This window comes from Streptomyces sp. NPDC007205 (assembly GCF_040634095.1).
In the GTDB taxonomy this organism is placed as follows: Bacteria; Actinomycetota; Actinomycetes; order Streptomycetales; family Streptomycetaceae; genus Streptomyces.
The window spans coordinates 55542-104172 of sequence record NZ_JBEYEW010000006.1; the positions used below are offsets into that span (position 1 = coordinate 55542).

49 protein-coding genes, 3 tRNA genes and 2 pseudogenes (1 of these 54 running past the window's edge) are annotated in these 48631 nt (G+C 72.1%); 30 read left to right on the top strand and 24 right to left on the bottom strand.

From position 1 onward, the window contains the following. Window positions 1-419 carry the 3' portion of a TIGR03943 family protein gene (locus ABZ624_RS12820; RefSeq protein ID WP_360086934.1) on the top strand. 535 nt of this gene lie to the left of the window's left edge, so the window shows 419 of its 954 coding nt (coding positions 536-954); its start codon lies off the left edge, out of view; it ends in the stop codon at window positions 417-419. Here the strand turns inward: ABZ624_RS12820 and ABZ624_RS12825 are convergent. Continuing rightward, window positions 409-771, bottom strand: a pseudogene (locus tag ABZ624_RS12825) (beta-1,6-galactanase); the annotation flags it as partial. The gene ABZ624_RS12820 and the pseudogene ABZ624_RS12825 sit on opposite strands and share 11 nt — an antisense overlap. 123 nt (window positions 772-894) lie before the next feature. Here ABZ624_RS12825 and ABZ624_RS12830 point away from each other — a divergent pair. Beyond that, complete coding sequence (locus tag ABZ624_RS12830; protein WP_360086220.1) at window positions 895-1701, top strand: class E sortase; 807 nt, start codon at window positions 895-897, stop codon at window positions 1699-1701. Between the two features lie 11 nt (window positions 1702-1712). Here ABZ624_RS12830 and ABZ624_RS12835 read toward each other — a convergent pair whose 3' ends face one another. Beyond that, complete coding sequence (locus ABZ624_RS12835) at window positions 1713-3104, bottom strand: MFS transporter (RefSeq protein ID WP_360086223.1); 1392 nt, start codon at window positions 3102-3104, stop codon at window positions 1713-1715. Window positions 3105-3249: 145 nt separating this feature from the next. On the opposite strand from ABZ624_RS12835, the gene ABZ624_RS12840 reads away from it, so the two are divergent. After that, the gene (locus ABZ624_RS12840) at window positions 3250-3777 is read left to right on the top strand and encodes a helix-turn-helix domain-containing protein (RefSeq protein WP_360086226.1); all 528 of its coding nucleotides are present in this window, start codon (window positions 3250-3252) and stop codon (window positions 3775-3777) included. A 15-nt stretch (window positions 3778-3792) separates the two neighbouring features. Here ABZ624_RS12840 and ABZ624_RS12845 read toward each other — a convergent pair whose 3' ends face one another. Then, window positions 3793-4080: a hypothetical protein gene (locus tag ABZ624_RS12845; protein ID WP_360086229.1), complete on the bottom strand. Its 288-nt coding sequence runs from the start codon at window positions 4078-4080 to the stop codon at window positions 3793-3795. A 98-nt stretch (window positions 4081-4178) separates the two neighbouring features. Between ABZ624_RS12845 and ABZ624_RS12850 the strand changes: the two genes are divergently transcribed. The 3 genes from ABZ624_RS12850 (at window position 4179) to ABZ624_RS12860 (ending at window position 6298) form a co-directional block, all read left to right on the top strand. Continuing rightward, window positions 4179-4490, top strand: a complete 312-nt coding sequence (locus ABZ624_RS12850; protein ID WP_360086232.1) for a DUF6412 domain-containing protein — start codon at window positions 4179-4181, stop codon at window positions 4488-4490. Window positions 4491-4585: 95 nt separating this feature from the next. Next, window positions 4586-5311, top strand: coding sequence for a membrane protein insertase YidC (gene yidC / locus ABZ624_RS12855; protein WP_360086235.1), 726 nt, complete (start codon window positions 4586-4588; stop codon window positions 5309-5311). Between the two features lie 129 nt (window positions 5312-5440). Beyond that, entirely contained in the window at window positions 5441-6298 is an 858-nt protein-coding gene (locus tag ABZ624_RS12860) for a fumarylacetoacetate hydrolase family protein (RefSeq protein WP_360086238.1), read from the top strand. A gap of 124 nt (window positions 6299-6422) precedes the next feature. On the opposite strand, the gene ABZ624_RS12865 is transcribed toward ABZ624_RS12860, so the two are convergent. Continuing rightward, window positions 6423-7106: a TetR/AcrR family transcriptional regulator gene (locus ABZ624_RS12865; RefSeq protein ID WP_360086241.1), complete on the bottom strand. Its 684-nt coding sequence runs from the start codon at window positions 7104-7106 to the stop codon at window positions 6423-6425. Between the two features lie 126 nt (window positions 7107-7232). Here ABZ624_RS12865 and ABZ624_RS12870 point away from each other — a divergent pair, with 126 nt between their 5' ends. After that, on the top strand, window positions 7233-9365 hold the full coding sequence (locus tag ABZ624_RS12870) for an MMPL family transporter (protein ID WP_360086244.1): 2133 nt from the start codon (window positions 7233-7235) through the stop codon (window positions 9363-9365). A 7-nt stretch (window positions 9366-9372) separates the two neighbouring features. Here the strand turns inward: ABZ624_RS12870 and ABZ624_RS12875 are convergent, their stop codons facing one another. The 3 genes from ABZ624_RS12875 to ABZ624_RS12885 all read right to left on the bottom strand — a co-directional run bounded on the left by ABZ624_RS12875 (window position 9373) and on the right by ABZ624_RS12885 (window position 11921). Further along, on the bottom strand, window positions 9373-10236 hold the full coding sequence (locus tag ABZ624_RS12875) for an LLM class F420-dependent oxidoreductase (RefSeq protein ID WP_360086247.1): 864 nt from the start codon (window positions 10234-10236) through the stop codon (window positions 9373-9375). Between the two features lie 87 nt (window positions 10237-10323). Then, complete coding sequence (locus ABZ624_RS12880; protein ID WP_360086250.1) at window positions 10324-10845, bottom strand: heme-degrading domain-containing protein; 522 nt, start codon at window positions 10843-10845, stop codon at window positions 10324-10326. Continuing rightward, on the bottom strand, window positions 10845-11921 hold the full coding sequence (locus ABZ624_RS12885; RefSeq protein ID WP_360086253.1) for a Gfo/Idh/MocA family oxidoreductase: 1077 nt from the start codon (window positions 11919-11921) through the stop codon (window positions 10845-10847). The genes ABZ624_RS12880 and ABZ624_RS12885 overlap by 1 nt, the downstream gene beginning before the upstream one ends. Window positions 11922-12094: 173 nt before the next feature. On the opposite strand from ABZ624_RS12885, the gene ABZ624_RS12890 reads away from it, so the two are divergent. From ABZ624_RS12890 to ABZ624_RS12940, 11 genes are all read left to right on the top strand, one after another. Then, window positions 12095-13183: an ROK family transcriptional regulator gene (locus tag ABZ624_RS12890; protein ID WP_360086256.1), complete on the top strand. Its 1089-nt coding sequence runs from the start codon at window positions 12095-12097 to the stop codon at window positions 13181-13183. 132 nt (window positions 13184-13315) lie between these two features. Then, complete coding sequence (locus ABZ624_RS12895) at window positions 13316-13672, top strand: hypothetical protein (protein ID WP_360086259.1); 357 nt, start codon at window positions 13316-13318, stop codon at window positions 13670-13672. 25 nt (window positions 13673-13697) lie between these two features. Next, window positions 13698-13982, top strand: coding sequence for a hypothetical protein (locus ABZ624_RS12900; protein ID WP_360086262.1), 285 nt, complete (start codon window positions 13698-13700; stop codon window positions 13980-13982). Between the two features lie 93 nt (window positions 13983-14075). Then, window positions 14076-14933 carry a hypothetical protein gene (locus ABZ624_RS12905; RefSeq protein WP_360086937.1) on the top strand — a complete coding sequence of 286 codons (858 nt, stop codon included), beginning with the start codon at window positions 14076-14078 and terminating at the stop codon, window positions 14931-14933. A 54-nt stretch (window positions 14934-14987) separates the two neighbouring features. Next, window positions 14988-15743: a GntR family transcriptional regulator gene (locus ABZ624_RS12910; RefSeq protein WP_360086264.1), complete on the top strand. Its 756-nt coding sequence runs from the start codon at window positions 14988-14990 to the stop codon at window positions 15741-15743. A 97-nt stretch (window positions 15744-15840) separates the two neighbouring features. Continuing rightward, window positions 15841-16965: a TIGR03364 family FAD-dependent oxidoreductase gene (locus ABZ624_RS12915; protein ID WP_360086267.1), complete on the top strand. Its 1125-nt coding sequence runs from the start codon at window positions 15841-15843 to the stop codon at window positions 16963-16965. Window positions 16966-16979: 14 nt separating this feature from the next. Beyond that, on the top strand, window positions 16980-17666 hold the full coding sequence (locus tag ABZ624_RS12920; protein ID WP_360086270.1) for a phosphonatase-like hydrolase: 687 nt from the start codon (window positions 16980-16982) through the stop codon (window positions 17664-17666). Window positions 17667-17777: 111 nt separating this feature from the next. Then, window positions 17778-18557, top strand: a complete 780-nt coding sequence (locus ABZ624_RS12925) for an HAD-IIA family hydrolase (RefSeq protein ID WP_360086273.1) — start codon at window positions 17778-17780, stop codon at window positions 18555-18557. Between the two features lie 136 nt (window positions 18558-18693). Continuing rightward, window positions 18694-19251: a hypothetical protein gene (locus tag ABZ624_RS12930; RefSeq protein ID WP_360086276.1), complete on the top strand. Its 558-nt coding sequence runs from the start codon at window positions 18694-18696 to the stop codon at window positions 19249-19251. A gap of 8 nt (window positions 19252-19259) precedes the next feature. Beyond that, complete coding sequence (locus ABZ624_RS12935) at window positions 19260-19928, top strand: class F sortase (RefSeq protein WP_360086279.1); 669 nt, start codon at window positions 19260-19262, stop codon at window positions 19926-19928. Between the two features lie 98 nt (window positions 19929-20026). Then, window positions 20027-21052, top strand: a complete 1026-nt coding sequence (locus ABZ624_RS12940; protein ID WP_360086282.1) for a glycoside hydrolase family 6 protein — start codon at window positions 20027-20029, stop codon at window positions 21050-21052. Here ABZ624_RS12940 and ABZ624_RS12945 read toward each other — a convergent pair whose 3' ends face one another. The 4 genes from ABZ624_RS12945 to ABZ624_RS12960 all read right to left on the bottom strand — a co-directional run bounded on the left by ABZ624_RS12945 (window position 21053) and on the right by ABZ624_RS12960 (window position 26134). Continuing rightward, the gene (locus tag ABZ624_RS12945) at window positions 21053-22990 is read right to left on the bottom strand and encodes a kelch motif-containing protein (protein ID WP_360086285.1); all 1938 of its coding nucleotides are present in this window, start codon (window positions 22988-22990) and stop codon (window positions 21053-21055) included. After that, window positions 22987-24969, bottom strand: a complete 1983-nt coding sequence (locus ABZ624_RS12950) for a glycosyltransferase family 2 protein (protein WP_360086288.1) — start codon at window positions 24967-24969, stop codon at window positions 22987-22989. The genes ABZ624_RS12945 and ABZ624_RS12950 overlap by 4 nt, the downstream gene beginning before the upstream one ends. A gap of 271 nt (window positions 24970-25240) precedes the next feature. Further along, window positions 25241-25990 carry a FadR/GntR family transcriptional regulator gene (locus tag ABZ624_RS12955; protein ID WP_360086291.1) on the bottom strand — a complete coding sequence of 250 codons (750 nt, stop codon included), beginning with the start codon at window positions 25988-25990 and terminating at the stop codon, window positions 25241-25243. Window positions 25991-26060: 70 nt separating this feature from the next. Continuing rightward, window positions 26061-26134 (bottom strand) — tRNA-Lys (locus ABZ624_RS12960). A gap of 185 nt (window positions 26135-26319) precedes the next feature. On the opposite strand from ABZ624_RS12960, the gene ABZ624_RS12965 reads away from it, so the two are divergent. The 5 genes from ABZ624_RS12965 to ABZ624_RS12985 all read left to right on the top strand — a co-directional run bounded on the left by ABZ624_RS12965 (window position 26320) and on the right by ABZ624_RS12985 (window position 31608). Beyond that, complete coding sequence (locus tag ABZ624_RS12965; protein WP_360086294.1) at window positions 26320-27384, top strand: peptidoglycan-binding protein; 1065 nt, start codon at window positions 26320-26322, stop codon at window positions 27382-27384. A 60-nt stretch (window positions 27385-27444) separates the two neighbouring features. Continuing rightward, window positions 27445-28587, top strand: coding sequence for an SPFH domain-containing protein (locus tag ABZ624_RS12970; protein ID WP_360086297.1), 1143 nt, complete (start codon window positions 27445-27447; stop codon window positions 28585-28587). A gap of 123 nt (window positions 28588-28710) precedes the next feature. Beyond that, entirely contained in the window at window positions 28711-29316 is a 606-nt protein-coding gene (locus ABZ624_RS12975; RefSeq protein ID WP_360086300.1) for a lytic polysaccharide monooxygenase, read from the top strand. A 120-nt stretch (window positions 29317-29436) separates the two neighbouring features. Continuing rightward, a complete protein-coding gene (locus ABZ624_RS12980; RefSeq protein WP_360086303.1) occupies window positions 29437-29901 on the top strand; it encodes a DUF3592 domain-containing protein in 465 nt (154 codons plus the stop codon). 39 nt (window positions 29902-29940) lie between these two features. Beyond that, window positions 29941-31608 (top strand): AMP-binding protein, encoded by a 1668-nt coding sequence (locus tag ABZ624_RS12985; RefSeq protein WP_360086306.1) that lies wholly within the window; start codon window positions 29941-29943, stop codon window positions 31606-31608. Here the strand turns inward: ABZ624_RS12985 and ABZ624_RS12990 are convergent. The 6 genes from ABZ624_RS12990 to ehuB form a co-directional block, all read right to left on the bottom strand. Next, window positions 31574-31647, bottom strand: a tRNA-Lys gene (locus tag ABZ624_RS12990). The genes ABZ624_RS12985 and ABZ624_RS12990 overlap by 35 nt on opposite strands. Window positions 31648-31733: 86 nt before the next feature. Then, on the bottom strand, window positions 31734-32492 hold the full coding sequence (locus ABZ624_RS12995; RefSeq protein WP_360086309.1) for an IclR family transcriptional regulator C-terminal domain-containing protein: 759 nt from the start codon (window positions 32490-32492) through the stop codon (window positions 31734-31736). A gap of 211 nt (window positions 32493-32703) precedes the next feature. After that, entirely contained in the window at window positions 32704-33486 is a 783-nt protein-coding gene (gene ehuA, locus ABZ624_RS13000; protein ID WP_360086312.1) for an ectoine/hydroxyectoine ABC transporter ATP-binding protein EhuA, read from the bottom strand. Continuing rightward, window positions 33476-34126 (bottom strand): ectoine/hydroxyectoine ABC transporter permease subunit EhuD, encoded by a 651-nt coding sequence (gene ehuD / locus ABZ624_RS13005; protein ID WP_360086315.1) that lies wholly within the window; start codon window positions 34124-34126, stop codon window positions 33476-33478. Before ehuD ends, ehuA begins: the two co-directional genes overlap by 11 nt. Beyond that, window positions 34123-34869, bottom strand: coding sequence for an ectoine/hydroxyectoine ABC transporter permease subunit EhuC (gene ehuC / locus ABZ624_RS13010; RefSeq protein ID WP_360086318.1), 747 nt, complete (start codon window positions 34867-34869; stop codon window positions 34123-34125). Before ehuC ends, ehuD begins: the two co-directional genes overlap by 4 nt. After that, window positions 34866-35783 (bottom strand): ectoine/hydroxyectoine ABC transporter substrate-binding protein EhuB, encoded by a 918-nt coding sequence (ehuB, locus tag ABZ624_RS13015; protein ID WP_360086321.1) that lies wholly within the window; start codon window positions 35781-35783, stop codon window positions 34866-34868. Before ehuB ends, ehuC begins: the two co-directional genes overlap by 4 nt. A 47-nt stretch (window positions 35784-35830) precedes the next feature. Between ehuB and ABZ624_RS13020 the strand changes: the two genes are divergently transcribed. Both ABZ624_RS13020 and ABZ624_RS13025 read left to right on the top strand, forming a co-directional pair. Further along, complete coding sequence (locus ABZ624_RS13020; protein WP_360086324.1) at window positions 35831-36325, top strand: DUF3830 family protein; 495 nt, start codon at window positions 35831-35833, stop codon at window positions 36323-36325. Window positions 36326-36423: 98 nt separating this feature from the next. Then, complete coding sequence (locus tag ABZ624_RS13025; protein ID WP_360086327.1) at window positions 36424-37746, top strand: hypothetical protein; 1323 nt, start codon at window positions 36424-36426, stop codon at window positions 37744-37746. Between the two features lie 14 nt (window positions 37747-37760). On the opposite strand, the pseudogene ABZ624_RS13030 reads toward ABZ624_RS13025, so the two are convergent. Then, window positions 37761-38195: pseudogene (locus tag ABZ624_RS13030) on the bottom strand (GNAT family N-acetyltransferase); the annotation flags it as partial. Between ABZ624_RS13030 and ABZ624_RS13035 the strand changes: the two are divergent. Beyond that, the gene (locus ABZ624_RS13035; protein ID WP_360086330.1) at window positions 38118-38507 is read left to right on the top strand and encodes a MazG-like family protein; all 390 of its coding nucleotides are present in this window, start codon (window positions 38118-38120) and stop codon (window positions 38505-38507) included. The pseudogene ABZ624_RS13030 and the gene ABZ624_RS13035 sit on opposite strands and share 78 nt — an antisense overlap. An 83-nt stretch (window positions 38508-38590) precedes the next feature. On the opposite strand, the gene ABZ624_RS13040 is transcribed toward ABZ624_RS13035, so the two are convergent. Beyond that, window positions 38591-39997, bottom strand: coding sequence for an amidase (locus ABZ624_RS13040; RefSeq protein WP_360086333.1), 1407 nt, complete (start codon window positions 39995-39997; stop codon window positions 38591-38593). Window positions 39998-40012: 15 nt separating this feature from the next. Further along, window positions 40013-40963, bottom strand: coding sequence for a D-2-hydroxyacid dehydrogenase (locus ABZ624_RS13045; protein ID WP_360086336.1), 951 nt, complete (start codon window positions 40961-40963; stop codon window positions 40013-40015). Window positions 40964-41180: 217 nt separating this feature from the next. Between ABZ624_RS13045 and ABZ624_RS13050 the strand changes: the two genes are divergently transcribed. The 3 genes from ABZ624_RS13050 to ABZ624_RS13060 all read left to right on the top strand — a co-directional run bounded on the left by ABZ624_RS13050 (window position 41181) and on the right by ABZ624_RS13060 (window position 43906). Then, complete coding sequence (locus ABZ624_RS13050; RefSeq protein WP_360086339.1) at window positions 41181-41972, top strand: decarboxylase; 792 nt, start codon at window positions 41181-41183, stop codon at window positions 41970-41972. Further along, window positions 41969-42703, top strand: a complete 735-nt coding sequence (locus ABZ624_RS13055) for a decarboxylase (protein ID WP_360086342.1) — start codon at window positions 41969-41971, stop codon at window positions 42701-42703. Before ABZ624_RS13050 ends, ABZ624_RS13055 begins: the two co-directional genes overlap by 4 nt. An 87-nt stretch (window positions 42704-42790) precedes the next feature. Then, a complete protein-coding gene (locus ABZ624_RS13060; protein ID WP_360086345.1) occupies window positions 42791-43906 on the top strand; it encodes an LLM class flavin-dependent oxidoreductase in 1116 nt (371 codons plus the stop codon). On the opposite strand, the gene ABZ624_RS13065 is transcribed toward ABZ624_RS13060, so the two are convergent. Next, complete coding sequence (locus ABZ624_RS13065; protein WP_360086348.1) at window positions 43885-45690, bottom strand: bifunctional diguanylate cyclase/phosphodiesterase; 1806 nt, start codon at window positions 45688-45690, stop codon at window positions 43885-43887. The genes ABZ624_RS13060 and ABZ624_RS13065 overlap by 22 nt on opposite strands. Window positions 45691-45980: 290 nt before the next feature. Between ABZ624_RS13065 and ABZ624_RS13070 the strand changes: the two genes are divergently transcribed. After that, entirely contained in the window at window positions 45981-47261 is a 1281-nt protein-coding gene (locus ABZ624_RS13070; RefSeq protein ID WP_360086351.1) for a M6 family metalloprotease domain-containing protein, read from the top strand. Window positions 47262-47350: 89 nt separating this feature from the next. Here ABZ624_RS13070 and ABZ624_RS13075 read toward each other — a convergent pair. The 3 genes from ABZ624_RS13075 to ABZ624_RS13085 all read right to left on the bottom strand — a co-directional run bounded on the left by ABZ624_RS13075 (window position 47351) and on the right by ABZ624_RS13085 (window position 48498). Next, a tRNA-Lys gene (locus tag ABZ624_RS13075) sits at window positions 47351-47424 on the bottom strand. Next, window positions 47415-47984, bottom strand: a complete 570-nt coding sequence (locus ABZ624_RS13080) for a bifunctional DNA primase/polymerase (protein WP_360086354.1) — start codon at window positions 47982-47984, stop codon at window positions 47415-47417. Before ABZ624_RS13080 ends, ABZ624_RS13075 begins: the two co-directional genes overlap by 10 nt. Window positions 47985-48129: 145 nt before the next feature. Further along, on the bottom strand, window positions 48130-48498 hold the full coding sequence (locus tag ABZ624_RS13085) for a hypothetical protein (protein ID WP_360086357.1): 369 nt from the start codon (window positions 48496-48498) through the stop codon (window positions 48130-48132). Window positions 48499-48631 lie beyond the last annotated feature (133 nt).

A 48631-nucleotide genomic window follows, 5' to 3' on the forward strand; every position in this document is an offset into this window, starting at 1 on the left:
CGGCCAAGGCCGTCGCCGAGCGGCGGTCGTTCGAGCCGCTGCCCGCGACCTCGCCGCTGCCCATGACCCTCTCCGACTTCACCAGCCGGGTGCAGCAGGACCGTGGGCAGGCCCTCAAGGGGCGCACCGTGCTGATGACCGGGATCGTCACCCCGCACGGGAAGGACGGCTGGGATCTGACGCGGATCATCATCAACTGCTGTGCGGCGGACGCCCAGTCCGTGAAGGTGCGGATCTACGGCGGTCCCGCGCTGCCCGCCGACACCTGGGTGTCGGTCACGGGGACCTGGCACCCCGGCGGGACGCTGGGCACCGGGTCCGCGCCGGTCGCGCTGGACGCCCGCACGGTCAGGAAGGTGCCCCGGCCGGTGAACGGCTACCAGGACGCCCTTCCGCTGCCGTCGGTCCTCACACGGTGACCCCGTCGATCCGGAGCGTCTGCACCGACTTCGCCGCGAAGGGGACCGACAGCGTCTTGCCGGACACGTACGTGTCCGAGTGGGGCGTGTACAGGCCCGCGCCGCCCGTCGTCACCGTGTTCCAGCGGGGGACCAGGCCGGCCGAGCCGCCGGTCGCCGAGGAGAAGCGGGAGAGGTCGAAGGTCAGGGTCTGGGCGGAGGATGAGGTGTCTGCCGCCACTGTCACCAGGCGCTTGGACTGCCTGCCCAGGGCCGCCGCCGCGTAACTCGTCCCCGTGTCCAGGATCGTCATGCCGGGGCGGATGTGACGGGTGAACTGGGCCAGTACGTAGTACTTCGTCTGTACTGCGCCCGGCGAGGCAGCTTCCTGAAACCCCTTGAGGAGCGCGCGCCGGGGCTCCGATTCGCCTGTGGCTCTGGCCAGTTGTGTCCGTTGCGCCTACCCTGCGGGCGGCTGCCGTGGAGGTGGGTGCGGATGCCGGCATGGTCGGGCGTGCGGGTCGTACGGCACAGCGACCGGCGTCGGCGTGCCCGGCGGCGGCGCGTGCTGTGGGGTGGGGCCGAGGCGCTCGTGACCGTCGGTGTGCTGCTGATGCTGCTGGTCGTGCACCAGCTGTGGTGGACCAACCGGGAGGCCCGGCGCGGCGCCGAGCGGCAGGTGGAGGCGCTGGAGCGGGAGTGGAGCCATCGGGGGTACGGCGCCGGTGGCGCGGCTTCGTCGCCCGGCGAGCCCACCGGCTCCGGCTCGACCGCCGCCCCGGCATCGGACCCGGACGCCGCCACGTCCCGTACGCCGCAGCGGCCGTACACGTCCGTCAGCCTCCCCCGGCGGTCGCAGGCGTACGCCGTCCTCACCATCCCCCGGCTGGGGCTGCGCGTCCCGGTCGCCGAGGGCGTGAGCAGGGCCGACGTCCTCAACAGGGGGTACGTCGGCCATTACCGGGGGACTCAGCAGCCGGGCCGGGCGGGCAACTTCGCGCTCGCCGGGCACCGGAACACGCACGGCGAGCCCTTCCGGTATCTGCCCCGGCTGCGGCGCGGGGACGACATCGAGGTGGAGACGCGGACGGCGACGTACACGTATGACGTCGACCAGATCCTGCCGCAGACGTCCGCGACGGACTCGGGGGTCATCCGGCCCGTGCCGCGCTCCCTCGTGCGGCCCGCGTACGGGTACTCGGAGCCGGGTTACTACATCACCCTCACCACCTGCACCCCCGAGTTCACCTCGCGCTACCGCATGGCGGTCTGGGGCAGGCTCGTCTCCATCCGGCCCAGGTGAGAGCCGCCGGATCAGCGCTCCCGCAGCACCAGCACACTCACCGCCCCCACCGCCCCCAGCCCCGCCGACACCAGCAGGGCGATGTCGGCCCCGGCGGCCAGGTTGCGGGCGGAGGTGGCGACGGCGATGGTCAGGGCGACGCCGGCGCTGGAGCCGATGTAGCGGAAGGTCTGCTGGGCGCCGGAGCCCATCGCGGCGCGTTCGCGCGGGACCGATTCGACGGCGAGCAGCGGCAGCGCGCCGTTGAGCAGGCCGCTGCCCGCGCCGCCGACGATCAGGCCGGGCAGCAGACGGGTCCAGGAGCCGGAGGCGGCGGCGCCGAGCATGGTCAGGACGGCGACGGTGTGCAGGGCGAAGCCGACGGCGAGCTGGACGCGCGGGGCGACACGGCCGGCCAGGTGCTTGACCTGGAGGGCCACCGTGAAGCTCAGCCCGGACCAGAGCAGGAACAGCCAGGCCGTGTCCATGGGGGACAGGCGGAGTGTCTGCTGGAGCAGGGTCGGCAGAAAGCTGAACAGGGCGATCACCGAGAGGCCGGTGAACAGGCCGCCGGCGGCGGAGGCCAGGAAGCGGGCGTGGCGCAGCAGGCCGAGGTCGATCATCGGCGCGCCGGTGCGGTGTTCGACCGCGACGAAGAGTGCGATCAGGGCCAAGGCCGCGGTGAGGAGGAGTCCGACCGGGGCGCGCAGCCAGCCGTCGCGGCCCAGGGTCAGGGCCGCCAGCAGGGCCACCAGGGCCAGCCCGAAGGCCAGGGCGCCGAGGATGTCCGGCCGGCCGCCGCGCGGGGCGCGGGACTCGGTGAGCGCGCGGGTGCCGAGCGCGGCGAGCAGGAGGGCGGCGGCGCCCAGGACGCCGTAGGCGATGCGCCAGGTCGGCAGCCCGCCCGCGACCACCGGGCCCACCGCGATGCCGCCGCTGACGAAGGCTCCCCACACGCCGGTCGCGTGCAGCCGGCCGCGCGGCGCGGGGAAGGCGGCCACCAGCAGGCCGAGGCTGCTCGCCAGGATCGCCGCGCTCGCCGCTCCCTGGGCGATGCGGGCGAGGGTGAACTGCCAGGTCGAGGTCGTGAGGGCGCCGAGGGCGGTGGTGAGGCCGAGGGCCAGGGTGCCGGCGAGGAAGACCCGGCGGCGGCCGTGGTCGTCGGCGAGGCTGCCGGCCACCAGCAGCAGGGCGGCGAGGCCGAGCGGGGAGCCGTTGAGCAGCCAGGCCTGCGCGGAGAGCGGGGTGTGCAGGGCGGTCGCGGTGTCCCGGAGTGTGACCATCGGGGCCGTGTACGTCATCAGTGCGACGGCGGTGGCTGCGCTGGTGAGGGCGAGGGTTGCGCGGGGGCGGGCGGGGGCGTCCCGCGCGGTTTCGCCGCGTACGGCTGTGGCGGCGGGGGTGGTGGAGTCGAGCCCGGTCATGGCGTGGTCCTGTCCTTCCGGGGACTGCGGTGGGGGCGCCGAACACGCTTATGGTTCGGTCATTGAACTGACCTGGTGCGGCCACCGTAACACCCCAGGTTCGGTCACCGAACCAAGAGGTCGGAAAGTGGCTACAGTGGACGGCATGGCACTGGGCAAGGACTACGCGACACAGGAGTGCTCGATCGCCCGCGCGCTCGAGATCGTCGGCGAACGCTGGACGCTGCTCGTCGTCCGGGACGCGCTGTACGGGGTACGGCGGTACAACGACTTCCTGGTGCACCTCGGTATCCCGCGCGCCGTCCTGGCCGCCCGCCTGCAGGCCCTGACCGCCGAGGGCATCCTCGAAAAGCGCCGCTACCAGCAGTCGCCGCCGCGCGACGAGTACGTCCTCACCGAGCGCGGCATCGCCCTGTGGCCCACCCTGCGCGCCCTGGGCCTGTGGGGACGCGAGCACTTCGGCGAGACCCGGCTGCGGCACTTCCGGCACGCGGACTGCGGCACCGAACTCGGGCCGTACGGCGAATGCGCGGCGTGCGGAACCGTCGTACCGGTCGAGGACGTGGCCATGTACCCCGGTCAGGGTCTCGATCCGGATCCGGCGGATCCGGTCAGCCGGGCGCTGCTGAAGCCGAAGCGGCTGCTGGAGCCGCTGGAGACGGAGCCGGCCTGAGCTCCTGGGCGTGGCTCAGGAGCCCCCGGAGCCGCCGCCCGTGACCAGGTCGACGCCCATCCGGTCGGTCCGGTCCGACCGGCCGCCCAGCCGGTGGACCACCACCCACCGGCCGTCCGCCATGGCCCCGGCGAAGAGCGAGGCGTGCCGCGTCGCGCCGTTGTGCCGGCGCAGCCGGCCGGTCGTGGCCCAGGAGGGGGCGGGATCTCCCAGCCGGCGTTCGACCGCCGGCCGGACCAGCAGATCGGCGACGGCGCGCGGGGTGGCCCACAGACCGGACGACAGCGGGTCATGGGCCGCCACCCGCCGCTGTACTCCCGGTTCTCGCTGGTCAGGTATAACTGGTCAGGTATAAAGGGTGGGTAGACATGGGCAGTTGTGACCGTGGGGAGGGGAGCCGGGTGGCCTGCAGCTTCGTGCGGTCGCGTGCGCTCGCCCCGCTGCTGCTCCTGCTGCTGCCGGTCATGCTGTTCGACACCGGCAGCCTCTCCGCGACCGTGGCCCTCGCCGCGACCGCCGCCGCCGGTTCCGCGCTCGCCCTCTGCTCCCTGCTCACCGCCCGCTCGGCACCCGCCGTCCCGCCCACCCGGGTGCGTACGGCGATTCGCGACCGGGCCCGGCGTACGGCCTTCCTGGCGCAGCGCGATCCCGACGCGCCCGGCCGGAGCCGGCCCAGGGCACCTGGGCACGCCCTTCCGGCGACCGCCGCGTAGGGCACGTCTCTCCCTTTCACGCGTGACCCCGCGCGGGTCGTCATGCCGTTGTTCCACTCCGTTCCGGCACGACGAGACCCCCGGAGGGCTCACCCATGTCCGTCTTCTCCGTCTTCGCCCGCCTGGTCGAGCAGCTCGCCGACCTGCTGCAGCCGCTGTGCCACGCCTCATCCGCGGCCGCCGCGATCGTCCTGTTCACCGCGCTCGTACGACTCCTCGTCCACCCCCTGTCCCGCGCCGCCGCCCGCGGCCGGCGCGCCCGCGCCGCACTGCAGCCGAGGATCGCCGAGCTGCGCAAGAAGCACGCCAAGGACCCGCAGCGGCTGCAGCAGGCGGTGCTGGAGCTGCACGCCGAGGAAAGGGTCTCGCCGCTCTCCGGCTGCCTGCCCGGCCTGCTCCAGCTGCCCGCCTTCTTCCTGCTCTACCACCTCTTCTCCAGCTCCACGATCGGCGGCGAGGCGAACGGTCTGCTCAGCCACCGGCTGTTCGCGGCGCCGCTCGGCGGGCGGTGGTCCGACGCGCTCGACGGGGGCGGGGCGTTCGGCCCGGCCGGGCTGGTCTACCTCGGGCTCTTCGTGCTCGTCGCGGCCATCGCCACCTTCAACTGCCTGCGCACCAGGCGGACGATGGCGGCCGACCCCGTCGCGGTGGGCGCCGGGGACGGTGAGCAGGTGCCGGGGCTCGGCGCGGTCGGCAAGGCCATGCCGTTCCTGTCCTTCTTCACGCTCGTCACCGTGGCCGCCGTACCGCTCGCAGCCGCGCTGTACGTCGTCACCAGCACGGCCTGGAGCGCGGTGGAGCGGGCCGCCCTGTACCGGTAGGAGCGTGCGGTTACGGTCCAGTACGTGAACAGGGTCTTGCGGAGTGGACGGGGGGATTGGAGGATCGGCCAGTCCTCCGATGGCTGCACACATCGGTCCGGGCGCCCCGCGATCGAGGGAGATCTGACCATGAAGCTGCTGCGAGTCGGTACGGCAGGGGCGGAGCGGCCTGCGCTGCTCGATGCCGAGGGGACCCTCCGGGACCTGTCGGGCATCGTGGACGACATCGACGGCGCGTTTCTCGCGGACGAGGCGGCCCTCGGCCGGGTACGGGCCGCCGCCGAGGCCGGTGAGCTGCCCGCGCTGGACGCGACGGGTCTCAGGATCGGGCCGCCGCTCGGCCGCATCGGGAAGATCGTGTGCATCGGGCTCAACTACCACGACCACGCCCGCGAGACGGGCGCCGAGCCGCCCGCCGAGCCGGTGGTCTTCCTGAAGGCGCCGGACACGGTGGTCGGGCCGGACGACACGGTTCTGGTCCCGAGGGAGTCGGCCAAGACCGACTGGGAGGTGGAGCTGGCGGTCGTCATCGGGCGTACGGCCCGCTACCTCGGGTCCGCCGAGGAGGCGCTCGCGCATGTCGCGGGATACGCGGTGGCGCACGACGTGTCCGAGCGGGAGTTCCAGATCGAGCGTGGCGGGACCTGGGACAAGGGCAAGAACTGCGAGACGTTCAATCCCCTGGGGCCGTGGCTGGTGACGGCCGACGAGATCACCGACCCGCAGGACCTGTCGCTGAAGCTGTGGGTCAACGGGGAGTTGAGGCAGGACGGTACGACGGCCCAGCAGATCTTCCCGGTCGGGGAAGTCGTGCGGTATGTCAGCCAGTTCATGGCGCTGTACCCCGGGGACGTCATCAACACGGGGACGCCGGCGGGGGTGGCCATGGGGCAGCCCGAGCCGAAGCCGTATCTGCGGGCCGGGGACGTGGTCGAGCTGGAGATCGCCGGGCTCGGCCGTCAGCGGCAGGAGTTCAAGGACGCCTGAACGCTCCGCCGGCTGCCGTCGTGATTCGGCCGCGGCGCCGTTGTGGCTGCTCGCGCCCGCGCGGCGGTAGCCGCGGATCAGACACGGCCCCGCGCCCCTTGGGAGCGCCGCCCGCCCGTGCCGGTCAGGCGGGCGGGTCGGTCGCCGTGAGCAGGGCGTGTACCGCGGTCCGCATCGTGCGGCGGGCCGTCTCTGCGTCGAGGCCCGCGCTGCGCCAGTGATGCCAGGCGGCCCATGTGGTGACCGCGTCCAGGGCGTTGAGGAGATCGGTCCTCTTCTCCTCGGGCAGTCGGTCGAGTTCGGCGGAGAACACCTCGGCCAGGCGTGAGCGGGCGAACTCCAGCAGCTGCTGGGCGGTCTGCCGGATGCGCGGGGAGGGGTCGTCCAGGCGCAGGACGGCCAGGTAGGCGGGGGTGAGCCACTCCAGGATGCGGGCCCGCTGCTCGGTCAGGGCGTCGACGCGGGCGGCGCGGGGCCCCTCGGTGGGCAGCGGCCGGGCCTGGGCGGCGATCTGCTGCAGCCGTCGTTCGATGGCCGCGTCGGCGAGCGCCGACATGTCGGCGAAGTGATGGAACACCAGGCGCCTCGACACTCCCGCCCGTTGGGCGACCTGCTCGGCCGGGAACTGGCTGTGCCCCTCGTCGAGGAGCGCGAGCACGGCGTCGGCGATCTTCTCGCGGGTGCGCCGGCCGCGTGCCGCGGGACCGCCCCCGGTGTCCGCCGCGTCCGGGTCACCGGAGAACGCCGCGGACAGGAGATCCGTCGACTCGCGGCGCCCGCTCGATGTGTCGCGTCGTTTCGTGGTCATGCCCTCTCCTCGCCCGCTCGGATTGACATTATTGCACTGCGAGTGCAACCTGTGCCCGTCGACTCATTGCACGGTGAGTGCAATAAGCCGAGGCGCTGGTCGTCTCTCGTCACGAAGGCTGAGCGCATGTTCTCTGCGGTGGGGCGCTGGTGCGCCCGCAGACCCGGAACGGTCGTCGCGGTCTGGGCCCTGCTGCTGGCCGCCGCCCTCGGAGCCGCGGGCTGGTTCGGCCGGGCCGTCACCGACGACGTCTCACTCCCCGGCAGCGACAGCCAGGCCGCCCTCGACGTCCTCGGCAAGGCCTTCCCCGGCACCGGAACCGGCACACAGCCCGTGGTCCTGCACACCTCCGCCGGCGGCCCCGCGCTGACCACCGACCGGTCGCGGGCGGCCGTCACCTCCGCCGCCCGGGCGATCGCCGGAGTGCCGCACGTCACCGCCGTCACCACGCCCTACGACGCGGCCGGACAGGGCGCCATGAGCAAGGACGGGCACACCGCGTACCTCACCGTGCGCCTGGACGTCTCCGGCCGGAACATCACACCCGGCCTCACCCACCGCATCACGTCGGCCGCGCACCCCGCCGCCGACGCGGGCATCGAGGTCACCCCGGGCGGCCAGCTCGCCGGCGCCGTCGACAAGGGCACCACCGGCCGCAGCGAGGCCATCGGCGCGGCGGCGGCGTTCCTGGTGCTCACCCTCGCCTTCGGCGGTCTCCTCGCCGCCGTGCTCCCGCTGGCGCTCGGCGCGCTGGGCCTGGGCATATCCCTGTCCCTGCTGGCCCTCGTCGGCCACCTGACGGACGTACCGTCGTCGGCCGAGACCATCGCGGCGATGATCGGCCTCGGCGTCGGCATCGACTACAGCCTGTTCTCCCTCACCCGGTTCCGGCAGCTGCGCGCCGCCGGGGCCGGCGTCGAGGACGCCGCCGTGCGCACCACGGCCGGATCCGGCAAGTCGGTCGCCTTCGCCGGGACCGCCGTCATCGCGGCCCTGGCCGGCCTCGCCCTCGGCGGACTGCCCCTGCTGGACGCCCTCGCGCTCGCGCCCGGCATCGCGGTGCTCACCGCACTCCTCGTCAACCTCACCCTGCTGCCCGCCCTGCTGACCCTGCTCGGCCGCCGCCTCACGCCCAGGAAGACGGCGCCCGCGGAAGGAGCGCGCGGCTGGGCCCGGGTCGCCGAGCGCGTCGCCGCCCGCCCATGGCGTCTGCTGCTCGCGGCGACCGCCGTTCTCGCGGTCTGCGCCGCCCCGGCGGCGACGCTCACCTTCGGCCAGCTCGACGCCGGCACCAAGGCGGCCGGAACCGACAGCCGCCTCGCCTACGACCGCATGACGGACGCCTTCGGACCGGGCTCCAACGGCCCCCTCCAGGTCACCGACACGCTGCCCGCCCCGGCGTCCGGCCCCGCCGACCCCCGGCTGACCGGCCTCACCCGGGCCCTGCGCGCCACACACGACGTGGCCTCGGCCGGGGACCCGCGGCTGAGCACCGACCGCCGTACGGCGCTGTGGCAGGTCACTCCCCGTACCGCCCCCGGCGATCCGGCCACGGCCGCACTCGTACGACACCTGCGCGAGGTGACCCTGCCCGAGGCGGCCGGGCACGACGGACAGGTCGCCCACGTGGGCGGCACACCGGCCACGCAGACCGACCTGAACGCCCGGATCGCGGCACGGATGCCCCTGGTCGGCGGCTTCGTCCTCGCCATGGCCGGACTGCTGTTGCTGCTCGCCTTCCGCTCCCCGCTGGTCGCCGCGAAGGCCGCCGTCCTGAACCTGGTCTCCGTCGCCGCCGCGTACGGCATCCTCACCGCCGTCTTCCAGTGGGGCCGGGGAGCCTCGCTGATCGGCCTCGACGGCGCGGTGCCCGTCCCCGGTTACGTGCCGCTGCTGATGTTCGCCGTACTGTTCGGCCTCTCGATGGACTACGAGGTGTTCCTGCTCAGCTCCGTACGCGAGGCATACCTGCGGCACGGGGACAACCGGCGCGCCGTGGTCGACGGCCTGGGCTCCACGGGGCGGATCATCAGCTCCGCCGCGCTGATCATGGTGAGCGTCTTTCTCAGCTACCTGCTGTCCGACGACCCCGTCGTGAAGATGTTCGGGATCGGCCTGGCCTGCGCGGTCGCGCTGGACGCGACCGTCGTGCGGGGGATCCTGGTGCCGGCGAGCATGGTCCTGCTCGGCCGGGCGAACTGGTGGCTGCCGCGGCTTCTCGACCGGGTGCTTCCCCGTGTGGAGAGAGAGGGCGCCTGACGGCCGGTCATCCGAGCAGAGAAGCGAGCCGGCGCCATTCCTCCCTTGGGAGGGCGTCCCGCCGGTCGGCGGTCACCACCTGGAGGGCCACATGGTCCGCGCCCGCCTGGTGGAAGGTGTCGATGCGGGCGCGGATGCGCTGGTCGTCGCCCCAGGCGAAGAGCGCGTCGACCAGGCGGTCGCTGCCGCCGCCGGTCAGGTCGTCCTCGGTGAAGCCGAGCCGGAGGAAGTTGCCGGTGTAGTTGGGCAGGGCGAGGTACATGGCCAGGGTCTCGCGGGCCAGGGTCCGGGCGCGGGACGGGTCGGTCTCCAGGACGACCTTCAGCTCCGGGGCGAGCAGCGGGCCCTCGCCGAGGATCTCGCGGGCCCGGGCGGTGTGCTCGGGGGTGACCAGGTAGGGCACCGCGCCCGCCGCCCGCTCGCCGGACAGCTGAAGGGTCTTCGGGCCGAGGGCGGCCAGCACCCGGCGCTCCGCGGGAACCCCGGCCGTGTCCAGGGCGTCGAGGTAGGAGACCAGCGCCGAGTACGGGCGGCGGTACTGGTCGGCGAGCTTGGCGTGGCTCACGCCGAGGCCGAGCAGGAAGCGGCCCGGGTGGGCGGCGTCCACCTCGGCGAAGGCCGCCGCGCTCGCCTCGGCGTCGTACTGCCAGATGCTCTGGATGCTGGTGCCGACGGCGAGGGTGGCGGTGGCCTCCAGAAGCGGTACGGCGTGCCGGGCGGCGCTGCTGCCGCCCAGCCATGCGGCGCCGTAGCCGAGGCTCTCCAACTCGGCTGCCGCATCGGCCAGTTCGCCGCGCCGGGAGGGATCCTCCGCGCGCAGGCCGACACTCCAGATGCCGTACCGGCCGATCCTGTCCTTCACCGTGCTCATGGGGCGATCCCTCCGGGTGGGGGCGTGATCATCATCTCTGCAGCCATTCCCAACCGGAGGGATCCCTCATGTAATCCCGCGCGGGTGTCACCTCTTCAGGAACTGCTCCAGCGCCTCGACGACGAACCGGTGGTCCTGCAGCTGGGGCAGGCCGGACACCGTGACCGTGCCGATGACGCCCACGTTCTCGACGGTGATCGGGAAGGAGCCGCCGTGGGCCGCGTAGGTGTCGGGGTCCAGGCGGGAGGAGTCCTCGAAGGTCGTGCCCTTGGCGCGGAAGCGGGCGCCGACCAGGTAGGACGAGGCGCCGTAGCGCTCCACCACGCGCCGCTTGCGGGCGATCCAGGCGTCGTTGTCCGGGGTGGAGCCCGGCAGGGCCACGTGGAAGAGCTGCTGTCCGGCGCGGTGGATGTCGACGGCGACCGGGGCCCGGCGCTCGCGGGCCAGCTCGACGAGGAGCGAGCCGAGGGCCCAGGCGTCGTCGTGGGTGAACTGCCGGAAGACCAGGCGGCGTTCCTGCGCCTCCAGCTCCTCGACGGACGGGGGCGGCTCCGGGACGGTCCTCGGGGTCACCTGCTGAGGGTGCTGCTGGTGCTGCTGGTGCTGCATCAGAGGGTCACCGTCACCTTGTCCCGGGCGGACCTGCGGGCCGCTTCCAGTACGTCCAGGGCGGCGGCCGCCTCCAGCGCGGTCACCGGGTTGGGGCCGGCGCCGGTCAGGGCGCGCGCGACGGCCGCGTAGTAGGCGGGGTAGTCGCCGGGGAGGGTCGGTACGGGCGTGCCGCCGCCGGTCACCGGGGACTCGCCGGCGCCGATGCGACCGTGGAGGGACTCGGGCTCCGCGCCCCACCGCGGACCCGGGCGCAGGCCCTCGCGCAGAGCCGCCTCCTGCGGGTCGAGGCCGTACTTCACATAGCCGGCGCGGGAGCCGAGCACCCGGAAGCGGGGGCCGAGCTGGGCGGTCGTCGCGGAGACGTAGAGGTGGGAGCGGACGCCGTTCGCGTGGGTGAGCGCGATGAAGGTGTCGTCGTCGGTCTCGGCGCCGGGGCGGCGGATGTCCGTCTCGGCGTACACCTCGGTGACCGGGCCGAAGAGCACCAGAGCCTGGTCGACGACATGGCTGCCGAGGTCGTAGAGCAGACCTCCGATCTCTGCCGGGTCGCCGGACTCACGCCAGCCGCCCTTGGGCCGGGGGCGCCAGCGTTCGAAGCGGGACTCGAAGCGCCATACGTCGCCCAGGTCCCCCTGGGAGATCAGCCGGCGCAGTGTCAGGAAGTCATTGTCCCAGCGGCGGTTCTGGAAGACCGACAGGAGCAGGCCGCGCTCCTCGGCGAGGGCGGCGAGGTCGCGCGCCTCGGCCGCCGTGCCGGCGACCGGCTTGTCGACGACGACCGGCAGGCCCGCTTTGAGAGCGGCGGAGGCGAGCGGGACGTGCGTCTTGTTCGGGGAGGCGATGACGACCAGGTCAAGCCGGTCCGCGCGGTCGAACAGCTCCTCGGGGGTGGCGACGGGCGTCACGTCCGGGAACTCGGCGCGGGCCTGCTCCTGCCGCTCCGGCTGGGAGGTGACCACGGTGTCCAGGGCGAGGCCCTCGGTGGCGGCGATCAGCGGGGCGTGGAAGACGGAGCCGGCGAGGCCGTAGCCGATCAGGCCGACGCGAAGGGGGGTGGCAGTGCGTCCTGTCATGGGCTCCACTTTCGCAACGCTGTTGCCAAAGTGCAAGCGGTGGGGACAATGGGGCCGTGAACAGGACGAGGGCGAGGACGGCGACGGCGACGGGGACGACGGGGGCGACGGCACCGGGGGCTGGGCCGGGGAGCGGAGCTGGGAGCGGTGGGCCGGCGGGGGCGAATCTCGGGGTGGTGCGCAGTCACAACACCGCCCTGGTGCTGGGGCTGCTGCGGGACGCCGGGGCGGAGGGCATCAGCCGGCTCGAACTGGCCGAGCGGACGGGGCTGACCCCGCAGGCCGTCAGCAAGATCACCGCACGGCTGCGGGAGGAGGGGCTCGCGGCGGAGGCCGGGCGGCGGGCGTCGACGGGCGGCAAGCCGCGCACCGTGCTGCGGCTCGTGCCGGAGGCCGGGCATGCGGTGGGGGTCCATCTGGACCGCGATGAGCTGCGGGTGGTGCTGGTCGACCTGGACGGGGCCGTGGTGGGGGAGCGGCGGGCCGGGCTGGATCTGGGGGCCGGGGCGGAGGCTGTGCTGGGGGCGGTCGTCGGCGTGGTGGAGGGGGTGGTGCGGGACGGGCTCGGCCTGGGCGCGGAGGGGCTCGCCGGTGCGGGGACGCTGCTCGGGGTGGGGGTGGCGCTTCCGGGGCCGCTCGACCATGCGCGGGGTGTGCTGCACCGGGTCACCGGGTTCCCCGAGTGGGACGGGTTTCCGCTGCGCGACGCGCTCGGGGAGCGGTTGGGGGTGCCGGTCGTGGTGGACAAGGACACGAACGCGGCGGCGCTCGGGCTGGCGGTCGGGGGTGAGGGGGGATCCTTCGCGTATCTGCATCTCGGTACGGGGCTCGGCGCCGGGCTGGTGATCGGCGGGCGCGTGCATCGGGGGGCGCGGACCGGGGCGGGGGAGTTCGGGCACCAGGTGATCCAGCTGGACGGGCCGCTGTGCGAGTGCGGGAACCGGGGGTGCGTGGAGGTGCTGTGCCTGGCGGCGGTGGCGCGCGGGGAGACCGGGGAGGCGGCGCGGGTGCTGGGGGTGGGGGCGGGGAATCTGGCCGGGCTGCTGGACATCGAGGGGGTCCTGCTCGGCGGGCGGACGATCGCGGGGGCGCCGGGGGTGTTCGTGCGGGGGGTTGACGAGGTGCTGCAGGCACGGGCCCGGCGGGAGGGGGTGCGGGGGAAGCCGGTGCCGGTGCGGGTCGCTCCGCGGGGGGAGCGAGTGGTGGCCGAGGGCGCCGCGCAGCTGCTGTTGGCGCCGGTGTTCGGGCGGGGTGACGCGTAGGCGGTGCCCCGCGCCGTGGCCGGCCGGCGATCAGCCACAAGGCACCCGGAGAAAGGGAAGCGAGGTTCCGGGCGCGCGGGGCAGCCCTGGGTACTCGGTGCGCCGGGCTTTCCCCGGGCAAGGAGGTACCAAGTGCGCTCGACCAGCATGAGAACGGTCGCCGGTCTGCTGGGAGCCGCCGTGTTCTGCCTCGCGGTGCCCGCCCCGGCCTTCGCCGGCACCGGCGCACCCCGGAAACCCACCCCCTTCTGCGGAACGGACCGGGCTACCGGGCTCGCGGTGTCGGCCACCGAGAACGTGCCCTGCGCCACCGCGCTCCAGGCGGCGGCCGCCTACACCAAGGTCTGGCACGGCACGAAGGGCGCGCCCGTCGAGGTGCGCGCGGCCGGGGCCACGTGGAAGTGCCAGGAACGCCGGGGCGACCCCGACCCGTACCAGGTGTGCGTCGGCACACAGGACCACACCCGGCTGGTCCTGCTCTCGTCCTGACCCCGCACCCCGGAGGTTTCATCCCATGGTGTCCGTACGTCTGTCTGCCGCCGCGGCCGGTGCCGCGCTGCTCCTCGCGTTCTCCCCGGCGGCCCATGCCGCCTCCGTGCACGGCACGGACAGCGCCTGTGACCGGGCCGTCGCAGCTGCCGGCAAGGCCGAACAGGACTACGAAGCCCTGAAGAACGGCATCGACCGTCAGATCGCCGAGGGAGGGCATCCGGACCGGTCCGAGCTGCAGGCGCTCCAGGACGCCGACGCCCAGCGCGTCGCGACGGCCTCCCAGGCCCAGCGCATCTGCGGTCCCTGACGCCCCGGCCGCCGGGACTCCGCTGTCCGGGCGGAGTTCCGGCCCGTCCTGGAGTGGCGTCCGCGGTCCCCGCCCGTGACCCGGCATGGTCATGTGTTCATGCGACTGTGCACGTCCTTGTCCCTCTGCCTTGCCGCAGCCGCCGCCGTGGTCGTCCCCGTGTCGTCGCCGGCCCCCGCCTCCGCCGACACGCCCCCCGCCTGTGTCGGCGCCGACGCGCACTCCTTCCCGCTGACCACCCGGATCCGCGGCGGCCCGGACTCCTACGAGGCGGGCGGCGGATACGGCACCTGGTACCTCGACCTCACCAACACCACCCGCCGGACCTGCACCGGCGTCCACCCGGTGGTCGTCCTCGTCGACGACAAACGCGCCCTGAAGCCGGACCAGACCGAGCTGGACTTCTACGACGGCCCCAAGGCCCGGCCGGTGACGTTCGAGAGCACCGACGAGCACGAGTTGGTCGGCGTGCTCGACGGCGAGGGGTTCGACGGGTTCGCCGTACCGCCCGGAAAGACCGTCAGTGTCAAGGTCAGGCTGGCGCTCCGCTCCGACGTCGCGGCCGAGCGGGTCACCGCCACGGCCGCCCTCGTCCAGCGCCGGGGTGACGACGGGGACTGGGTCGGGGAGTCCAACGCCTACCGGTTCGGGGTCGCCCGGGACGGCGAGGAGCCGCCGCAGGACGCGACGCCGGAGCCGGACGGCACCCAGGAGGGCGGCGGTGTGACCCCCAGTGCGTCCGGCAGCCCGCAGGCCACCCCCGGCACCGGGACCCCCACCGCCACGCCCGACCCCTCCCTGCCGTTCGTCCAGGAGACGGAGGCGGCCGGGGAGTGGGCCCGCGAGCTGGCCCGTACCGGACCCGGCCGCGCCGGCGCGCTGCTCATGGCCGCCGCCGCGCTCCTCGGGGCCGGCGGCGGAGCCCTGCTGCTGGCCCGCAGACGCCGCTGAACCCGGACCGGGGTCCCGTGCGGCGACAGCCGCCCCGTCTGCGACGATCCCTGCGTGGACTACCCGAACGACCAGGCCCCCGGCGCCCCCGTCCGCTCCGGCATTCCCGAGCACGGCCGTATCCCCAAGTACTACGAGGTGAAGGCGCGGATCGCCGCCCTGCTGGAGGAACTCGGGGAGGACGGCGTCATCCCCACCGAGCGGGATCTCGCCGAGCGGTACGACGTCGCCCGGGAGACCGTGCGGCAGGCCGTACGGGAGCTGGTGCTGGAGGGCAGGCTGAGGCGGCGCGGCCGGGGGACCGTCGTCGCCGGGCCCAAGCTCGCCCAGCCGCTGTCCCTCGCCAGCTACACCGAGGGCGTGCGCCGCCAGGGCCGTACGCCCGGACGGACCCTCGTCTCGCTGGACCGTTTCCCCTGCCCGGAGGCCCTCGCCGCGGAGACCGGGCTCACCCGGGGTGAACCGGTCTGGCACCTGGAGCGCGTGCTGCTCGCCGACGAGGAACGGGTCGGCCTGGAGAGCACGTATGTCGCCGTCGCGCGGCTGCCGCGGCTGGACAGCGACTTCGACCCCGACTCCTCCTTCTACGGCTACCTCGCCGCCCAGGGCGTCCTGTTCGGCGACGCCGACGAGCGGATCGAGACCGTGCTGGCCACCCCCCGCGAAGCCCTGCTCATCGGCACCCCGCCCGCCCTGCCCATGCTGCTGATCCACCGGATCTCCCGGGACACGGAAGGACGGCCCCTGGAGCGCGTACGGTCGCTGTACCGGGGGGACCGGTTCTCGTTCACCACGCATCTCGCGGGCTGAGAAGGCGCACCTGCCGCATGTCTGAGAGGACGCGAAAAGGATAACGAAAAGATAACGGGTCTAGCCCAAATGGGGGCTGGTCGTCCACGCTGCCGTTATGAGAGTGACAGTCGTCGGAGCCGGCGTGGTGGGCACCATGCACGCCTGGCATGCGGTACGGCGCGGCCACCAGGTCGTCCAGATCGAGCGCGAGGCCGAGGCGCGCGGCGCCTCGCTGCGCAACTTCGGGCAGATCTGGGTCAGTGGCCGCGCCGGCGGAGAAGAGCTGGAGACCGCGCTGCGGGCGCGGGAACTGTGGGAGGGCATCGGGGACCGTGTCCCGGCGCTGGGTTTCCGGGCCAACGGGTCCCTGACCCCCGTCCGCGGCCCCCTCGAACTCGCCGTCGCCGAGGCCGCCGTGGCCCGCGCCGACGCCGCCGCCCGCGGCTACAAGCTCCTCACCCCGGACGAGGCCCGCGCCCTGAACCCCGCCCTGCGCGGCGACTTCACCGCCGCCCTCCACTGCGAGCGGGACGCGGCCGTCGAGCCGCGCACCGCACAGCTCGCCCTGCGCGCCGAACTGCTGAAGTCCCCGCACTACACCTTCCTGCCGGGCCGGGAGGTACGCGAGGTGACCGGCGCCGGGGCCGTCCGGGATGACCACGGGGACGTCCACCGGGCCGACGCGGTCGTCCTGTGCACCGGCGCCTGGCTCGGCGGCCTGGTCCGCGAACTCGCCGGACCCGGCCTGCCCGTGCGCCGCGTCCGCCTGCAGATGATGCAGACCGACCCGCTCGGCGAGCCGCTGACCACCTCCGTCGCCGACGCCGACAGCTTCCGCTACTACCCGGCCTACGCCTCCTTGGCGCTGGACGCGCTCAACGCCCGGCAGCCGCAGCCGGAGACCGCCGCCACGCACCGGATGCAGCTGCTCATGGTGCAGCGCGCCGACGGCGGCCTGACCATCGGCGACACCCACGAGTACACGCACCCCTTCGCCTTCGACACCGTCGAAGAGCCGTACGAGCACCTCACCGGCGTCGTCGAGTCCCTGCTCGGCCGGCCGCTGCCGCGCATCCGCCGCCGCTGGGCGGGCGTGTACGCGCAGTGCACCGAACCCGGGCGGGTGGTGCACCGGCAGCAGGTGCGCGAGGGGGTGTGGCTGGTCACCGGGCCCGGCGGTCGCGGCATGACCTGCGCCCCCGCGATAGCCGAGACCACCGCGAACGAACTGGGCTGGTGAGCACGTTGACCACCATGACCGACATCCGTCTCGTCGTCCTCGACATGGCCGGCACGACCGTCGCCGACGGCGGACTGGTCGAGCGCGCCTTCGCGGCGGCGGCCACCGAGCTGGGCGTGGCACCCGGCTCGGCCGAGCACGCCGACCACCTCGCGTACGTCCGCGCCACCATGGGCGAGTCCAAGATCTCCGTCTTCCGGCACCTGTTCGGCGACGAGGACCGGGCCCGGCGCGCCAACACCGTCTTCGAGAAGGCGTACGGCGAACTCGTCGACGCCGGTCTGAGCGCCCCCGTGCCGGGCGCCCGCGAGGCCATCGAGGAGCTGGCCGGCAGCGGTCGTACCGTCGTCCTGACCACCGGGTTCGCCCGTGTCACCCAGGACGCGATCCTCGACGCCCTGGGCTGGCGCGACCTCGTCGCGCTCACCCTGTGCCCGGCCGACGCCGGCGGGCGCGGACGGCCGTACCCGGACATGGTCCTGGAGGCCTTCGTGCGGACCGGAGCCGCCGAGGACGTACGGCAGGTCGCGGTCGTCGGGGACACCGCGTACGACGTGCTCAGCGGGGTGCGGGCCGGGGCCGGGCTGGTCGCCGGGGTGCGCACCGGCGCCCACGGCGACGAGGAGTTCCGGGCCGCCGGCGCCACGCACATCCTCGACTCCGTCGCCGACCTGCCCGCCCTGCTTTCGGGAGCCCGGTGAGAGGAGCTCGGGGTCAGGATCAGGCCGCCTTCACTAGGCTGGTGGCGTCGGTACGCCGTGGTTCCGGCGCCCCCGCTTTCTTGACCGTACGTACGCCAGGAGACGCACAACATGGCAGACCGCAAGCCGATCGAGTCGTGGCTGACCGACATGGACGGTGTCCTGATCCACGAGGGCGTCCCCATTCCCGGAGCCGACGCCTTCCTGAAGAAGTTGCGCGAGTCCGGCCGGCCCTTCCTGGTGCTGACCAACAACTCGATCTACACCGCCCGTGACCTGCACGCGCGGCTGCGCCGGATGGGCCTGGACGTGCCGGTGGACAACATCTGGACCTCCGCCCTGGCCACCGCCCAGTTCCTGGACGACCAGCGCCCCGGCGGCAGCGCCTACGTCATCGGCGAGGCGGGCCTGACCACCGCGCTGCACGACATCGGCTACATCCTCACCGACCACGAGCCCGACTTCGTCATCCTCGGCGAGACCCGCACCTACTCCTTCGAGGCCCTCACCAAGGCCGTACGGCTGATCAACAACGGCGCCCGGTTCATCGCGACCAACCCCGACAACGTCGGCCCCTCCATCGAGGGCGACCTGCCCGCCACCGGCTCGGTCGCCGCCCTGATCACCGCCGCGACCGGCAAGAAGCCGTACTTCGTGGGCAAGCCGAACCCGCTGATGATGCGGGCCGGGCTCAATGCCATCGGGGCCCACTCGGAGACCTCCGCGATGATCGGCGACCGCATGGACACCGACGTCCTCGCGGGCCTGGAGGCCGGTATGCGCACCTTCCTGGTACTCAGCGGCGTCACCCAGCCCGACGACGTCGACCGCTACCCCTTCCGGCCCTCGCAGGTCGTCGACTCCATCGCGGACCTGGTCGACCTGGTGTGACCGGGCCCGACCGGGCCTGATCAGGCCTGATCAGGAGTTTTCAAAACCCGATCCACCCGTTCGGAGCAACGGGGCGCCCCCCGAGGATGCGGGGGCGCTCCGGCCGGGGGAGCCTCCAGATATCTGGAGGTTCACGATGGGCTCACTACGCCTCACTCTGTGTACAGGAATCCTGGCCGTCACCGCGCTCGCCCCGGCCGCCCACGCGGCCCCCGCCGCGGACGCGGGCCCGGTCTCCGTGACCCCCGCCTTGCCCGGCCCCGGCACCGACGTGTCCCTGCGGGTCCGCGGCTGCTCCGGGCGGCAGGCCACCGCCGGCTCGGCCGCGTTCGTCTCCGACGCACGGCTGACCGGCAGCCAGGGCACCCTGTCCGGTGAGACCCGCGTCCGTTCCTCCCTCGGGCCGGGCGTCTACGACGTCACGATCACCTGCGCCGGCTCCGTGATCACCGGCAAGGTCACGGTGGCCGGCAAAGGAGCCGGGCAGTCCGCGGAGCCCGGCCGGCTGCCCACCGGGGACGCCACGCCCGTCGCCCCCGTCAACGCGGGCGGCGGCGGCACCGCGCACTTCGCCACGGTGGCCACCAGTGCGTCCGAACCCGACACCGCCCAGTCGGTGACCGGCCTGGTCCTCGCCGGGATCGCGGCGGTCGCCGTCGGGCTCGGCGCCCGCCGCAGCCGTCGTACGCGCTGAAGCCGCCCATGTCCGACGACCGCGGGCGCGCCACCGGCACCAGGCGGCTCCTCACCGGCCTCGTCTGGGCGCTGCTTCTGCTCGGGCTGTGGCTGTGGGGGCGCGCGCTGACCGGCGTACCGCACGGCACGGACGGACCCGCCACGGGTGACCTGTTCGTCCTCCGGCCCGCCGACCCCACCCGGCTGCCCCGCCCGGCCACCCCGCTCAAAGGCGCCGTACCCCAGCGGGTGGACATCCCCCGGCTGCGGGTGCGCGCACCGGTGGTGAGCCGGGGCCTGGACGCCCAGGGTGCCGTCGACCCGCCGCCCCTCGACCAGCCGGGTGTGGTCGGCTGGTACGGCGCCGGCGCCGCCCCCGGTGCCCAGGGCGCGGCGCTTCTGGTCGGGCATGTCGACACCGCCACCCGGCCCGCCGTGTTCTACCAGCTCAGCACGCTCCGGCCCGGCGAGACGGTCCGGGTGGTCCGCTCGGACGGCACGGTCGCCGAGTTCACCATCGACGACGTCCGCGTCCTGCCCCGCGCCGGCTTCGACGCCGACCAGGCCTACGGTCCCCACCGACCCGGCCGTGCCGAGCTGCGCCTGATCACCTGCGGCGGCGCCTTCGACCGGGCCGGCCACACCTACACGGCCAACGTGGTGGTCTCCGCGTACCTCACCAAAACCACCCGCTGACCCCCGTACGCCCCGCCACGCGACCTCGTGACGCACCGGCCGGATATGCCACGATTGGCCCCCTGACCGGTTTCGCCCAGGGGGCCAGGGGGATTCGTATGGACGACAGCAGGGGGGCCCGTCCTTCCGTGCGCGCGTCGGCGTCGGTGGTGGTGCTGGGGGCGGCACTGCTGCTCGCCGGATGCTCCTCCGGAGGCGGAGGCGGCAACGGGGACCCGGCGGCCCCTGTCACCCAACAGCCCAAGGCCGCCGATCCGTTCTGGGTCAACCCGGACGGCACCGCGGCCCGCCGGCTCGCCGCCTACGCCACCTCCGGCAAGAAGTCCGAGGCCGAGCAGATCAGAAAGATCGCCGAGCAGCCGGTGGGGGAGTGGATCGGCCCCGAGAACCCGGAGCAGGAGGCCCGCGGCTTCACGGAGGCCGCCGAGAAGTCGGACCGCACGGCCCTGCTCGTCCTCTACGACATCCCGCACCGCGACTGCGGCCAGTACTCCCAGGGCGGCGCCGCCGACGGCAACGCCTACCGCGCCTGGATCGACGCCGTGGCCCGGGGCATCGGCGACCGCTCCGCGACGGTCGTCCTCGAACCCGACGCCGTCCTGCACCTCGTGGACGGCTGCACTCCGGCCCAGTTCCACGAGGAGCGCTACGACCTCCTCAAGGGCGCGATCGCCAAGCTCAAGTCCCTGAAGAACACCAAGGTGTACCTGGACGCGGGAAACGCCGGCTGGGGCCGTCCCGACCAGATCTACCAGCCCCTCCAGCAGGCGGGCGTCGACCAGGCCGACGGCTTCTCCGTCAACGTCTCCAACTTCTACTCCACCCGGGACTCCATCGCCTACGGCAAGCAACTGTCGTCGAAGGTGGGCGGCAAACACTTCGTCATCGACACCAGCCGCAACGGCAACGGCCCCTACACCGGCGGCGACCCGGCCCAGCGCTGGTGCAACCCGCCGGACCGGGCCCTGGGAGAAACCCCGACGACAAGGACGGCCGACCCCCTGGTGGACGCCTATCTGTGGGTCAAGCGCCCGGGGGAGTCCGACGGCACGTGCAAGGGAGGCCCGAAGGCAGGGCAGTGGTGGGCGAGTTACGCACTCGCCCTTGCCAGGAACAGCAGGTGACTACGGCACCCTCACCCACTGCGCCTCCGACGGCGTCCCCTGGTCGTCGTCCACGAAGAGCATGTACCACCCGGACTGCACCAGGTTCCGGTTCCTGGGGACGGTGACCGTGATCCTGTCTCCGGCCGTCTTGAAGTCCAGGGCGATCGACCGCTGGTCCACGTCCGTCACATGCGTCGAAGCACTCGGCCGAATCAGCCGCACCTTCTTGATGCCGGCCGCGTGCTTCGACGTGAACGTCCCCGAAGCGCCCCGGGCAATCGTCTGCGGGCCCCCGCTCAGGGACGGCCGCGCATCCCGGTACAGATAAGGCGGCGTGTAGATCTCGATCCGCTGCTCGAACTTCCCCGGCTTCGTGTTCGCCTTGTCCCCGTACAGCGAGTCGGACCCGAAGAACATCACCCGCCCGTCCGGCAGCAGGATCGACCCGGAGTGGTAGTTCCGTCCCACCAGCGGATCGGCGACCTGCGTGAAGCTGTCGCTGTCGGGGTGGTACAGCCGGGCCTGGAGGATGTTGGAGTCGCCGCGCCCCCGGTAGTCCTCCGAGCCACCGGACACCAGGACCGTGTCGTCGGGCAGGACCGAGGACTGCGGGTACCGGGTCCCCTTCTCCAGCTCGGGTCCGTCGACGAACTTCGGGTTCGGGGCCTTCAGGTCGATCAGCCGTGTCCTTCTGCTCGACAGCTCGGACTCACCGACACCGCCACCCCCGATCACCATGAACTTCTCGTTCTGCGCCGGAGGCAGCAGCACGGTCCCGGAGGTCTCCATCATGTCCGGATCGCTGAGTCCGGGCAGCTTTGCGAACGTGTTCGTGTCCACGTCCCAGATCCCGGGGTCACGGCCCACGTTGTCCGGCCCGTACCCGGCATTCGACCCCGAGTAGAAGATCTTCCCGTTCTGCATCAGGAACAGCGCCGGATACGTCGGGAACTGCCGGATCTTCTTCGTGTACGTCCATTTCCTGGTCTGGGGGTCGAAGATCTCGTTCTTGCCCGGCACCAGCTGACCGATGTCGTCCAGGCCGGAGACACTGAGGATCCTGCCGTCCGACAGCGTGGTGAGCGTCGGGTACCAGCGGGCCTCGTTCATCGGGTCGACCTTGATGTACCGCTCGGCGACCGGGTCGAACTCATAGGCGTCCCGGATGCCCTGGAAGTCCTTCTTGTCGAGGGCCAGCTTCTGGGCGATGCCGTACGTGTTGCGCGCGTCGACGCCGGTCAGCCCCTGGATCCGGTAGTTGTCCTGGGTGCCGGTCTCGTACCGGGTGCCGCTCTTCTGTGCCTCGACGTAGATCCGCCCCAGGCCCGGGTCGTTGCGCAGGAACGCGCCGGTCCTCGGGTCGAAGACCTTCTTCGCCCGCGGGACGAGCACCGGGTCCTTGGACACGAACGTCCTGCCGTTGGCCTTGCCGGTGAACTTCGTGCCCGCGGGCAGCGTGATCGGCTTGTCCGGGTTCTCGTTGTGGACGATCATCAGGCCGCCGGCCTTGGTGACGTCGCCCTTGAGCTTCTCGTACCGCTTGGTGCCGCCCGCGATCAGCAGGTTGCCGTTGGCGAGCTGGGTGTGACCGGTGCAGAACAGGTCTTTGGGCGTGGGGATCTTCTTGATCGTGCCCTTGACCGGGTCCCAGATCCGGGTGTCGAACTTCTTCTTGTCGAAGTTGTCCTGGTTGTTGCCGGAGCCCGCGACCAGCAGCACCTTGCCGGTGTGCAGAAGCGCCGCGTGGATGGTGTCCTGACGGTACTCCGGCGGGAACTCGATGATGTCCCAGTGGCCGTTCTCGGCCTTGTACTCGGGTCTGTTGATCTTGTACTGGTGGTACTGCGCGGTGCCGAAGCGGTACACCCACGGCCCGTTCATCCCGGCCAGCGCGAGTACCACCGCCGTACCGATCGCGAGTCGACGGGCGCGACGGCGGCCTGCCTGGTCCTTCATGCCTTACGTCCCCCCAGTCCGCCAAGGGCGATCTGCATGGTCTGTTCGGTCTCCCCGACCGTCTCCTTCGCCCAGGTGGGCCGCTGTTGTGGCACATGCGGCACATGTGGCACGTGGGCCGCGTACGGCGCCGGTACCGCGTCCTGCGGTTCGGTGACCGGCCCGGCCGCCGCCGGCTTCGGCTTCCGCCTCTCCTGCCACAGCGTGTACTGCCAGGCGAAGATCGGCGAGGCGGTGATCAGCAGGGCGAAGCACGCCCAGGTGATCATCGCGGGGTGGGAATGCCCGAACGCGAAACCGGCCGCGAGGGAGCCGGCGAAGACCAGGATGAAGAACCAGTGGATCCGGAAGGTCCCGAACAGCGTGTCCGGGCTTGCCGACTCGCCCTTGGGCGTCACCACGAACGTGCTCTTGCGGCGCAGTACGGCGTCCATGAGGGAGCGCGCGTAGATCGGCGCGGACAGGGCGGACATCACCATGCCCGCGACACCGCCGGAGCCCTCCGGCTCGTGCGGGGAGACGTTGTGCCGCCGGTTCCAGATGTACAGGCCGATCTGCAGCGCGGACGCGTTGCCGTACAGCATCAGCCACACGGTCGGGTCGATGTTCACACCCGAGGCGCCCAGGCCCAGGAACAGCGCGCAGCTCAGCGCCGCGAGGATCCAGTTGAGGGCGGACATCGGGTAGAAGATGATCATCATCGTGTAGTTGAAGAGCTTGCCCGGCCCCAGTGTGAACAGGCCCTTTCCGTACTGCTTGAGGATCGTCTCGTACGTGCCCCGGGACCAGCGCAGCTGCTGGGTGAAGAAGTCGGTCCAGGCGTTCGGGCCCTCACCGACGGCGAGCACGTCCGGGGTGTAGACGGACTTCCACTTCCGCCCTGTCGCCGGGTTCCTGGCGCGGTGCATCTCGAAGCCCGTCGCCATGTCCTCGGTGATGGAGTCGTACAGGCCGCCGATCTGCTTGAGCGCCCTGATGCGTACGGCGTTGGAGGTGCCGACGAACATCGGGGCGCCGTAGCGGTTGCCGGCGCGCTGGATCAGGGCGTGGAAGAGGAACTGCTGCGACTCGGCGGCCTTGGTGACGAACGTGTCGTAGTTGCCGTACACCTGCGGGCCGATGACGAAGCCGACGTCCGGGTCGCGGAAGTAACCGAGCATCCGCTCCAGGTAGTTGGGCAGCGGCACATGGTCGGTGTCGACGGAGGCGAAGAAGTCGTAGTCGTCGCCGTGCGCCTCCAGCCAGGCGTTGTAGTTGCCGTGCTTGGTCTTCGCCCGGTGCGGTCCCCTGGGCTGGTTCCACTGCGCGACGCCCTTGCGGGAGAAGTGGTGCACGCCGAGCCGGGCGCAGACCTCCTTGACGGCCGGGTCGTCGCCCTCGTCCAGCAGCCACACGTGCAGCAGCCCCCGGTGACGGAGCCTCACAGCCGCCTCCAGGGTCTTCGTGACCATCTCCAGCGGCTCCTTGCCGGGCACGAAGGAGGTGAGGAAGGCGACGCGGGTGCCGGTCTCGGGGACGACCGGTATCGGGTCGCGGGCGACGAGGGTGGCGTGCGCGTTGGACAGCACGTTCATGCAGCGGAAGAACTCGATCAGGCCGATCGAGACGAGCATGACGGTGTCGAGGGCCGGCAGGAAGTCGTGGGCGGGATAGTCGCGTTCGGTCCAGTGTTCGGGCTGGAGCAGCCAGAACAGCAGGACCAGGGAGAGCACGGGGGCCGCGCCCAGCATGAGCGCGGCGCGGATGCGGTGCGGCTCCTGCGAGAGCAGCGACCGGTACTGCACCGTGTACGGCTCGGTCGGGTCGGGCTGCGTGAGGGGGCCCGCGAGCCGGCTGTAGTGCTCGTAGTCGTATCTCGGCAGGGTCTTCTTTATTCGGCGGAACTGGCCGGTCCGGTGCGTGACCGCCCTGAGCTGTGTGGTCTGTGACGGGTCGTTGTGAGCGTGGCTCGGTCCGGCGCCCGGCGGCGTCGACGTCATGAGTCATTCCCCCCACACGCAGGTGTCACCGCGTGTCTTGTCGCTGTGGTGGCTCGCTGTCCCCACGTCTTCCCCACCTCATGGACACGGGACGGCGACCTTCCGGTTGCATGATGCCCCCCTCGGCATCGATTCATGAGCGGGGCCCTCTCCCCGCCGTACGGCAACCGCTTGATTCCCCCCAACTGCCGCCAAACAGCGGCAGCTTGGACACCCAAGGGTTCTACGGTGCTCCGCATGATCGCAAGACGCGAAACGCGGTGTTTACCGGTCAAACCCGTTCATTGTGGCGCGTGTGGGGGGCGGGGTACGGGGGTGCGCCGGTGGTCTTCGGCGGCCGGGGTGCGCCGGTGGTGGAGAGGCGGGCACGGATGTTGCCGAAGTGGTCTCTTATGGCCTCCTCCGCCCGCAGTGAGTCGCCGGACCGGACCGCGTCCAGGATCTCCCGGTGCTGGCGGCAGGTGACCCTGGGGTCCTGCGGCACGTCCACCAGATCCCGCTGCACCCGGTGGAAGGCATCCCAGAACGCCTCCAGCACCTCGCTCAGCAGCACGTTGTCCAGCCCCCGGTAGAGGGTGGCGTGAAAGGCCCGGTCGGTCTCGGCGAGGCCGGCTCCCTGTGCGGCCTCCTGTTCCATACGTCGGACAAGGGCGTCCAGTTCAACGAGGTCCGCCTCGGGCAGCCGCCCGGCCAGCCGTGAGACCAGCCCGGTCTCCACCGCCTCGCGCAGCTCCAGCAGCTGCAGCAGGGAGTCCTCGCCCCGGTAGTGCCCGGCGACGGTGCGGAAGGCCAGCCCCTCGATCAGGGGTGCGAACGACATCGAGCCGACGTACGTCCCGAAGCCGTGCCGGATCTCCACGATCCCCATCGCCTGCAGCGCCTTCAGGGCCTCACGCACCGAGTTCCGGCTCGCGCCGAGGTGCTCCATCAGCTCGGGCTCGGTCGGCAACGGGGCTCCCGAGGGCAGCCGCCGGTCGACGATCAGCTTCTTGATCCGCTCCTGAAGGTCCCGGGCTGCCATGGCGAGAGGGTATCCGGCCAATCGGGGCATGCGAAAAGCCCCCCGCTTGTGCGAGGGGCCTTCCGGTCGGTGCGCCGCCAGGGACTCGAACCCCGGACCCGCTGATTAAGAGTCAGCTGCTCTAACCAACTGAGCTAGCGGCGCCTGCTGACGGAGATAACTCTACCTGACCTTTCGGGGTGCCTCCGACCAGCCGCCGGGGCCGGACGATCACCTCAGGGGGCACGTACATCGTTCGGACCGTCAAAGTGGCGGCCGGATGGCCAGTTGAGAAACTGATCATCGTGCACAAGCGTGGACGAAACACCCCCGAATGTGAGGTAGATCGCATGGTCGCTCCGGTGTTCGAGGAAGTCGAGCCCGCGAGGGACTGCGACTGCCCCGGTTGTGTCGAAGGGCGGCGGGTGAGTCCCCGGCTGTCGTCCGGCCGTCCCGGCGGTCGCCCGGCGGCCTGCGGAATCGTCGTCATGGCCGCCGCGTCGGCCGTCCTCGGCGCGGTCGCCCCGGCCGCCGCCCTCACCCCCGCCCGGCCCGCCGGGCAGCGCCCCCGCGTCCCCGCCGACGGCGAGACCGAGACCCCTCAGGGCGGCAGGTCCCCGCTGCATGGCGCGGCGGGCAAACCGGCCGAGCTCAGCGCCGTCCCCATCCCCGCGACCACCCGGGCCGACATCATCAAGCGGGCCAAGGTCTGGGTGGCCGCACAGGTGCCGTACAGCATGTCGGACTACTGGTCCGACGGCTACCGCCAGGACTGCTCCGGCTATGTCTCCATGGCCTGGAACCTGGGGAGCAACGAGTGGACGGGCAGCCTCGACCAGTTCGGCGTGAAGATCACCAAGGAGGAGCTGCAGCCCGGAGACATCCTGCTCTACCACAACCCCGACAACCCCGAGAAAGGCTCCCACGTGGTGATCTTCGGCGGCTGGACGGACTCCGCGCACACCACCTACACGGTCTACGAGCAGACGCCTCCGCACGCCCGCAGCCAGCCCACCCCCTACCCCTACTGGAGCAACACCGACAAGTACGTCCCCTACCGGTACAAGGGCGTGACCGCGGAGACGGCGGGTGCCCAGCGGACCGACGGCAAGGCGAGGGTGCCGGGCCGCCCCGCCTCGCACGGGGTGCCCGGCTATCCCGGCCGGGGCCTCTTCCGTCCGGGCGCGGAGAACGCGTACGTCACACAATTGGGCCGCCGGCTGGTGGAGAAGGGGTTCGGCAGGTTCTACGCGACCGGCCCCGGTCCGCGCTGGAGCGAAGCGGACCGGCGTGCCGTGGAGGCATTCCAGCGCGCTCAGGGCTGGCGCGGTGGCGCGGCGGACGGCTACCCGGGGCCGGAGACCTGGCGACGGCTCTTCGCGGACGCGGACCCTGGCCACGAGAGCGGCCGGTGACCGCCGGATCCTTCCGTTCCCCTGTTCATGACGCATCTGGCGCGGAGGCTGGAGCAACGCATGAGTACGACCACGTCACACACGCCGCCCGAATCCGACGGGCAGCCGGAGGGCGCTCCGGTGCCGGGCGGGCGTCCGGCCCGGCTGATCCAGAACGAGGTGACCACCGAGATCCCCGTCCATCTGCTCTTCCGTGACGACCCCGATCCGGTGAACCCGGTGAAGGTGCCGCTCAAGCCGGCCGTGGTGGGCCGCCGGCAGGGCACCGGCGAGCAGCCGCGGCTCGGCCGCCCGGCAGCGGTGCGCCGCAGGCCGCTGCCGGAGGTCGACCCGGAGCTGGTGGAGCGTCCGGGGCGGGCGCTGCCGGGGGTGGCCGGGGTGCTCGCCGGGGCCTGCGGTCTCACCGGGTGCCTGGCGACCTCCTGGTGGGCGGGGCTGCTTCCGTCGGCCGCGGTGGAGGCGCTGCGGCTGCCCGCCTGCGTGGGTGCGGGACTCGGCCCGGTGCAGTGGGCGGCGTACGCCGGGGCCGGGGCGCTCGGGATGTTCGGTTTCGCCGGGCTGGCCCGGGGCCGGTCCGGGCGGGCCTGGGTGCTCGGCATGTTCGGCGGCTACCGGGGGACGGTCCGGCGCACCGGGCTGCTCTGGGTGAACCCGCTGCTGCCGCGCCGCCGGGTCGATGTGCGGCTGCGGCACTGGCGCAGCGAGGCGATGCCGGCGGCGGATCCCGACGGGATGGCGCTCAGGGTGGCGGTGCTGGTGGTGTGGCGGGTGCGGGACACCGCGCGGGCCGCGCTCGGCGTCGAGGACCACGAGAAGTATCTGCGCGAGTGTGTGGAGGCGGCGCTGGCCCGGGTGCCGGTGGAGCCGGCGGGCGGGACGCGGGGCGGGGTGACGGCGGCCGGGGACGCGCTGACCCGGCTGGTGGCGGAGGAGACGGCGCCGGTCGGTGTGGAGGTGTTCTCGGTGCAGCCGATCCGGGTGGAGTACGCCCCGGAGGTCGCCGCCGCGATGCACCGGCGCAGGATCGCCGCGCTGGACGCCCGGCAGCGGGCCGGCCTGCTCAGCTCGGTGGTGGACTCGGTGGAGGACACCGTCACCCGGCTGACCGTGCGCGGCCTGGTGGAGCTGGACGACTACGAGCGCAAGGCGCTGGTGCGGGACCTGACGGTCGCCTTCTGCTCGGGGCGCGGGGAGCCGTTGTGAGGAAGCGACGCGCGGGTCACGTCTTTTGTATGGACACATTCAACCAACGGCAATAATCTGACACTTGGTCTAGACCTACCTGCACGGCTCACCGAACTCCCCACGTTCTCCAGGAGCGGCAGTATGCGCACCAGGACCAAGCTGTCCGCGGTCGTGCTGGGCGTGGTGACCGCCGGAGCGTTCGCGCTCTCCACCGGCGGCGCCAGCGGGCACGGCTACACCGACCTCCCCGTCAGCAGGCAGAAACTCTGTGCCGACGGCACCGTGACGGGCTGCGGCGACATCCAGTACGAGCCGCAGAGCGTCGAGGGCCCCAAGGGCTTCCCGGCCGCCGGGCCGGCCGACGGCCGGCTCTGCAACGGCGGCCTGAGCCGGTTCGCCCAGCTCAGCTCGCCGACCACCCCGTCCGGCGGCGCCTGGCCCACCACCAGGGTGACGGGCGGCCAGACCTACACCTTCCGCTGGCAGTTCACCGCCATGCACGCCACGACGGACTTCACCTACTACGTCACCAAGCAGGGCTGGAACCAGAACCACGCCCTGGCCCGCTCGGACCTCGACCTCACCCCGTTCCTGACGGTCCCATACCACGGCCAGCGCCCGCCGCAGACCCTCAGCCACAGCGGCACCCTGCCGACCGGGCTGAGCGGGCACCACGTCATCCTCGCGGTGTGGACGATCGCCGACACCGGCAACGCCTTCTACGCCTGCTCGGACGTCACCTTCTGAGGACCGTTCCGCCACAGCACGGAAACTGAGGTTCCCCTGAGGCGGGCTGCCCCTACCGACGGGTACGTTCCTCGCACGCCGGCCGAGCGGGGACGGCGTACCGGACCTCGGGGGAACCTCATGTTCGAGCTGCTCTTCTACGCTGTGCCCGCCCTCATGATCACCGGGGCGGTCTTCGCCCTGGTCGGGCTCCTCCGCCGGTCGCGGGACGTGCACCGGGCCTGGGACGGCGGGCTGACGGCCGAGGCGCGCTGTCTGCAGACGTACACCACGACCAGCGGGGGCGGTGAGACCTCCGTGCGCACGACGCTCCACCACGTGTACGAGTTCACCACCCGCGAGGGCCGTACCGTCCGCTTCGACGAGACCAACGGGCCGGGGACGACGATCCCGGGCGACATCGTCACCGTGCACTACGCGGCGGAGCGCCCCGAGCGGGCGACGGCCCACGCCCCGGCGCGTGGGAAGCTCGCCGCCGAATCCGGCTGCCTGGTGGCGTTCTTCGGCGTGTTCATCGGGGGCTGCGTCCTCTTCATGGTCGTCGCCCACGCGATCTTCTCGATGGCGGACGGCTTCCTGCCCTAGTCTCCTCATCTGACGGTGAGTCAGCTACCGTGCACCCCCATGGAGTCCAGCGCACGCACGGTGGCCGAGCTGATCGCGGCACGGTGGGGCGACCACCGGCCGGGGCTCAGGTGCGAGGAGCGGGTACTGACGCAGCACGAGGTGGCAGCCGGTGCCGCCGCACGGGCCGCCCTGCTGGCGGATCTGCTGCCACCCGGCGCCGTACCGCATGTCGGCGTGCTCCTCGACAACACCGAGGAGTTCCCGCTGTGGCTCGGCGCCGCCGCCCTCGCCGGAGCGGCCGTCGCCGGGATCAACCCCACCCGCCGGGGCCCGGAGCTGGCCCGGGACATCCGGCACACCGAGTGCCCGCTGCTGGTCACCGAGCGGGCCCACCTTCCCCTGCTGGCGGGCCTGGAGCTGCCGGGGGTGCGGATCCTCGTGACGGACGGAGACGAGTACGGCGAGGAGTACGGCGAGCTCCTCGCCCCGTACGCCGGTGCCGTACCCGACCCGTCCCGCGCCGCACCCGCCGACCGGCTGCTGCTGTACTTCACCTCCGGGTCGACCGGCGCCCCCAAGGCCGCGCTCTGCTCCCAGGGCCGGCTGGCGGCGGCCGGGCAGGCACTGGTCCGGCAGTTCGGGGTGCGCCCGGACGACGTGCACTACATCTGCATGCCGATGTTCCACGGCAACGCGGTGATCGCCGACTGGGCGCCCGCGCTGGCCGCCGGCGCGGGGGTCGCGCTGCGGCGGCGGTTCTCGGCGTCCGGGTTCCTCGCCGACGTACGCCGCTACCGGGCGACCTACTTCACCTACGTCGGCCGGGCCATCCAGTACGTCCTCGCCACCGAGGAGCGCGCGGACGACCGTGACAACCCGCTGCGCACGGGCTTCGGCACCGAGGCCGGCCCGGTGGACGCGGCCGCCTTCGAGCGGCGCTTCGGGGTGCGGCTGGTCGAGGGCTACGGCTCCTCCGAGGGCGGCGCGGCGATCCGGTGGACGCCGGGCACGCCGAAGGGGGCGGTGGGACCGGCCGGACCCGGGCTGGTGGTTCTCGACGCCGGCACCGGGCGCGAGTGCCCGCCGGCCGTGTTCGACTCCGCCGGGCGCCTGCGCAACGGGGACGAGGCGATAGGGGAGCTGGTGAACCGGGGGCCGAACCCCTTCGAGGGCTACTGGCGCAACCCGGCCGCGGAGGCCGAACGGCGCCGGGGAGGGGCGTACTGGACGGGCGACCTCTTCTACCGGGACGCGGCGGGATACCTGTACTTCGCCGGACGTGCGGATGACCGCATCCGCGTCGACGGGGAGAACCTGGCCGCCGCGGTGATCGAGAACATCGTCGCCCGGTACGGGGGTGCGGCGGCCGTCGCCGTGTACGGGGTGCCGGACCCGGTGACCGGGGACCAGGTGATGGCGACCGTCGCCGGGACCTTCGATCCCGAGGGCTTCGCGCGGTTCCTCGCGGCCCAGCCCGACCTGGGGACGAAGATGGCGCCCCGGTTCGTGCGGGTGGTGGAGCGGATGCCGGTCACGGCGACAAACAAGATCCACCGGGCGCTGCTCAGGCGCGAGGGGTACGCGTGTGCCGATCCGGTGTGGTGGCGGCCACCGGGGGAGACGTCGTACCGGCGGCTCACCACGGAAGACGCCGAAGGGCCCCTCGCTTTCGCGAAGGGCCCTTCATCTGTGCGCCGCCAGGGACTCGAACCCCGGACCCGCTGATTAAGAGTCAGCTGCTCTAACCAACTGAGCTAGCGGCGCATGACTCTCGCCTGCTGCGGTTTTTTGGTCTCCGCGGCTGGCGACGAAGAAAATACTACCTGGTCCTGAGGGGTGCTCGTGACCACCTACAAGGTCAGGGACAGCAGCACCGGTGCCGCGTTGCGGTTCAGGGCCTCCGCCGCCTGCTTCAGCCGGTGGGCGTGCTCCACGGGAAGCGACAGCGCCAGACAGCCCACCGAGGAACCCGCCGTGATCGGGACCGCCGCGCAGACCGTGCCGACCGCGTACTCCTGGAGGTCCAGGACCGGCACCGTCGGCGGCTGGGACTCCAGGCGGGACAGCAGCAGCTTGTCGCTGGTGATGGTGCGCGAGGTGAGGCGCGCCATCTTGTACCGGGAGAGGTGGTCGCGGCGGGCGTTGTGGTCCAGCTGGGTCAGCAGGCTCTTGCCGACCGCCGTGGCGTGGGCGGAGCAGCGGAAGTCGACCCACTCGTTGACCGCCGGGGTGGTGGGCCCCGCGGCGTACTGGGTGACCTTGACCTCGCCGTCGACGTACCGGCTCATGTAGACCGCCGCGCCGACCGAGTCGCGCAGCCGGTCCAGGGTGTGCTGGAGCTTCTCGCGCAGGGCCCGCTCGCGGTCGTGTGCGGAGGTGAGGCGGCGCAGGGTGTCGCCGGTGACGTACGCCCCGTCGGTGATCTGCTCGACGTAGCCCTCGCGGCGCAGCATGCGCAGCAGGGCGGTGAGCCGCTCGGAGCCGAGGCCGGTGCGGCGGGCCAGCTCGGTGTCGGTGACGCCGGCGGAGTGGCGGGCGACGGTCTCCAGCACGCGCAGCGCGTCCTGGGCGGAGTGGTACGGGGCGGTAGGCTCGTGCATCAGCGCCACGGTGGTCCCCCTGCGCTCGCCTGTCGGTGGCCGCGAGATCCGGTGTGCGGATCGCTTCCACGATAACGGGCAAACCCCCTGGCGGGAGAGGGGGTTGGCGAGATTGTTCCGCTCACCCGCCCCTCCCCGCTGCGACGCAGATCCCATGGCATATGCCGTCGACACGACCCACCGGTCGGACCTCGGCATCTTCCGGATCCCCGCGCCGTAGTCACAGCACCGCGCTGAGGAATTCCCGGGTGCGGTCCTGCTCCGGGTCGGTGAAGATCTTCTCCGGTGGACCCGACTCGATCACCCGGCCGCCGTCGAACATCAGCACCTGGTCGGAGATGTCACGGGCGAAACCCATCTCGTGGGTCACGCAGAGCATGGTGATGTCCGTGCTGCGGGCGATGTCCCTGAGCAGATCGAGCACGCCCGCGACCAGCTCCGGGTCGAGCGCGGAGGTCACCTCGTCCAGCAGCAGCACCCGTGGCCGCATCGCCAGGGCCCGGGCGATCGCCACCCGCTGCTGCTGCCCGCCGGACAGCCGGGTCGGCCTCGCGTCGCACTTGTCGGCCAGCCCCACCAGGTCCAGCAGCTCCCGGGCGCGCTCCTCGGCCTCGTCCCTGGACATGCCGAGGACCTGCACCGGAGCCTCGGTGATGTTGCGCAGCACGCTCATGTTCGGGAACAGGTTGAACTGCTGGAACACCATCCCGATCTTCTTGCGGACCTCCCGGACCTGCTTCTCCGGCGCCGGGAACAGCTGCTCCCCGTCGACGGTGATCGTGCCCTCGTCCGGCTTGGTGAGGGTCATCAGGAGTCTGAGGATCGTGGTCTTGCCGGATCCGGAGGGCCCGATCAGGGTCACGTGCCTGCCCGGGTCGACGGTGAAGTCCAGGTGGTCGAGCACGGTGTTCGCGCCGAACCGCTTGGTGATGTTCGCGAGGCGGATCAGCTCGCCCGGCTGGGCGTCGGTCAGGGACGGCTGCGGACGGGTCTCAACGGACAAGGCGTCGCTCCAGGGCTCGCATGAGAAGGGAGGCCAGATAGGAGATGAGGATGAAGGCGGCACCGATCACGGTGATCGGCTCGGTGAACCGGAAGTGCTGCTGGGAGTAGAGCCGGGCCTGCTGGAGCATCTCCGGCACGGTGATCACCATCAGCATCGGTGTGTCCTTGAGCATGGCGATCACGTAGTTGCCGAGCGCGGGAACCACCCGGCGGATCGCCTGCGGCAGGATCACCGCGGTCCAGGTCCGCCGCCGGGGCAGGTTCAGCGCGGTCGCCGCCTCCCATTGACCGGCCGGGACCGCCTCGATACCGGCCCGGTAGACCTGCATGGTGTACGTCGAGTAGTGCAGGCCGATCGCGACGACACCGGTGGTCAGCGCCGAGAAGGTCAGGCCCCACTCGGGCAGCACGTAGAACAGGAAGAACAGCTGCACCAGCAGCGGGGTGTTGCGCACGAACTCCGTGACCACGCCGACCGGCCAGCGCACCCAACGGGCCGGCGTCCGCATCAGCAGCGCCCACAGCAGTCCGAGGGTCAAGGACGCCAGCGAACCGAGGGCGAGGGCCTGCAGGGTGACCAGCAGCCCGTGCCAGAAGGCCGGCATGAAGTCGCCGACGGCGTTCCAGTCCCACTTCACGCGGCAGCACCTCCGCCCATGCCGGCGCCCCCCGCGGCGCCCACTCCGGTCGTCTGGGCCCGCTTGAGCTCACGCGCCGCCCACTCGGTCCCGGGATCCCTGCCGACCCCGGCCTTCAGCCGCTTCTCCAGAGAACGCATCAGCCGCGTCAGCACGAAGGCGATCGCGAAGTAGATCAGCAGGATGTACGTGTAGATCTCCGCGCTCTGCTGCAACGCCAGCCGCACCAGGTTCGCGCTGAACGTCAGATCGCCCATGCCCATGACCGACACCAGTGCGGTGCCCTTGAGCAGCTCGACCAGCAGATTGCAGAAGGTCGGGATCGTCTCCGGCACCGCCTGCGGCAGCACGATCAGCCTGAGCCGCTGCCAGGGCGTGAAGCTGAGCGCGATCCCGCCCTCCTTCTGCGCCGGGTCCACCGCGTTCAGCGCGCCGCGCACGATCTCCGAGCCGTACGCGCCGTACGTCAGGCCGAGCGCCAGCGTGCCCGCCCACATCGGCACCAGCTGCCAGCCGAAGGCGAGCGGCAGCACGAAGTACACCCAGAAGATCATCACCAGCGCCGAGGTGCCGCGGAACACCTCGGTGTAGAGGCCGGCGACGAAACGCACGATCCACAGCCGGTGGGTGCGCGCGACACCGGCGACGAAGGACACCGCCACGGTCAGCAGCGCGCTGAACACCAGCAGCTGGACCGTGGTCCAGACGCCCTTGAGTACGAGTTCCCACAGTCCCGGGGTCATCCGCCGCACAGCTCCTTCGCGGTGAGGTCGGTCATCTCGGCCTTGGTGAACCCGAAGGGCCGGAGTATCCGGAACAGCTCCCCGCTCTTCTTCAGCCTGCGCAGCTCGGTGTTGAAGGCGTCCCGCAGCCTCGTCTCGGCCGGCCGGAACGCGAACGCGCCGCCGTCCACGTGCGGTGTGCCCTTGACCAGCGGGGCGAAGGGCGCGGTGGCCTCCGCCTTGCCGGACTTCCTCACCACTTCCCGCGTGGTGAGCGCCGTACCGGCGAAGACGTCGACGCGCCCCGCCTCGACGGCGTTCAGCCCGGCGACCTGGTCCGGCACGATCAGGATGTCGCCCTGCTTGTACCCGGCCTCGACCGCGTGCTGGATCTGGGCGTATCCGGTGCCGGTGGCGAACTTCGCCTTCTTCGCGACGACCTCGCGGTAGGAGTGCAACCCCAGCGGGTTCCCCTTCCGCACGATGAACGAATCCAGCATCTGGTAGTCCGGGTCGGCGAAGATGACCTGCCGGCAGCGCTCCGGATTGACGTACATCCCGGCGGCCACGACGTCGAACTGCTGCGAGTTCAGCCCCGGAATCAGCGAACCGAACTCGGTGGGCACCGGCTGCACCCTGCCGACCCCGAGCCGCTTGAAGACCACCTTCGCCAGCTCGGGCGCCTCACCGGTGAAACGGCCGTCCTTGTCGATGTACCCGAACGGGACCTCACCGGCGATCCCGAGCCTTACGACGCCCTGCGCACGCAGCCGCTCCAGCAGGTCGCCGCCCGGCTTGCCGGAGGCCTCGGCCACCCGGGTGCAGCCCGCCGCGCCCAGCACACCGAGGGCGGCGAGCCCGCCGAGCAGGGACCGCCGGGTGTGTCTGTGTTCCGACCGAATGGTGTGTACGTCGTTCCCAAGTGGTGGAGCCATGGCGGCGCGGCTACCCAAGCGCTCTTCGGCTATGCACCCTGGTTTTCATGGCCGATCGATTCGTCACCGTCTCGCTCGACAAGCGGGACGTGCACTGCACGGCACGACTGCTGACCGACCGCGCGCCCCTGACCTGCGCCGCGGTAGAGGAAGCGCTGCCTCTCTCGGGCGACGTCTACCACGCCAAGTACGCCCGCAACGAGATCTACGCCCTCTTCCCGCCGTTCGCCTCCACGGAACCCCCACTGGAGAACCCGACGGTCACCCCGATTCCCGGCGACCTCTGTTACTTCACCTTCGCCGGCGCCGAACTCGGCACGACGGCCTACGGCTACGACCGCGAGGTCCGCCCCGGCACCACGGTCGTCGACCTGGCCCTGTTCTACGAGCGCAACAACCTGCTGCTCAACGGCGACGTGGGCTGGGTGCCCGGGATCGTGTGGGGCCAGGTGGTGGAGGGGCTGGAGACGATGGCCGAGGCGTGCAACGACCTGTGGCGCACGGGCGCGGCGGGGGAGACGCTCAGCTTCCGGCGGGCGTGAGCATGCCTCCCCGGCGGTAGTCTTCTTGTCAAGATCACGCCATCGGGGGAGGCGGTTCGGGCCGTGTGCTGTCCTCCGCGCAAAGGGAAGGGCAGTGCATGAGATCGGTACTCGCCAAGGCGTCCGTCGCCGTCATCGCCATCGGGTCGCTCGCGGCCTGCGGCGGCGGATCGGGAACGGCGAAGACCGCCGGCGGCGACAAGAAGCCCTCCGCGCACGCCTCGGCACCGGCGCCCCTGCGCAAGCTCGCCGTCCCGGCCGGGTACGACACCTCACGGGGCTGGCAGCTTTCGCGGAAGCAGCTCGGTTCGTACGTCGTGCTGCCGAAGTCCGGCGCGGTGGCCACGGTGACCAGCGAGGGATCCAGCGACGGAGCCGCCTACCGGGTGACCGTACGGGACGCGGTGACGGGCCGGGTCCGCTGGACGGGCAAGCCGTTCAAGAACCTGTCCGAGGGCGAGGCGCCCCACGTCTTCGTCGCCACCGCCGCCGGCAAGGAGTACCTGGTGACGTGGTCCCAGGGAGTCAAGGGCGAGGACACCCTGTCCAAGGCGAAGAACGCGTACGCCCTGGACATCTACGCCGCCGACGGTTCGGGCGACGCGGTCGCGCCCGCGCACCATGTCGGGCTTCCGGCGACCGAGTTCGACACGGAGGTCACCGACGGCGGGGAACGGGTGCTGGTACCCGTGGCGGACAAGCGCAGGGTCGCCGTGGACGTGGCCACGGGCCGCACCACCACGTACGACACGGCTTCCGTCGAGCCGCCCGCCTGCCCGGCATGTACCGACGACATCGGCAATGACATCGCCGCCCTGACGGAACACGACCCGGTGGTGGCCAACAAGGGTGCCGGCGCGTTCGGCATACCCGGTTCCTGGAACGACGACCGGATCGCGCCCGCAGACGTCGATCCCGCGACCGGTGAGGTGTGGCCGGGCACCGGCGGACACCTCCTCGCCCGCTGGTCTCAGAAGAACTTCGGCAACCACCACGTGTGGGCCGTCCTCGACAGCAGGACCGGCCAGGTCCAGGCGTCCGTGCTGTGCGCCAAGCCGCCCGCCCCGACGGCGGACGCCCCCCACTCCGCGCTCTCCCCGAACGGCCGGTACCTCGTCTCGGAGCACCTCGCCTTCGACCTCAAGTCGAGGAAGGGGTACTGCTTCGAGGAGACCGACGACAGCAAGCCCCTCAGCTTCGTCTCCGTCACCGACGACGGCACCGCCTACGGCACCTCGCTCACCAACGGCAACACCCTGACGCAGACCACGGCCCCCGTCCAGCTCTCCCTGGCCACGGGCACCCCGAAGGCGCTGCCCGGCGGCTCCGAGGTGCCGATCGCCGACTTCGACGGGGTCGGTGTCTTCGCCCACGACGAGGGCAATGTGCCGTATCTGGTGGTCTACCGGCACAAGAGCTGAAACACGTCACGTGCTCAGCGCAGATCGAGCAGCATCACGTCATGGAGATCCGCGCCCTGCCAGGGGCGTGTCCTGCCGACCTTTCGGTATCCCCATGCCCGGTAGGCGGCCGACGCCGCCTTGCCGGCCGGGTTGACGTTGAGCAGCACCCGTTCGGCCTCGATGCCGTTGCACAGGGTGTCGTGCAGATGGCGAGCCACGCCCTTCCTGCGCCACGGCACGCGTACGGCAAGCTGCATGAGGCCGAAGGTGCGGTGTCCGTCCTCCCGCCGCATGTCGTCGGGCACGGGTCCGGTCAGTTGGTCCCACCAACCCGTGTCCGGGCCGAGCGTATAGCCGTATGCCATCCCGACCGGCTCGCCGCCCCCGGCATGGGCCAGAGCGGCGCGGAAGGTGGCTTTGCGCGTCTGGGAACGGAAGCGCCGGAAGGCGGCCTGTGGCAGGTCGTCGGATCCCTGGCCGACGTCTGCGCCGGCGCGGGCGTCCACCTGCCCGCCGAGGAGCTGAAGGCTCTCCAGGTGGGCAAGGTTGCCGAGGAGGCCGGGGAGGCGATGCACGCGCTGCACGGCCTCAAGGGCCTGACGACCTGCGACGACAGGCACGACTGGGCCGAGGTGTCCAACGATCTCGCGGGCGCCGTCCTGGCGTCGATGATCGCCCTGCGATACGTCAACGTCGAGAAGGCCCCCGAGCTGTTCAACGAGGTGATGTTCCGACGTACCCCCCGCGGCCGTGCGGCCCTGGAGACTCCGGCTGTCTGATGTTGGCTCGCAGCCCCCCGGCTGCCTCGGCTTGACAGGCCGGGGCAGTGCGGCAGGCCCCCTACCGCCGTTCGCCTGCGGCCCTAAGCCTCGATCATGGTGACCGGCGTCGCCGAAGCCGCCCCTGCCTCGTACAGCGCGTGGGCCGCCCGCAGTACCAGGTCGTCCCGGTGCCGGGCGGCGATGAGCTGCATGCCCACCGGCAGCCCGCCCCCGTCCGTGCCCACCGGGACGGACGCCGCGGGCTGCTGGGTGAGGTTGAAGGGGTAGGTGAACGGTGTCCAGCCCGTCCAGCGCCGGAAGGCGGAACGCGCCGGCACCTCCAGTCCGGCCTCGAACGCCGTCACCGGCAGCGTCGGCGTCACCAGCAGGTCGTAGCGCTCGTGGAAGCGGCCCATGCGGCGGCCGAGGTCCGTACGGACGTCCACCGCGGCCAGATAGTCCAGCGCGCTGTACCGGGCGCCCTGGGCGCAGATCTCGCGCAGGCCGGGGTCCAGGAGCTGGCGGCGGCGCGGGGAGAGGCGTTCGGTGAGGCGGGCCGCGCCGCTGAACCAGAGGGTGTGGAAGGCCTCCAGCGGCTCGCTGAAGTCGGGGTCGGTCTCCTCGACGTACGCCCCGAGGTCCGCGAGGCGCGCCACCGCCTGCCGGACGGCCGCCGCGACCGCCGGCTGGACCGCGACCTGCCCGCCGAGGGACGGGGAGTACGCCACCCGCAGACCGTGCACGCCGCCCCTCAGCCCCTCCGTGAAGGAGCCGGGCGCGGGCGGCAGGCACGACCAGTCGCGTGCGTCGGGCGCGGCGATGACGTCCAGCAGCAGGGCCGCGTCGGCCGCGTCCCGGGTCATCGGGCCCGCATGGGAGAGGGTGCCGAAGGCGCTGGCCGGGTAGAGGGGCACCCTGCCGTACGTCGGCTTCAGACCGAAGATGCCGCAGAACGCGGCCGGGATACGGATGCTGCCGCCGCCGTCCGTGCCCAGTGACAGCGGGCCCGCGCCGAGCGCCACGGCCGCCGCGCTGCCCCCGCTGGAGCCGCCGGCGGTGCGCGAGGGGTCGTGCGGGTTGCGGGTGATGCCGGTGAGCGGGGAGTCGGTGACGCCCTTCCAGCCGAACTCGGGGGTCGTCGTCTTGCCCAGGAACACCGCGCCGTGCTCACGGAGTCGGGCCACCGAGGGCGCGTCCTCGTCCCAGGCGCCCTGCTCGGAGACCGTCTTCGAACCGCGCAGGGTCGGGTGACCGCGCAGCAGGAGGATGTCCTTCACGGTCACCGGGACGCCGTCCAGCAGTCCGGCCGGTTCGCCGCGGCGCCAGCGCTCCTCCGACTCCCGCGCCCGTGCCCGCGCGTCCTCCTCGGTGAGCCGCACGAACGGGTTCACCTCCGGCTGAATGCGCCGGGCCCGCTCCAGGGCCCGTTCGGTCGCCTCCACGGGGCCGAACTCGCCCTTGCGGTAACCGTCGAGGAGCTGTACGGCGGTGAGGTCGGTGAGCTGCATGCACCCTCCAGGAGGTCAGTGCCCGGGCACGTAGCCGCGCTGTTTGTCGACCACGTTCACCAGTGATCTGCCCGCCGCCCAACGGTCGTACAACTCCACGAACTGGACGCCCAGTTCGTCCCGCCAGCCGACCGTGTCGCCGCTCATGTGCGGGGAGACGATCAGCCCCGGCAGGGTCCACAACGGGCTGTCCGGGGGGAGAGGTTCGGTGGTGAAGACGTCCAGGGCCGCGCCTGCGATCCAGCGCCGGGTCAGGGCGTGGGCGAGGGCCTCCTCGTCGACCAGCCCGCCCCGGCCGACGTTCACGAAGAACGCCGAGGGCTGCATCACGCCGAACCTGCGGGCGTCGAACATGCGGTACGTCTCCTCGGTGAGCGGCGCCGCCGAGACCACCCAGTCCGCGCGGGAGATCAGCCGGTCCAGGTCGGCCGGGCCGTGGATGCCGGTCCGCGGCACCCGTCCGACCAGCGCCGTCGTCACGCCCAGCGCCTTCAGGGTGCGGACGATCGCCCGGCCGATCGGGCCCGAGCCGACCACGCACGCGCGCGTGCCCGCCACCCGCCGGCCCTCCCGGTGCCGCCAGGCCCGCTCCCGCTGGTGCTCCAGCGTGCGCGGCAGGTCCTTGGCGACCGCCAGCACCAGAGCCGCCACGTACTCGGCGATCGGCTGGTCGAAGATCCCGCGCGCGTTGGTGACCACCGTGCCGGACGCGGCGAGTTCCGGGCACATCAGATGGTCCACGCCCGCGCTCGCCGTGTGCACCCAGGCCGGCCTGGGCCCGTCCCCCGGCCAGGCCTCGCGGACCGCGTGCGAGGTGAAGTCCCAGACCAGGAGCACGTCCGCCGCGGGCAGCCGCTCGGCCAGGTGCGCGGCGTCGGTGTGCACGATCCGGGCGCGGCCGGTGAGCCGGCCGAGCCGGGGCGGCGGCTCGGCGTCCAGGACGAGGACGGTGGGGAGGGTCGTCATACGGGGCGGCTCCCGGCGTCGGCAGGCGTGTGACGGGCATCTGACGGGCGTCTGACGTATGCGGTGACAGGCGTCTGACGAATGCGGTGACAGGCGTCTGACCTATGCGGTGACATGCGCGGATTGACCACGCTCGCACCCGAATCTACCTTCGTCAACACGGGCGTACTCGCGATCCGTTGCCCACTCGTCTCCCAGCGTGAGGCCGGTGCCAGCCATGGACGTCTCCTTTCTCGGCGGCCCCCGCCCCCAGCGCGGTGTCGGCGTGGTGGCTCCCTTCGACTTCGCCCTCGACCGCGAGCTGTGGCGCTGGGTGCCCGACGAGGTGTCGCTGCATCTGACCCGCACCCCGTTCGTGCCGGTGGAGGTGAGCCTGGACCTCGCCCGGCTGGTGAGCGAGCACGAGACCCTCGGCGACGCGGTGCGCGCGCTGACCGCCGTCGCGCCCGAGGCCGTCGCCTACGCCTGCACCTCCGGCAGCTTCGTCGGCGGGATCGCCGGGGAGCGGGCGATGCGCGCGGCGATGAGCCTGGCGGGAGCGCCGCCCTCCGTGACCACCTCCGGTGCGCTGCTGGAGGCGCTGGACGAGCTGCGGATACGACGGGTCGCGCTGGTCACGCCGTACACGGTGTCCGTGACCCGGGCGCTGGAGGAGTTCGTCGCCGAGGCCGGCGTGCAGGTCACCGGGTGCGCCTTCATGGGGCTGACCCGGCACATCTGGCAGGTGCCGTACCGGGACGTCGTCGCCATGGCGCGGCAGGCGGTCGTCCGCCCCGGCAGCGCCGACGCGCTGTTCATCTCCTGCACCAACCTTCCGACGTACGACGTGATCCCCCAGCTGGAGGCCGAGCTGCGCATCCCGGTGCTGTCCGCCAACCAGGTCACGATGTGGGCTGCGCTGCGCCGGATGGGTACCCGGGCCGTGGGGCCCTATCAGGCGCTGCTGGACGAGGCCGCGCGTGCCTGGCCCCCCGTACTGCCGGAAGAGACGCAGGAAGGCTGGACATGACCGCACTCGGATTCCTCTACCCGGGCCACTCCGCCGAGGACGACTATCCACGCATCGAGCAGCTCCTGGGCAGTGACATCCGGGTGGACCTGGTCCACACCGACATCGGCGAGGACGCGCACCGGGTGGACGCGCTGCGCGAGATGGGCTCCGCCGAGCGGCTCGCGGCGGGCATGGAGGGCCTGCGGCTGTCCGGGGTCGAGACGGTGGTGTGGGCCTGCACCAGCGGCAGCTTCGTGCACGGCTGGGAGGGCGCCCAGGACCAGGTGCGCACCCTCGCCCGGCTGGCCGGGATGCCCGCGTCCTCGACGTCGTTCGCCTTCGTGCACGCGGCCCGGGAGATCCGGGTACGGCGGGTCGCGGTCGGGGCGACCTATCCGGAGGACGTGGCCGGGCTGTTCGCGGACTTCCTGCGGGCCGGGGGCCTGGAGGTGGCCGGGGTGCGGTCGTCCGGGATCGTCACGGCCGCGGAGGTCGGCACCTGGGGCGAGGAGGACGTGCTGACGCTGGCGCGCGCGGCGGACGTCCCGGATGCGGAGGCGGTACTGCTCCCGGACACGGCCCTGCACACGGCCGCGCATCTGTCGCTGCTGGAGAAGGCGCTGTCCAAGCCGGTGCTCACGGCGAACCAGGTCTCGGTGTGGGAGGGCCTGAGGCTCGCGGACCGGAGGGTGAACGCCCCGGCGCTGGGGACGCTGTTCACGAGGGAGCCGATCGTGCAGGTCCGCTGACCGGCGAGGAAGGAAGAGGAATAAGCGGAGACTGCCTCCTGTTACGGCACCGCAGGACAGCCACGCCACAAACAGGAGGCCCGCACCGTGTCGGCAGACGAGGCAGACAAGGCAGACAAGGCAGACGAGATCCGGGGCACCGCGTACGGGGCCGCCCCTGTCCCCCTCTCCGTACTGGACCTGGTGACCGTCGGCGCGGGCAGCACCGCCACCGACGCCCTGCGCACCAGCGTGGCGCTGTCCCGGCTGACGGAGTCGCGCGGCTTCCACCGGTACTGGGTCGCCGAGCACCACTCCATGCCCGGCGTCGCCTCCTCCTCGCCCGCCGTGATCCTCGCCCATCTCGCCGCCCACACCGACCGCATCCGGCTCGGCTCGGGCGGCGTCATGCTGCCCAATCACGCCCCGCTGGTGATCGCCGAGCAGTTCGGCACGCTGGAGGCGATGGCGCCGGGGCGGATCGACCTGGGCCTGGGGCGGGCGCCGGGCACGGACGGGGCCACGGCCGCCGCCCTGCGCCGTACCGACACCCTCGACGAGGGCGCCGACGACTTCCCGCAGCAGCTGGCGGAACTCACCCGCTTCCTGGACGACGACTTCCCCGACGGGCATCCGTACCGGCGCATCCACGCGATCCCCGGCCCGGTGCAGGGCAGCGCCGCGGGCGGCGTCCAGTCCCCGCACCGGCCGCCGGTCTGGCTGCTCGGCTCCTCCGGCTTCAGCGCCCGCCTGGCCGGCATGCTGGGCCTGCCGTTCGCCTTCGCGCACCACTTCTCGGCGCAGAACACCATCCCGGCCCTGGACCTGTACCGGCAGACCTTCCGCCCCTCCGCGGTCCTCGACGAGCCGTACGCCCTCATCGGCGTCTCCGCCCTCGCCACCGACGACGCGCGCGAGGCCCGCCGCCAGACCCGGGCGATGGCCCTGAACATGCTCCGGCTGCGCACCGGCCGGCCGGGCCTGTTCCCCGACCCGGAGGAGGCCGGGAAGCACGAGTTCAGCCCGGCGGAGGAGGAGTTCATCACCTCCTGGACGGCCAACATCGTGCACGGCACCGCCGACGAGGTCCGCTCGGGCCTGGACGATCTGCACAAGCGCACGGGCGCCGACGAGCTGATGCTGGTCAGCCACGCCCACCGTGGCGAACTGCGCCTGCGCTCCTATGAGTTGATCGCGGACGCCTACGGATTGCCGACCGCGTAGGCCTGCTCGCCGAGGAGTTCGGAGATACGATCCGGCGGCACCGGGCGGGAGTACAGCCAGCCCTGGCCGGTGTCGCAGCCGATGCGGCGCAGCCGGGTGGCCTGGGCCGAGGTCTCCACGCACTCGGCGGTGACGGTGATGCCGAGCCGGTGGGCCAGCTGGATCATCGCCTCGACGATGACCATGTCGGCGGGGTTGGCGGTGATCGCGGGGTTCTTGTCGGCCTCGTACTGGAAGCCGCGTACGAAGGACCCGTCCAGCTTCAGCGTCGAGACCGGCAGCCGGCTGAGGTAGGCGAGGTTCGAGTAGCCGGTGCCGAAGTCGTCGATGGCGATGCGCACGCCCATGTCGCTGAGCGCCTGCAGGGCCTGCAGCGGCCGGCCGGCCGAGCCCATCACCGCCGACTCGGTCAGCTCCAACTGGAGCAGATGCGGGGCGAGGCCGGTCTCGGCCAGGATCTGCGCCACGTCCGTGACCAGGTCCGAGTCCCACACCTGGCGTACGGCCACGTTGACGCTGACGAAGATGGGCGGTTCGTCGGGGTGGTCCTGCTGCCAGCGGCGGGCCTGGCGGCAGGCGGTGTTGAGTGCCCAGCGGCCGAGCTGCACGATCGAGCCGTCCTCCTCGGCCAGTCCGATGAACCGATTCGGCGTCAGTGTGCCGAACTGAGGATGATTCCAGCGGATCAACGCCTCGACCCCGGAGAGGCGTCCGTCCTCCATGCCCACCAGTGGCTGGTATTCGAGCGCGAATTCGCCGCGGTCGATGGCGGGGCGCAAAGTGGACGACAGGGCCTGGCGGGTCATCCGGTGCGCGTTGCGCTCCGGGTCGAACAGGGTCCAGCGGGCCTTGCCGTCGGCCTTCGCCCAGTACAGGGTCGTGTCGGCCGCCTGCATCAGGCCGGTGGCCGTCGTACCCGCCGCGTGCCGCTCGACGACCCCGATGGACGCGGTCAACGACAGCCGCTGCCCGGCCAGGTCGAAGGGCTCCTCCAGCGCCTTCAGTGCCGACTCGGCCAGTTCGGCGAGCTGCTCGGTGCCGGTGGAGTCCTCCACGAGCAGGGCGAACTCGTCACCGCCGAGCCGGGCCACCAGCGGGGTCACCGCACGGGCGTAGCCGGCCTCGTCGGCCACCCGGGTCAGGCGCTCGGCGACGGCCGCGAGCAGCCGGTCGCCGACGCGGTGGCCGAGGGTGTCGTTGACGGCCTTGAACCCGTCGAGGTCCAGATAGCACAGGCCGATCCGGCCGGTGCCGCTCTGCTCGTACGACTCCGCCTCCAGCGCGGCCGACAGCCGCTCGAAGAACAGCGTGCGGTTGGGCAGCCGGGTCACCAGGTCGTGCATCTGCAAGTGCCGAAGCCTTGCCTGGAGTTCGCGGCGGGCGCTGATGTCGGCGACGGACAGCAGGACCCCGGCCTCGCCGTTCAGCGGGGCCACGGTCACCTGCACCCACACCGAGTGTCCCTCGGGATGTTTCAGCCGGCGGGTGCAGCGCAGCTTCGCCTGCCGGCCGCGCAGCACCTCGCGGTAGGCGTGCCAGCTGCGGGTGTCCGAGGCCAGGTCCACCAGATCGGCGGCGACCCGCCCGGTGAGTATGTCCGGATCGGTGCCGAGCAGCTCGCCGAAGGCCGCGTTGGCGCCGGTGACGAGTCCGGCGCGGTCCACGACGGCCATGGCGAGCGGGGCCGTCGCGAAGACACGTTGGTAGGTGGTGTGGTCACTGTCTGTAACGGCTGACCGGTCGAGGTCTGCCGCGGGCGTCGGCCCTTCGGACGTTCCGCTCACCGCTCGCTCCCGCAGTGCACTCGATCGATGTCCGTGCCGGAAAGTGTGCCGATCATAGAGGCTGGCCCCGGGCCCTTCCAGCCGGTGTCCAGTGTCCCGGACCGAACACCGGTTCTGACAGATCGTTTCTGCCCGCGCCTGGACGGGTTCTTCAGGCCCCCGACCAGTTGTGACGTTCCGTGAGTGTTCCGGGGTGTCGGCCGCCGGAGCGCGCCGGAGCATCAGGGGGGCGCACTCACCCTTGTGGTGCAGGTAAACAGGGCATAGCGCAACACATCACAGCAATCTGGATGCGGGTCCCGCCGAACCGCGTCCGGAGGTCATCCGTGCCCAAGCTGCGCAGCACCGCCGCCGTGTGCACCACGCTGTCGGCGCTCGCCGCGACGTCCATCCTCAGCGGCCCGTCGGTCGCCGAGCCCTTCTCCACCACCCCCTGCGCCCTGCACCGCACCGACGCCCACCACTCCGAGGGCGTCGACACCTGGAACCCCGACTACACCCGCCCCACCGGCGTGCTCGACGCCGTGATGGTCTTCCTGTCCTTCCCGGACGCCGCCCCGCGCACCACCCCCGCCCAGCTGGCCGCCGACCACTTCCCGGCCACCAGCCGCTACTTCGAGCAGGCCTCCTACGGCAGGTTCACCCTCCGCCCGCACCCGCTGAAGCACTGGCTGCGCATGCCGCGGCCGTCCACGGCGTACGCCATAAGGCGGGACTGGAGCGTGGAGGACCGGGCCGCCTATCTGCGCGACGCGTTCTCGGTGGCCGACCGGGAGGTCGACTTCTCCCGCTACCGGGTCGTGTACCTCGTCGCCGATCCGGACGCGCCGGGCGTCGACTCGGACGCCACGAAGGTCGTGAACCTCGACACGCCCGTGCATGTGGACGGCACGGACATCCGCCGGGTCGTCACGGTCTTCGAGAAGCACCCGCCGGACCGCCTCGTCCTCGCCCACGAGACCGGCCACGTCTTCGACCTGCCCGACCTCTACCACCGCCCCGTCGACGGCAAGGGCGACTGGGACACCTATGTCGGCGACTGGGATCTGATGGGTAGTCAGTTCGGACTCTCGCCCGACCTGTTCGCCTGGCACAAGTGGAAACTGGGCTGGCTGGATCCGCGCCAGGTGAGGTGCGTGCGCGGCACGGGGCCGACCCGGCTCACCCTGGAACCGCTGGAGGCCGGCCCGGGGGTCCCGGCGCAGGGCGCGGCGGCCTTCGGCCTCGGGCACGGGGTGAAGCTGGCGATCGTGCGCACCGGACCCGACAGCGCCCTGGGCTTCGAGGCGCGCGGCCCGGCCGGCAACGACCGGGCCGGCTGCCGGCAGGGGGTGCTGGTGTACCGGATCAGAAGCGGGGCCGAGTCCGGCGGCGGCCCGGTGGAGGTGGTGGACGCCCACCCGCACACCGAGGGCTGCTGGGAGGACTCGGTCTACCCACCCCTCGCGGACGCCCCGGTCGCCCTCGGCGAAAGCTTCACCGTGCCCGGACAGGGCGTACAGGTGGAGGTGGAGGGGAGGACGGCGTCGGGGGCGTGGACGGTACGGATCACACCGCGGATCGCCGGCTGATACCGGCTTGATGTTGCATATATATACAAAGTTATATATGCAAAACGGCGGGCCGGGTTCTTTCGAACCGGACCCGCCGTTCCTTCGCGTGCGCCGCCAGGGACTCGAACCCCGGACCCGCTGATTAAGAGTCAGCTGCTCTAACCAACTGAGCTAGCGGCGCCTGCTGACGTCGTAGACCTTAGCATCCTGATCGGCGGGAGGAAAAATCGAAATCCGCACGGCCGCTCGGGCCGCCCGTACGGCCGCCCAGAGCACCACCTCGGGGCCCGGCAGCCAGGGGTGACGCGTGTCCGGGGCGACCAGCCAGCGGGCGGTACCGGCGCCGTCGTCCCCGGTGGGCGCCGGGACGGTCACCGCGTCGCCCGTGCCGTGGCACAGCAGCGGCGGCACCGCCTCCGTACGGTTCGAGCCCCACTCCTCCCAGGCCAGCAGCGAGGGCAGCCGCTGGGCCGTGCCCGGCGCGGCGAACAGCAGCACGCGGCCCCGGAACATGGCGACCGGACCCGAGCCGGGGCCGTCGTCCCAGAGCCGGTCCAGCATCCGGCGGCCGAAGATCGCCGGCGCGCTCACCACGTCGAAGACGGTGCCGCAGGGCACGACGACAGGGACGTCCGGGCGCTCCTCCCAGAGGGCGAGCGTGCTGCGGGGATACGTGGCCGCCGAGGCGAGCCAGTCGACTCCGTCGGAGGTGACCCGGGTGACGTTCGGTGCGCTGCTCATGCCACCCAGATGTACCCGGGGTGAGCATGACGTTCTTCTGAGTTGCCGAAACCCGGGACAGGGGCGGTGGAGGAGGAGTATCTTGCCCGCCTGGCATATGCCAGATGGGGTTACTCGCGAGCTCCGCGTTGACGCGGGCGCGGGATCACACCGGGTCGGCGGTCGTCCGGCCCTCGGTGTTGCCCCGCAGGAGGTCCCGCCCGAACTCGACCATCTTCTTCGCGTAGTCCTCGGTCCACTCCGCGCGCTCGGCGATGTCCGCCGGGGTCAGCCGGTCGAACCGGCGCGGGTCGGCGAGCTGGGCCGCCGCGATGGCCTGGAACTCCACGGCCCGGTCGGCCGCCGCGCGGAACGCCTGGGTCAGCTCCGTGGCCCGGGCCAGCAGCGCCCGCGGATCCTCGATCGACTCCAGGTCGAAGAAGTGCTCGGGATCGGCGGCCGCCTCCGCGGGCTCGAAGATCAGAGGCGCGGGGCGTAGCCGCGGTTCGTTACGGCGCGGCGTGGGCTCCGCCATGTCTTGTCTCCTCCTCGTACGGTTCGCTGGGCACCGCCTTCAGGCGGGCCACCGTCCATTGTCCCGCGCGAACGCAAGGGCCCCTCATGGCCGCCAGTTCACGCGGTGTCGGCGAATGGGCTCGGTGCTTGTC

Coding starts and splice junctions, on each gene's coding strand:
- ABZ624_RS12830 (WP_360086220.1), top strand. CDS start 895: ATGCCGGCATGGTCGGGCGTGCGGGTCGTACGGCACAGCGACCGGCGT.
- ABZ624_RS12835 (WP_360086223.1), bottom strand. CDS start 3,104: ATGACCGGGCTCGACTCCACCACCCCCGCCGCCACAGCCGTACGCGGC.
- ABZ624_RS12840 (WP_360086226.1), top strand. CDS start 3,250: ATGGCACTGGGCAAGGACTACGCGACACAGGAGTGCTCGATCGCCCGC.
- yidC (WP_360086235.1), top strand. CDS start 4,586: ATGTCCGTCTTCTCCGTCTTCGCCCGCCTGGTCGAGCAGCTCGCCGAC.
- ABZ624_RS12860 (WP_360086238.1), top strand. CDS start 5,441: ATGAAGCTGCTGCGAGTCGGTACGGCAGGGGCGGAGCGGCCTGCGCTG.
- ABZ624_RS12865 (WP_360086241.1), bottom strand. CDS start 7,106: ATGACCACGAAACGACGCGACACATCGAGCGGGCGCCGCGAGTCGACG.
- ABZ624_RS12870 (WP_360086244.1), top strand. CDS start 7,233: ATGTTCTCTGCGGTGGGGCGCTGGTGCGCCCGCAGACCCGGAACGGTC.
- ABZ624_RS12875 (WP_360086247.1), bottom strand. CDS start 10,236: ATGAGCACGGTGAAGGACAGGATCGGCCGGTACGGCATCTGGAGTGTC.
- ABZ624_RS12880 (WP_360086250.1), bottom strand. CDS start 10,845: ATGCAGCACCAGCAGCACCAGCAGCACCCTCAGCAGGTGACCCCGAGG.
- ABZ624_RS12885 (WP_360086253.1), bottom strand. CDS start 11,921: ATGACAGGACGCACTGCCACCCCCCTTCGCGTCGGCCTGATCGGCTAC.
- ABZ624_RS12900 (WP_360086262.1), top strand. CDS start 13,698: ATGGTGTCCGTACGTCTGTCTGCCGCCGCGGCCGGTGCCGCGCTGCTC.
- ABZ624_RS12915 (WP_360086267.1), top strand. CDS start 15,841: ATGAGAGTGACAGTCGTCGGAGCCGGCGTGGTGGGCACCATGCACGCC.
- ABZ624_RS12920 (WP_360086270.1), top strand. CDS start 16,980: ATGACCGACATCCGTCTCGTCGTCCTCGACATGGCCGGCACGACCGTC.
- ABZ624_RS12925 (WP_360086273.1), top strand. CDS start 17,778: ATGGCAGACCGCAAGCCGATCGAGTCGTGGCTGACCGACATGGACGGT.
- ABZ624_RS12930 (WP_360086276.1), top strand. CDS start 18,694: ATGGGCTCACTACGCCTCACTCTGTGTACAGGAATCCTGGCCGTCACC.
- ABZ624_RS12935 (WP_360086279.1), top strand. CDS start 19,260: ATGTCCGACGACCGCGGGCGCGCCACCGGCACCAGGCGGCTCCTCACC.
- ABZ624_RS12940 (WP_360086282.1), top strand. CDS start 20,027: ATGGACGACAGCAGGGGGGCCCGTCCTTCCGTGCGCGCGTCGGCGTCG.
- ABZ624_RS12945 (WP_360086285.1), bottom strand. CDS start 22,990: ATGAAGGACCAGGCAGGCCGCCGTCGCGCCCGTCGACTCGCGATCGGT.
- ABZ624_RS12950 (WP_360086288.1), bottom strand. CDS start 24,969: ATGACGTCGACGCCGCCGGGCGCCGGACCGAGCCACGCTCACAACGAC.
- ABZ624_RS12955 (WP_360086291.1), bottom strand. CDS start 25,990: ATGGCAGCCCGGGACCTTCAGGAGCGGATCAAGAAGCTGATCGTCGAC.
- ABZ624_RS12965 (WP_360086294.1), top strand. CDS start 26,320: ATGGTCGCTCCGGTGTTCGAGGAAGTCGAGCCCGCGAGGGACTGCGAC.
- ABZ624_RS12970 (WP_360086297.1), top strand. CDS start 27,445: ATGAGTACGACCACGTCACACACGCCGCCCGAATCCGACGGGCAGCCG.
- ABZ624_RS12975 (WP_360086300.1), top strand. CDS start 28,711: ATGCGCACCAGGACCAAGCTGTCCGCGGTCGTGCTGGGCGTGGTGACC.
- ABZ624_RS12980 (WP_360086303.1), top strand. CDS start 29,437: ATGTTCGAGCTGCTCTTCTACGCTGTGCCCGCCCTCATGATCACCGGG.
- ABZ624_RS12985 (WP_360086306.1), top strand. CDS start 29,941: ATGGAGTCCAGCGCACGCACGGTGGCCGAGCTGATCGCGGCACGGTGG.
- ehuC (WP_360086318.1), bottom strand. CDS start 34,869: ATGACCCCGGGACTGTGGGAACTCGTACTCAAGGGCGTCTGGACCACG.
- ehuB (WP_360086321.1), bottom strand. CDS start 35,783: ATGGCTCCACCACTTGGGAACGACGTACACACCATTCGGTCGGAACAC.
- ABZ624_RS13020 (WP_360086324.1), top strand. CDS start 35,831: ATGGCCGATCGATTCGTCACCGTCTCGCTCGACAAGCGGGACGTGCAC.
- ABZ624_RS13025 (WP_360086327.1), top strand. CDS start 36,424: ATGAGATCGGTACTCGCCAAGGCGTCCGTCGCCGTCATCGCCATCGGG.
- ABZ624_RS13035 (WP_360086330.1), top strand. CDS start 38,118: ATGGGCCAGAGCGGCGCGGAAGGTGGCTTTGCGCGTCTGGGAACGGAA.
- ABZ624_RS13040 (WP_360086333.1), bottom strand. CDS start 39,997: ATGCAGCTCACCGACCTCACCGCCGTACAGCTCCTCGACGGTTACCGC.
- ABZ624_RS13045 (WP_360086336.1), bottom strand. CDS start 40,963: ATGACGACCCTCCCCACCGTCCTCGTCCTGGACGCCGAGCCGCCGCCC.
- ABZ624_RS13050 (WP_360086339.1), top strand. CDS start 41,181: ATGGACGTCTCCTTTCTCGGCGGCCCCCGCCCCCAGCGCGGTGTCGGC.
- ABZ624_RS13055 (WP_360086342.1), top strand. CDS start 41,969: ATGACCGCACTCGGATTCCTCTACCCGGGCCACTCCGCCGAGGACGAC.
- ABZ624_RS13070 (WP_360086351.1), top strand. CDS start 45,981: ATGCGGGTCCCGCCGAACCGCGTCCGGAGGTCATCCGTGCCCAAGCTG.
- ABZ624_RS13080 (WP_360086354.1), bottom strand. CDS start 47,984: ATGAGCAGCGCACCGAACGTCACCCGGGTCACCTCCGACGGAGTCGAC.
- ABZ624_RS13085 (WP_360086357.1), bottom strand. CDS start 48,498: ATGGCGGAGCCCACGCCGCGCCGTAACGAACCGCGGCTACGCCCCGCG.